Here is a 57,671-nt window from a genome sequence, read left to right as displayed (position 1 = left end):
GTCCCTGCGTCAACAGGGTGAAGGCGACGTGGTGAGCATCAATCTCGACAAGCCGATGAATGAGATCCTGGCGCAGCTTTCCGCGCACCCGGTCTCCACCCGCCTGTCGCTGAACGGCACCATCATCGTGGCGCGCGACATCGCCCATGCGAAGCTGAAAGAGCTGCTCGACAACGGGGAAGAACTGCCGCAGTACGTTAAAGATCACCCGATTTACTACGCAGGCCCGGCGAAAACGCCAGAAGGTTACGCGTCTGGCTCCTTAGGCCCAACCACCGCCGGGCGTATGGACTCCTACGTGGACCTACTGCAATCCCACGGTGCGAGCATGATCATGCTGGCCAAAGGTAACCGCAGCCAGCAGGTCACCACGCTTGCCATAAGCACGGCGGCTTCTACCTCGGCAGCATCGGCGGCCCGGCGGCGGTGCTGGCGCAAAACAGCATCAAGAGCCTGGAGTGCGTGGCGTATCCTGAACTGGGAATGGAAGCCATCTGGAAAATTGAAGTGGAGAACTTCCCGGCGTTTATCCTGGTGGATGACAAAGGCAACGACTTCTTCCAGCAGATCCAGAATAAACAGTGCAAAGGGTGCTCACAGCGCTGAACGTTTCCATAACGCCGGAAGCAGCGACAGCGTATCGTTGATCAACCCGCGCTTGTCGCTGCCCGGCTTCCAGATAGTGACCATCGTCTGGCTTATCCCCTGGCTGCCCACTTCGGTGGGCAGCCTTTTTACATTTTTCCACTGCGTTGCCTGAAGATGGGTCGGCAAAAACCCCCAGCCGCAGCCCTGCTCCAGCAGGCTGCGCAGCATCTCCAGTTCGTTAGTGAAAAGCGTGTGCCCTGAAATTTGCAGGCGACGGGCAACCGGCTCGTCTGACGCGGGATGCATAATCACCTGTGGCACCAGAGAGAGATCGAGCAGCGACACCGGCGACGCAACCTCCGCAAAAAGCGCCGTTGCGGCGTAAAAATCCATTTCGATCGCCCCCAGCGCCCGCCACTCCATCTCATTGCCCACGCTGCGGTTGCGCGCCTGGCAGATCCCCAGATCGGCCTGACCGTTTGCCAGCATCGCTTCCGCCTCATCGCGCGATGCGCTGGTCAGGCTCAGGCGGATCTTTTTCGTCGCCAGTGTGGCAATCAGCGCCTGTAAAAAAGCTCTGGGGGTGAACGGATCGTAAGCGAGGGCAATGTCCTGCGTCGCGCTGTACGGTACCGATCTGGCAAACGCCTCAAACGCTTTGACCTGGCGCATTAGCAGGTGCGCCTGCCGCTGAAGCTGCTCCCCCTCCGGCGTCAGGCGCAGGCTGCGCCCCTCCCGCAGGAACAGAGCATAGCCCAGCCCATCCTCAAGGAAATCGATCAGATCCCGCAGGGTAGTACGATCTTTGCCGAGTTTACTGGCCGCCTTCATCAGGCTGCCGTGTTCAGCGACGGCAGTGAACGCCTCAAGCTGGGCAAAGGAATAGATCAGTGATGCCACGCCATTCTCCACGCAATTTTTACGGGGGATTTTCCCCCATAACGCGTTTTTTATTATAGGCCGCAGGTTATTAAACTGAAGTCCTTCCTGAGCCAAACGAGATAAATATGAAAATCAAAACAAACCGCACGCTGCTCGCGGCGCTGGTTGTCAGCAGCCTGCTCTCGCCCGCCGTTATGGCGGCCTGCAACGGTACCGACCTCACCACCTGTCCGGCGCCTTTCGATGCCAGACTCCCGGACGCGCATACCATGCTCACCTGGAGCCAGGCCGATCGCGTGGTGGGCTTTCGCAATGACTACCGCAACTACGCAGGGGATGTGTTCCGCCACGGCAACGCTACGCCGCTGCTGCCCGCAGAAAAACCGCTCACCGATGCCCGCTATCAGGTGAAGGGTAAGAGTTACACTCTTCAGGATTACCTGAAACGCCAGAACGTCAGCGGCATGCTGGTGCTGAAAAACGGCAAAGTGGCCTATAAATACCTGGGTGAAGGCAATACCGACTCAACGCTCTGGACGTCGCGTTCCGTGGGCAAATCGGTGGTCTCCGCGCTGGTGGGTGCTGCAATTAAAGAAGGGAAAATCCACTCCCTGGACGACCTTGTCACCCAATACGAACCTGACTTAAAAGGCACCGCCTGGGAGGGCGTAACGCTAAAACAGCTCATCACCCACACCTCTGGCGTGGCGTGGAACGAAGATTACACCAACCCGCAATCTGACTTCGCCCGGCTTACCGAATGCGAAGCGAAGCCGGGCACCTACAACTGCGTGCGCACCCTGGTGAAGGGGTTACACCGTGAACACCCGGCGGGCGAAAACTGGTCCTATTCCTCGGGTGGCGCCTGGCTGTTAGGCGATGTGCTTGAGCGCGCCACCGGCATGACGCTCGCGGCGTATCTGGAGAAGACCATCTGGCAGCCGTACGGCATGGCGAGCGACGGCGTGTGGCATGCCTACAGCAAAGGCCAGCACGACGTGGGTGCGCATGGGTTCAACGCCACGCTGGAAGACTGGGGGCGTTTCGGGGAGTTTATCCTGCATAACGGTACGCTGCCGGACGGGAAGCAGATCCTCCCCGAGGGCTGGGTGAAACAGTCCTCAGCCTGGACACAGGCCAAAGGATCGGTGTCCGACGCGCATCCGAAGGGGTTATACGGCTACCAGTGGTGGAACAACGAAGTACCAGCCACCGCCACCCACGTGGAGCCGAAAGTCGAAAATTCGCTGAAGGATTCCCTGTGGGCGCTGGGTATATTTGGTCAGATGATCATGGTTAATCAGAAAGAAAATCTGGTTATCGTCCAGTGGTCCACCTGGCCGCAGGCAGAGCCGTCATTCAGCGCCCAGCCGCTGGAAGCGTCGCTGATGTTTAGCGCGATTGCGAACGCGCTGCGCTGATAATCCCAAGCCAGGCCCCGCCTGGCTTCTCACCTGCGCGATGTCACAAAACCGATATATCAGCAACTTAGCGAAATCGAGTAAATAAAAGATCACCGAAATGTTAAGTTATTGTTGAATATGTAAATACTGGTCAACGCTTTGTCATTAATGCACCACACGCATCAGTCCATGCGCTATTTGCGCTTATTAATTTCCACTTCCTGATCCAGTTTTCAGAAACAGACGAGCATAACGTCACTATAAAACTGGAGATAATCATGGTTTCCTCAACCTCACCTGCAACGCTTCGTGCCAAAGCGGGCGCGATTTTCCGCGTCACGTCGGGCAACTTTCTTGAGCAATTCGACTTCTTTCTGTTCGGCTTTTATGCCACCTACATCGCCCATACTTTTTTTCCGGCAAGCAGTGAATTTGCGTCCCTGATGATGACCTTCGCCGTCTTTGGCGCGGGCTTCCTGATGCGTCCGATCGGGGCCATTGTGCTGGGGGCTTACATTGATAAAGTGGGTCGCCGTAAAGGGCTGATCGTCACCCTGTCAATTATGGCCGCCGGAACCTTCCTGATCGTGCTGATCCCTTCTTACCAGAGCATTGGCCTGTGGGCGCCGCTGCTGGTGCTGACCGGCCGCCTGTTGCAGGGTTTTTCGGCAGGCGCCGAGCTGGGCGGGGTTTCGGTTTATCTGGCGGAGATCGCCACGCCGGGCCGCAAGGGTTTCTACACCAGCTGGCAGTCGGGTAGCCAGCAGGTCGCCATTATGATCGCGGCGGCGATGGGCTTCGCCCTGAATGTGGTGCTGGAAGAGAGTGCCATTCGCGAATGGGGATGGCGTATTCCGTTCCTGTTTGGCTGTCTGATTGTGCCGTTTATCTTTTTCCTGCGCCGCAAGCTCGAAGAGACCGAGGAATTCAGCGCCCGTCGCCACCATCTGGCAATGCGTCAGGTCTTCACAACGCTGCTCGCCAACTGGCCGGTAGTCGTCGCGGGCATGCTGATGGTGGCGATGACCACCACCGCGTTTTACCTGATCACCGTTTACGCGCCGACCTTCGGTAAAAAAGTCCTGATGCTTAGCGCGTCGGACAGTCTTCTGGTCACGCTGCTGGTGGCGGTGTCCAACTTCATCTGGCTTCCGGTGGGCGGCGCGCTGTCGGATCGCTTCGGGCGTAAACCGGTGCTGATCGCCATGACGCTGCTGGCGCTGGCGACCAGCTATCCGGCACTGACGATGCTGGCCGCAGCCCCGAGCTTCTCAATGATGCTGACTGTGCTGCTGTGGCTCTCTTTCCTCTACGGCCTGTATAACGGCGCGATGATCCCGGCCCTGACGGAGATCATGCCAGCAGAGGTGCGCGTGGCGGGCTTCTCACTGGCTTACAGCCTGGCAACGGCGGTCTTTGGCGGTTTCACGCCAGTGATTTCGACTGCCTTAATTGAGTACACCGGCGACAAAGCCTCTCCGGGCTACTGGATGAGCTTTGCCGCCGTTTGCGCCCTGCTGGCAACGCTTTATCTCTATCGTCGTCGCACGTTAATCCTGCAAACTGCCGTTAAGGAGTGATCCCTCATGCTTACATTCAGAACGGTGATTGCCGCCCTGACCTTCGCCACCCTCAGCGCGGGCGCGCTTGCGCAGGATGTGACGGTGATGATTTCTGGCGGCTTCAAAGCGGCGCTGGAGAAGCTGACGCCGCAGTACGAAGCGCAAAGCGGTGACAGACTCATTGTGATCCCCGGCCCGTCGATGGGCAAAACGCCGCAGGCCATTCCGGCCCGGCTCGCCCGGGGCGAAAAAGCGGACGTGGTGATTATGGTGGGCGATGCGCTGGCGAAACTGGAACAGGATCGCAGGACGGCGGCGGGCTCTCGCGTGGAGCTGGCGGATTCGCCCGTCGGGATGGTCGTCAAAGCGGGCGCGCCGGTGCCGGATATCAGTACGGTGCCTGCCCTGCGGCAAACGCTGCTGAAGGCGCATTCCATAGCTTATTCCGACAGCGCCAGCGGCCGGTATGTAGAGAGCCAGCTGTTCCGTAAGCTGGGCATCGACGGCCAGGTCCACGATAAAGCGCACCGGGTTGAGCGCATCCCGGTGGCGTCTGAAGTGGCAAAAGGGAAATACGATCTCGGCTTTCAGCAGGTGAGCGAGCTTCTGCCGGTCCCGGGGGTGACGTTTGTGGGTAAGTTGCCTGACGACATGCAGTACATTACCCGTTTCGCCGGAGCCGTAACGCAGAAGGCTGACCATCCCGAACAGGGAAAAGCGCTGCTGGCCTTTCTCTCTTCGCCACAGGCCGCCAGCGTCATTACGGCAACGGGCTTAACGCCCGTCAGTGCACCTCGCGATACTGCTCGGTAATCAGCGTTTCGAGTTCGGCAGCAATATAGGACTGGATCCGCCCGCGGCGGCGGATCAGCCCCACGGTTCGCCTGACCTCAGGCTCGGTTAAAGGTACCGACGTCAGCAGCGAATGCTCTGCGCGGGGCATTGACATGGCGGGAACGGCCGCAATGCCGATCCCGGCTTCAACCATCCCCAGCATGGTCGTCACGTGCCGCGTTTCGCAGATGCTGGGGCGCTCAGGCCGAATATGCCCGACCCGCTGGTCGAGAAGATTGCGGTTGCCGGAGGTCTTATCCAGACCGATATAATCCTGCTGAAAAAAAGCCTGCCACGTCAGGCTTTTTCTTTTTGCAAGCGGGCTGTCGCGCCGACAGGCAGCCACGTAGACATCCTCCACCAGCGGGACAAACTCGATGTCGGGCTGCAAACTCCGGGCAAAGCAGATACCAAAATCCGCCTGTCCGCGGGTGACGGCCTCGATAACATTTCCGGCGCTGCTGTCGATCAGTTTTATGCGCACGCGGGGGTAACGGGACTGAAAGCGGCGGATAACATCCGGCATAAAGTAACAGGCGGCGGACGGCACCGTCGCCACGGTGATTAGCCCCGTACGCTCCTCGCTGGCCTTATCGATATCCGAAAGCATGGACTCCACATCAGCAAGCAGCTGTCCGCATCGGTCGGCAAAGGTCTGTCCATACAGGGTCAGCGTGACGCGCCGGGTGGTTCTGTCGAACAGTTTTGTCCCCAGTGCCGCCTCCAGCTTTTCAATTCTGCGACTCAACGCCGACTGGGAAAGGCAGATAGACTCCGCCGCAAGACGGAAATTGCCATATTCCAGTAAAGCGCGGAAGGCATAGAGATCGTTGAGGTCAAAATTGACGGGCATACTGACGGGATCCTTAAGCACGGTAGGGTAAGAAGAGATTTATCATAGTCGCGCACGACATACTTCACAAAATGAAGGGGATACCCCTAAAGCGCTATCAACCTGACGGCACATAGTGATAGTTTATGCGGGCTGGATTCCTCTTAAACAGGCTGCCAGTCTGCATGCAGCCGAAGAGGAGTGTCATACTGCTTAACAGAGTATGTTGGCATGCTAACAGCCCCTGACCTTTCCATTTTGTTCACGTGCGAGTAACGAGCAAAGCGATGATTAAGTGGCCCTGGAAAACGAACGACGCTGGTCGAAATATGGCGCTGCCCTGGGATGAGGCTCTGGCGATCCCCGTGCTGGCGAATCTCTTGCCTGAAGAGCAATCAAAGCTGATTCAGCTGGCCGAGCGTTTTTTACAGCAAAAAAGGCTGGTACCGCTACAGGGCTTCGAACTGGATCCGCTTAAAAATTCCCGCATCGCCCTGCTCTTCTGCTTGCCGGTGCTGGAGCTGGGTATCGAATGGCTGGATGGCTTCCACGAAGTGCTGATCTACCCGGCGCCGTTTATCGTCGATGATGAGTGGGAGGATGACATCGGGCTGGTGCACAACCAGCGTATGGTGCAGTCCGGGCAAAGCTGGCAGCAAGGGCCAATCATCCTCAACTGGCTGGATATTCAGGACTCGTTCGATGCCTCGGGCTTCAACCTGATCATTCACGAAGTGGCGCATAAGCTGGATACCCGCAACGGCGATCGCGCCAGCGGCGTGCCGCTGATCCCGCTGCGTGAAGTCGCGGGATGGGAGCACGACCTGCACGCGGCGATGGAAAACATTCAGGATGAGATAGACCTGGTGGGTGAAAGCGCGGCCAGCATTGATGCCTATGCCGCGACCGATCCCGCCGAGTGTTTTGCGGTACTGTCCGAGTATTTCTTTAGCGCACCTGAGCTTTTCGCTCCGCGCTTCCCGGCGCTGTGGCAGCGTTTTTGCCATTTTTATCAGCAGGATCCGCTTCAGCGTCTGCGGCAAAGTGAGGACGCAGCCAGCACATCCTCTCATCCGTTCCACTAATGTTCAGCAGAGGTACGATCGGTCGATCGTACCCACACGCTCACCGCGAGAAACAGCAGCGCCATTCCCCATGCGGCAGTAATCAAAAACTGCTCACCGTAAAAGCGCGTCACCACGGGTACCAGCAGCGCGCTGGCCCCGTACCCCAGCGTATGGCTGGTGGCGATCACCCCTGCGCCTTTGCCCGTCGTCAGCCGATCGTTGAGCAAAAGCTGGTATCCCGGCGTTGCCATGGCGGCCCCCAGCGAAGTGATGACAATTCCCACGTAGAACAGGGCTAAACTGGCGAGACACATCAGCCCAAGACCCGCCACCATCAAGACCGCGGCAATTAAGAGTAAAACTCTCGGGGTAAAATGCTGCGGGCGTACCACCAGAAACTGCGCCGCCAGGGTCGCCAGCGCGGCCAGGCTCAGCAGCAGCGCGACATGATGGCTGATTTGCACGGCATCGCCATTAAATAACGGGTGAAGATGCGGCGATAAACCAAGCTGCATCAGGCTGACCAGCGCCGCCAGCAGCAGTGCCAGCACCAGGAAAGGCAGCATGGAGGCCTGTAACCGCGTCGACTGGTGCGCCACCGGCGGCAGCGGGGGATCGGCGGCTTCGCGCAGCACCAGCAGAAGCGCGATAAACGGTGCCAGCGCCATCAGCCAGAGCGGTGCGACCGGGCTGACGCTGAGCATCAGCGCGGCCAGGGGCGGTCCCAGCAGACGCCCGCAGCTAAGGCCAGAGCTTATCGTCGCCAGCGCCGCCATCCTTTTATCCAGCCCCGCGCGTTGAATGGCCCACGTCTGGGCCGCAGGCACCAGCCCTGATACCGTCAGGCCGTACAGCATGCGCGACAGCACCAGGCCTGCCATTCCCCAGAGAGCATTCAGCGCGCCGTTCGCCATTGCCCAGACCACCAGCGCCATCACGACAAAGCTCGCCAGATAGCCTCCCAGCGAGGCCAGCATAACGATCTTACAGCCGTGCCGCTCGCTCTGGCGTCCCCACCAGGGCGATGCGGGTAAAAAGAGCATCGAGCCGAACATCAGCAGCCCGGCCCAGACGGAGAGCGACAGTCCGGTCAGGGAGACCAGCTGCGGCAGCATAACCAGCAAACCGTTTTGCCCAATACCTAATAAACCGGCGCCCAGTGCCAGGGGCCAGTTAGCTTTAGGGGTCACAACGTCAGTGAGATTCTCAGTACGGGTGCGCATAAAATTGTGAAGATAATGTCAATAAATGTGTGGAAATTATGAAGTTTATGAAAACAAATATTGCAAAAATAGTTGCCACTGTAAACAGAATGAATATCATAACGAGAATTATTATCAGTCATGGAATGAGGTACAACTATGCGTACTCTGCCCCGCTCCGCCGGTACAGATGTTGCGGCCCAGTGTTTTTTGAACGCGCTGCTGCGCGAAACGAAGGACTGGCATTATCTTCCCGCAACCCGTGCGGATGAGTTATCACAGATTCATATCCCGCTCTCCCCAACCCAGGCCATTCGGGTTCCGGTACGCTATTTCTCCCCCACGCAGCATCACCAGTATCGTTTTCCGGCAACGCTGATTCAGGCCGACAGCGACGGCGGTGACACGGTCACATTTCATCAACTGATTGATTTCATTCTTCAAAAAGAGACGGTAAAAGGCGATCTGGATGCTGATACGCTGGCTCGCTTTAAGCAGCGCGTCCTGGAAAGCCATACGCACACCTGGCAGGCCATTGATTTACGCCACAACTGGGCAAACCTGCGCGATAAGCCGCTGACGTTTGCCGAAGCGGAACAGGCGCTGCTGGTCGGCCATGCTTTTCATCCTGCCCCAAAGTCGCACGAGCCGTTCAACGAGGCCGAGGCGCGTCGCTATCTGCCGGATTTCGCCTCCCGCTTCCCGCTGCGCTGGTTTGCGGTTGAGCATGAGCTGATTACCGGCGACAGCCTGAATGTCTCCCTGCGGGAACGTCTGCTGCGCTTTGCAGCGCAGAGCGCGCCGGCCCTTCTCGGTCACTTCACCGACACCTGCTGGCTGCTGCCGATGCACCCGTGGCAGGCCGACTATCTGCTGGAGCAGGACTGGTGCCAGCGTCTGGTAGAAAAAGGCGCCCTGCGCGATCTGGGCGAAGCCGGTGCGCAATGGCTGCCCACCAGCTCTTCCCGCTCGCTGTACAGCGAAACCAACAGCGACATGATTAAGTTTTCCCTGAGCGTGCGGCTGACCAACTCCGTGCGCACGCTGTCGGTGAAAGAGGTTAAGCGCGGCATGCGCCTGGCGCGGCTGGCGAAAACGGCACGCTGGCAGGAACTTCAGGCGCGCTACCCGACCATGCGCGTGATGCAGGAGGACGGCTGGGCGGGGCTGTGCGATGAGCACGGCGTCGTCCAGGAAGAGAGCCTGATGGCCCTGCGCGTCAACCTGCTGTTCGATACCCCTGAAACGCAAACCAACGTGCTGGTGAGCCTGACCCAGGCCGCGCCGGACGGCGGCGAAAGCCTGCTCGCCGCGGCGGTGCATCGTCTGAGCCAGCGTCTGGATCTCCCGCTCGCCCAGGCCGCGCGCTGCTGGCTGGACGCTTACTGCGACCGGGTATTGCTTCCGCTGTTCAGCGCCGAGGCGGACTACGGTCTGGTCCTGCTGGCGCACCAGCAAAATATCCTCGTTGAGATGCAGCAGGATTTCCCCGTTGGGCTGATCTACCGCGACTGCCAGGGCAGCGCCTGGACCGAAGGGGCCGACGCGTGGCTGAAAGAGGCAGGTGAAACCGAGGTGGAAAACCGCTTCGGTGAGAGCCAGCTGCTGCGCTACTTCCCTTATTACCTGCTGCTGAACTCTACCCTTGCCGTCACCGCCGCGCTCGCCGCCGCCGGCTTCGACAGCGAAGAGAACCTGATGTCCCGCGTGCGTGACGCGCTGGCCGAACTGCGCACCACGGCGAAGCAGACCCGCTGCCTCGATTATGTGCTCAACAGCCCGACCTGGAACTGCAAAGGCAACTTTTTCTGCTACCTGCACGATCGCAACGAAAACACCATCGTCGATCCGGCGGTGATCTATTTCGACTTTAGCAACCCGTTTTATAAGGAGAAGGCGTGATGGCAAACGCGAATATCGTCCATTCCGGCTACGGCTTTCGCTGCACGGTCACGGAACAAAACCTGCCTCTGACGCTGGGTCTCGACGGCAGCGCGGTGCTGGAGCGGCTGACCGGGCTCCCGGACGGCTGGCTGGTGGACGCCCTCGACCAGCTGTTTGTTGCCGCGCCCGCCCTGACCGGCATTACCCTGCCGTGGGCAGCCTGGCAGGATGAACCTCAGGCGCAGGCGCTGTTTAGCCTCGTTCACGGGGACTATCTGGCGCGTGAAATTTTCTGGCAGCTGCCGCTGTGGCTGAAAGGCGAACGTCCGCAGGCGAGCGGCGGAATGCAGTTTGACGAAAGCCGTCAGCTGTACTTCCCGCTGCGCCCTCACCGCCCGCAGAGCGAGGTGTACCGCCGTTACGATCCGCAGATTAAGCGCACCCTGAGCTTCCGCGTGGCGGACGTGGCGCTGGACGGCGAGCGCTTTACCCGCTGGATGAATAACCCGCGCGTAAATGCCTTCTGGGAGATGGCGGGACCGCAGGCCGAGCAGGAAAACTACCTGCGCCGCCAGCTCGACTCGACCTATTGTTACCCGGTTATCGGCTGCTTCGATGACCAGCCGTTCGGCTATTTTGAACTCTACTGGGCGGCAGAAGATCGCATTGGCCGCCACTACCGCTGGCAGCCGTTTGACCGCGGGCTGCACATGCTGGTGGGTGAAGAAAACTGGCGCGGCGCGCAATACATCCGCAGCTGGCTGCGCGGCCTGAGCCACTATCTGTATCTCGATGAACCGCGCACCACGCGCATTGTCGCCGAGCCGCGCTTCGACAACCAGCGTCTGTTCCGCCATCTGGCGTCCGCCGGTTTCGACACGGTGAAAGAGTTCGACTTCCCGCACAAACGCTCCCGTCTGATCATGAGCGAGCGTCACCGCTTCTTCCACGAGGTGGAACTGTGAACGCACTCTGGCAGAAAGTGAACCGCGAGATGGTGGCGAAGATCCTCGCCGAACTGGAATATGAACGCACCCTGCGCGCCGAGCCGGTTTCGGCGGACAACTGGCGCATCAGTATGGGCAACGCGTGCTGGCAGTTTCGCGCCACGCGTGGGATATGGGGCTGGCTGCATATTGACCCTGATACCCTGACCACCACCAGCGGCGCGGCGGTCGAAGCGGAAAACGCGCTGCTGCAACTGGCCACCGTGCTGGAGATGAGCGACGCGCAAACGGCGGAGCACATGGAAGATCTCTACGCCACGCTGCGGGGTGACATGCAGCTGTTGCAGGCGCGTGAAACGCTGGATGCCGATGCGCTGATCCACCTCGACCCGGACGAACTACAGTGCCTGATGCGCGGTCACCCGAAGTTTATTTTCAACAAGGGACGCCGCGGCTGGGGGCTGGATGCCCTGCGCCTGTACGCGCCGGAATATCGCGGGCGTTTCCGCCTGCACTGGGTCGCCGTGCAGCGCGAGCGTCTGGTCTGGAGCAGCGACGCCGATTGCGATATTAACGCCCTGCTCTCCAGCGCCATGGACGATGCCGAGCGCGAGCGGTTCGACGCCCGCTGGCAGGAGCTGGATCTGGACGACAGCTGGCTGCCGGTGCCGCTGCACCCGTGGCAGTGGCAGCAAAAAATTGCCATTCATTTCCTGGCGCAGCTTGCGCGCGGTGAGATGGTAGAGCTGGGTGAGTTCGGCGATGAGTATCTGGCGCAGCAGTCCCTGCGCACGCTGACCAACGCCAGCCGTCGCGCGCCGTATGACATCAAGCTGCCGCTGACTATCTACAACACCTCCTGCTATCGCGGTATTCCGGGCAAGTATATCGCCGCCGGTCCGCTGGCCTCGCGCTGGCTACAGCAGCAGTTCGCCAGCGATGCCACGCTGATTCACTCCGGGGCGCAGGTGCTTGGCGAACCCGCAGCCGGATATCTGTCGCATCCGGGTTATGCCGCATTGCCTGAGGCGCCGTACCGCTATCAGGAGATGCTGGGGGTGATCTGGCGCGAGAACCCATCCTGCTATTTACAGGATGGCGAACAGGCGGTGCTGATGGCGGCGCTGATGGAAACCGATAACCAGGGGCGCCCGCTGATTGACGCGTGGATCAAACGCTCGGGGTTAACCGCTGACGCATGGCTGGAAAAGCTGTTTGAGGCGACGGTGATCCCCTTCTATCACCTGCTCTGTCGCTACGGGGTGGCGCTCATCGCCCACGGCCAGAACGTCACGCTGGTGATGAAAGATTACGTTCCGCAGCGCATTTTGCTGAAGGATTTCCAGGGCGACATGCGCCTGGTGGATGAAGATTTCCCGCAGGCGAAGAGCCTGCCGGAGCAGGTAAAAGCGGTGACGGCGCGCCTCAGCGCGGATTACATCATCCACGACCTGCAAACCGGCAACTTTGTCACGGTGCTGCGCTTTATATCCCGCCTCACCCTGCAATGCGGCGTGAGCGAAACCCGCTTCTATCAGATCCTGGCGCTGGTATTACGTCGCTATATGGCCGCCCATCCGGATCTTGCGGCGCGCTTCGCCAAATTCGACCTGTTTAAGCCGCAGATTATTCGCGTGATCCTCAACCCGGTCAAACTTACCTTCTCTGAACACGACGGCGGCAGCCGCATGCTGCCGAACTACGTCTGCGATCTTGATAACCCTCTTTTTCTGGTCTCCCAGGAGTCAGCGCAATGAAAACCTATGATTTCATCGGCATTGGTATCGGTCCGTTCAACCTCAGTATTGCCGCGCTGGCAGAGGGGCTGGACGGTTTTAGCTCGCTGTTTCTTGAACGCAAGCCGCACTTCTCCTGGCACCCGGGGATGATGGTGCCGGACTGCCATATGCAGACCAGCTTCCTGAAGGATCTGGTCAGCGCCGTGGAGCCAACCAACCGCCACAGCTTCCTGAACTATCTGGTACAGCGCAAAAAGTTCTACCGTTTCCTCACCACCGAGCAGCGCACCGTGTCGCGCGAGGAGTTTGCCGACTACCTGTGCTGGGCGGCGGATAACCTCACTAACCTGGCCTTCAGCCAGCAGGTACAGCAGGTCAGCTTTGATGAGCAAAACGGCCTGTTTGAGGTCGTGACCCAGCGGGATCGCTTCCTGGCGCGCCACGTCTGCGTGGGGATTGGGAAGCAGATCAATCTCCCAGACTGCGTCACCGCGCAGGACGACACCTGCTTCCACGCCAGCGAAATGATGCTGCGCACGCCGGATTTAGCGGGCAAGCGCGTCACCGTCGTCGGCGGCGGCCAGAGCGGTGCGGATCTGTTTTTAAATATCTTCCGTGGGGAATGGGGGCAGCCGCTGAGCCTCAACTGGGTGTCGCGCCGCAACAACTACAACGCGCTGGATGAAGCCGCGTTTGCCAATGAGTATTTCACGCCGGAGTACGTGGACAGCTTCTCGACCCTTGGTGACGACGCCCGACGTCAGATGTTGCAGGAGCAGAAGATGACCTCCGACGGGATCACCACGGAGTCGCTGCTGGCCATCTATCGCGCCATGTATCACCGCTTCGAAGTGCTGCGCGAAAAACCCTGGGCGCATCTGATGCCGTCCCGCTCGGTGACGGCGCTGACGCGCCAGGAAACCGGACATCGCCTCAGCATCCAGCATCACCTGGACGGCGGGCGCGAACAGCTGGAGAGCGACGTGGTGATTTTCGCCACCGGCTACCGCGCCGTGCAGCCCGCGTTTCTCGCCCCGCTCTCTTCCCGACTGCGTCTGGATGAGAATGAAGCCTTCTGCATCAACAACGATTTCACCCTTGAATGGGACGGCCCGCAGAGCAACCGCCTGTTTGCCGTCAATGCCGGGATGCACCGTCTCGGTATTGCCGAACCCCAGCTCAGCCTGATGGCCTGGCGCGCGGCGCGAATTTTGAATCGCGCTCACGATGACGAGCCGTTTGAGCTGGCAACCACCCCCGGCGTGATCCACTGGCGGAGCACCACCAGCCCGGAGAGCAGCCAGGTTTTTAAATCATTAATGAAGACCACCGAGTACTGACACACACATTCAGGATCAACATAACAATGAAACGTTCTCATCTTTGGGTTTTAAATCCGTGCTTGCTTGCCATGCTTTCTACCTCTGCGTGGGCGGAAGAACAAAAGGAAGAAGATATTGTGGTCTCCGCCAGCCGGGCACATCGCAGCGTGGCAGAGATGGCGCAAACCACCTGGGTTATTGAGCGGGCGGAAATTGAGCAGCAGGTTCAGGGCGGGAAAGAGATTAAAGACGTGCTGGCCCAGCTGATCCCCGGCATGGACGTCAGCAGCCAGGGACGTACCAACTACGGCATGAACCTGCGCGGTCGCTCCATGATGGTGATGGTGGACGGCGTACGTCTGAACTCTTCCCGCAGCGACAGCCGCCAGCTCGACTCTATCGATCCGTTCAACATTGACCGCATCGAAGTGATCTCCGGCGCCACCTCGCTGTACGGCGGCGGCAGTACCGGCGGTCTGGTGAACATCGTCACCAAAAAAGGCCAGCCGGAGACCGAGGTGGAGTTCCAGACCGGGGCAAAAAGCGGGTTTAACAGCCATAACGACCATGATGAGAACGTCTCCGCAGCCGTGAGCGGCGGCAATGACAACGCCTCTGGCCGTCTGTCGGTCTCCTATCAGCGCTACGGCGGCTGGTATGACGGCAACGGCGACGAGGTGATTATCGATAACACCCAGACCGGCTTGCAGTATTCCGACCGTATCGACGTGATGGGGACAGGCACCATCAACATCGACGATCATCAGCAGCTCCAGTTAACCACGCAGTACTACAAGAGCGAATCCGACGGCAAGCACGGCCTGTTCCTTGGGGAGAATTTTGCTGCGGTCACGGGCGATGCCAAAGCCTATAATAAAGATAACCTGAACTCTGACCGTATCCCGGGCACAGAGCGTCACCTGATCAACCTGCAATACTCGAACACCGATTTCTGGGGTCAGGATCTGGTTGCGCAGATTTACTACCGTGACGAGAGCCTGACCTACTACCCGTTCCCGACGCTGAGCAAAGGCGCGGTGACCAGCATTGGCGCGTCCCAGCAGAAAACCGATTTTTACGGCGGCAAGCTAACGCTAAACAGCAAGCCGATGGACGACCTGACCCTCACCTGGGGTGTGGATGCCGACCACGAAACGTTCGATGCCAACCAGCAGTTCTTTGACTTGAGCAAAGCGGCGGCGAGCGGCGGCATGGAGCTGGACAATGCCTACAACGTGGGCCGTTATCCGGGTTACAGCATTACCAACCTCGCGCCGTTCCTGCAAGCCAGCTATGACATTGACGCCATCACCCTGAGCGGCGGCGTGCGTTACCAGTACACCGAAAACAAGGTGGACGATTTTGTCGGCTACGCCCAGCAGCAGGCAATCGCCACGGGCAAAGCGACCTCCGCTGACGCGGTACCGGGCGGGAAAACCGACTACAACAACTTCCTGTTTAACGCCGGGATCCTTGGACGTCTTACCGAACAGCAGCAGCTGTGGTTTAACTTCTCCCAGGGCTTCGAGATCCCGGACCTGGCGAAGTACTACGGTTCCGGCACCTATCAGCTGGTCGATGGTCACTATCGCCTGCAAAACAGCGTCAACGTGAACGACTCAACGCTGGACGGTATTAAGGTCAATGCTTACGAGCTGGGCTGGCGCTTCACCGGCGATAACCTGCGTACCCAGGTGGCGGCCTACTACTCGCTCTCGGATAAAACCATCACCATCAACAAGAGCGACATGACCATCAACCTGGAGGACGATAAACGTCGTATCTATGGGGTTGAAGGCCAGGTGGACTATTTCTTCACCGACAGCGACTGGAGCACCGGGGCGAACTTTAACGCCATCAAGTCCGAAACGCGTGAAAACGGGAAATGGGAGAAGCTGACGGTCGATAGCGCCAGCCCGTCTAAAGCCAGCGCATGGGTTAACTGGGCGCCGGGCGACTGGGCCCTGCGCGTGCAGAGCACACAAACCTTCGACGTGTCTGACGCCGACGGTAAGAAGATTGATGGCTATAACACCGTTGATTTCCTGGGCAGCTACGCCCTGCCGGTGGGCAAAGTCAGCTTCAGCGTGGAGAACCTGCTGGACAAAGACTACACCACCGCCTGGGGCCAGCGCGCACCGGGGCTGTATAGCCCAACCTATGGCTCACCGGGTCTTTATACTTATAAAGGCCGTGGACGTACGTTTGGTCTGAACTACTCCGTTCTGTTCTGATCCTGCGCGCCGCCTGCGGGCGGCGCATTTTGCTGTGCAATTTGAAAGCAAATTTGCTATTAAATCATCGGTTTGCTGAAATTCTCGGCAAACGAACAAAAACGATGTTTTCCCCTTTGACAAGGCGCACGCAGGTCGATAATATGCGCCTCGTTCACACGATTCCTCTGTAGTTCAGTCGGTAGAACGGCGGACTGTTAATCCGTATGTCACTGGTTCGAGTCCAGTCAGAGGAGCCAAATTTGAAAAGCCTGCTTTTAGAGCAGGCTTTTTGCTTTTGTGGGTTACAACACAAACTCGTAATGAGAACCATCGGGTAGTTCTACATCCAGCCGTAGCTTCCCTCCGGCGGCCTCAACGTAGCGTTTCAAAGAAGAAAGCTTAATATCGCGTCCTGCCTTTTCCATGACGGCGACAGTAGGTTGTTTAATACCCAACGCCCTGGCCATATCTACCTGCGTTTTTTGCACTTTTTCACGTAACTCGGCCAGATGGATATTGAGCAAAATATCCGTTGCCATTGCCTGTGCGCTGGCAACAACCTCAGGTTTTTCATCTGCAATAAGCTGCTCCAGGGTTCTGCCCATCGCGTTAATTCCTCTCTTTTAATGTGTTCAGCCAGCGAGTGTATTCCCGATCCGCAACGAGGAGCATCTCATCGTAAAATCGCCTTTCATTACCGACCTTATTGCCCGCACACAGTACAATACCCGTACGGTTCGAATCGAAAGCGAAAAATGCCCTCAGCGGATCACCCTTACTCTGGATACGCAACTCTTTCATGTTGCTGTGGCGGGAGCCTTTCAGCGTATCGGCATACGGTCTGGACAGACCCGGTCCCCTCTCCCGCAAAACAAGTAGCGCGGCCAGTACGCTGGCTCTCTCGCTATCGTTTAATGAGGTGAACCAGTCGTCAAACCTGTCCGTAGTTTTAATCGCCCACACGGGACCTCCTTGTACAACATAGATCAAAAACTATATAGATGCAAAACTATAGTGCCGATTATGCAGACAGATTGGCTGGTATGCAGGTTAAGGATGCAAAATATGGAAGCCGTCTTCAGAAATAAAGGAGAAACAGGGTGAAGGGGGAATACAAGCCCGGAAAGCGCAGCGCACCCGGGCAAACGCGTAGTTAAATCTGATAATCGATCGCCACCTCTTCCGGCTCCATCACCTGGCGTTTGATCTCATCCACGGAAAGCCCCGCGTTGCATAGCTCAATAAAACGCCACACGTAGTTACGCTGAAGCTGCCCGCGCTTTAGCCCCAGCCAGACGGTATTCGCATCGAACAGGTGACGCGTATCCAGACGCACCAGATTTCCGGCTTCATATTCGCCGCCAGACTGCTCGGCCACCAGGCCAATCCCCAGTCCTAACTCGACGTAGGTTTTGATCACGTCGGAATCCTGCGCGCTCAGCACCACGTCCGGCGTGAGCCCTTTACGCTTGAACGCTTCATCTATGCGCGAACGCCCGGTAATGCCCTGCCGGTAGGTGATAAGCGGCCATTTGACGATCTCTTCCAGCGTCAACGGTGAAACCTGGTTCAGCGGGTGTTCGGCGGGTAATAGCAGGCTGTGGTGCCAGCGGAACCACGGGAACGCCACCAGCAGCGGGTCATTGCTCAGCCGTTCACTGGCGATACCGATATCGGCCCCACCGTTATGCAGCAGCACTTCAATTTCCTGCGGCGTGCCCTGGATCAGTTCGAGACGTACGTCCGGGAAGATCTCACGAAATGCTTTGATAACCGTCGGAAGACTGTAGCGCGCCTGTGTATGGGTGGTGGCGATAGTCAGCACACCCGAAGCGTCGTTGGTAAAGAGATCCGCCAGCCGACGAACGTTGCTGGCCTCGTTGAGAATGCGCTCAGCGATGGTCAGCAATGCCTTGCCTGGCTCGGTCATACCCAGCAGGCGCTTGCCGCGACGGATAAAAATCTCAATGCCTAACTCCTCCTCCAGCTCGCGGATATGTCGGCTGACACCCGACTGAGAGGTGTAAAGCATATTGGCGACTTCGGTCAGGTTGTAATCCCGCCTGGCCGCCTCACGAATAATTTTAAGTTGCTGGAAATTCACAATTCACTCCGGCGCATCTGACATAAGGCTATTGTTAGAGTCAGGCGGGCTGGAGAACAAATAATAAAAACCAGCATCTTATGCTTATTTGGAATATCAGCTGACGAGTTGCAGCTCGCGATTTTCCAGCGACGGCTTACTGACCAGAGACATCAGGATCTCTTTCACCGCCTGCGCCTGCGGCGACAGGGAGCCGCGCGCGGACATATTCAACGACAGCGGTAAGCTCATGGATGGCGTGGTGATGCGGGCCATCCAGCCGTTCGCCGCGCTGCACAGTGAACGTGCGGCAGACTCGGGCAGAACCGTTACACCCATGCCGCTGGCAATGGCGGCAGTCAGCGTGGAGATGGAATCAATCTCGCCGATGATCTTCGCCGTCAGACGGCGCAGCGAGAACGCTTCGTCAACGCGCACGCGCACGGCACTGTAGTCGCGCGGCAGGAACAGATTCATCTCTGCCACAGCGGTTAAATCAATGCTCTGGCCGGGGCAATCACGGGTACCGACCAGGTAAAGATCTTCCTTCAGCAGCGGCTGGCTGGTGATCCCGGCAACCGGGGAGCGATCGTACAGCACCGCCATATCCAGCTGACCGTTGAGCAGTTTGTCATTGAGCACGGAACCACTGTTCTCATGCAGATAAACCAGCACTTCCGGTAGCTCCGCGCGCACTGCCTGTAGCAGCGGCATGGTGACAGACGATGCGGCCGTTCCCGGCGCCAGGCCAATGGAGACATGGCCGCTCAGGGTCTGACCCACATTGTGCACGGCCAGCTGCGCCTGTTCACACTGACGCAGGATCGTGCGGGCATGGGTATATAAAATTTTTCCCGCTTCGGTAGGCGTTACGCCGCGCTTGGTGCGGATCAACAGTTGCTGGTCCATTTCGCCTTCCAGAGTCGCGACCTGCTGGCTCAGCGCAGGCTGCGCGATATGCAGCACTTCAGCCGCCTGGGTCAGGCTGCCGATATCGACGATTTTTACGAAGTATTTCAGTCGTCTTAAGTTCATGTTGCCCCCTGTTCGAAAATAGCGTGCCGGTAACGGCTGTGTTGTTAAACAGGTTTTGCAATATGGATGCCAGTTTTTTGCAGCGGGTGTATGTCGCTGCTAAGCGGCTGAAAATAAGGAAAGCCAATCACTGGTGCCTGTTTTGAGACGGGGACAACGGTTTCCGATCTGCCCCATTCGGGGTATATCTGCACAATAATGGTGCATTCCGTTGGCAAAAACGTCACTTTGCTGGTTTTGTCAGCAAACAGTTCAAAGTCGGCGATCCATCCTTTGACAAGGCGTACGCAGGTCGATAATATGCGCCCCGTTCACACGATTCCTCTGTAGTTCAGTCGGTAGAACGGCGGACTGTTAATCCGTATGTCACTGGTTCGAGTCCAGTCAGAGGAGCCAAATTTGAAAAGCCTGCTTTTAAAGCAGGCTTTTTGCTTTTCTGCGTTCGGTCAGTTTGTCGGGTGGCGCTCCGCTTACCCGACCTACATTCTGCTTTCGGTAAAATTGTCGGGTGGCGGCTTCGCCTTACCCGACCTACGGTCCTGTAGGCCCGGTAAGCGCAGCGCCACCGGGCATAGCAAGCTTCACCGGCATCCCCGACCGCCGTTCCAGCTCAGCCCCCGCCCCTTCACTTATTAGCTGCGTCCTTTGTGCGGCTGAAATGGGCAGCGGCACCTTATTTGTCGATTCAAATTCCGCGCGATTGCGTGACAGCGGCTCGTGAACCTCTACCCAACGGCTACCGTCCGGCTCGGTGGTCACCTTTAAGGGCTGATCGATAAGCTGTACCCTCGTCCCCACCGAAACGTTATCGAACAGGTATTTGATATCGTTATTACGCAGGCGAATGCAGCCCTGGCTGACGCGCAGACCAATGCCGAAATTTGAGTTGGTACCGTGGATCGCGTACAGCCTGCCGATATAGAGGGCATACAGCCCCATCGGGTTATCCGGCCCGGCGGGAACGAACGCGGGCAACGTTTTCCCCTCTTTCGCGTAAGCGCGTCGCGTATTTGGCGTGGGTGACCAGGTTGGGCCTTCCTGTTTGCGCTCAACGGCGGTTACCCAGTTACGCGGCGTTTCGCGCCCGGCCTGACCGATGCCAATAGGCAGCACCTCAACCGTGTTGCTGCCGGGTGGATAATAGTAAAGTCGCATTTCCGCGACGTTCACCACAATTCCCTCGCGCACGGTTGGCGGCAGAATAAGCTGCTGGGGTACCACCAGCTGTGTTCCGGCTCGCGGTAAAAACGGATCCACCCCCGGGTTGGCTTCCAGCATATTGCTCAACCCCTGTCCGTGCTGCGCTGCAAACGCTTCGAGCGGCAGAGTATTGCCCTCAGGCACGGTGATGGTGATCGGCGCCCCCACCAGACGGCTGCCCTCGGGAGGGAGGGGGTAGGTTACAGCAGATGCAGCGGGAACCAGAATACCAAGCGTAAAAACGAACGAGGCAAATCGAATCATAGTGTTCTGTACTCAGTCAAAGAGAAAGCCTGCCAGTGGGCAGGCTTAGCCTACTCATTCAGTCATCTTTTCGTCGTGCGCCATCTCCGGGTAAGGACTTTTTCTGCTTCAACAATCATGAACATCGCAAACCCAATCAGGAAGGTAATGATCCAGTAGCGGAACGGTAGCGCTTCGGTACCGAACAGCATTTGCATGAACGGCGCATAGATGATCAGAAGCTGAAGGGCCAGAAGTACGCCGCTCACGATCCATATCCCCTTGTTAGCCAGCAGACCTTTACTCAGGGAGAAGCCGTCGGTGACGCGGCAGTTGAGCATGTAAAACCACTGGGCGGTGACCAGCGTTTGCAGCAACACGGTGCGAATGAACTCCGGTGAGTAGCCGCGTGGTTGCAGCCAGGCCTCCAGCACAAAGGCGCTGATGGCAATCATCAGGCCGACAAACACTACTCGCCAGATGGCATAACCGTCCATCACATGCAGGTTAGACTTACGCGGCGGCCGGTTCATGATGTCCTTCTCACCCGCTTCAAACGCCAGGCCAAACGACAGCGTTGCAGAGGTTGCCATGTTCATCCACAGGATCAGTACCGGCGTTAGTGGGATCAGGTTCCCCGCCAGCAGGGCAATAATGATCAGTAAGGCCTGGGCGATGTTGCTCGGGATAACGAACAAAATGGTCTTTTTCAGGTTGTCGTAGACCCGACGCCCTTCATGGACCGCCCGGGCAATGGTGGCAAAGTTATCATCCGTTAACACCATATCGGCGGCTTCTTTGGTGACTTCAGTACCTTTGATCCCCATCGCGATGCCGACATCCGCCCGCTTCAGCGCCGGCGCATCGTTCACCCCGTCCCCGGTCATTCCGACCACTTCCTGCTTACTTTGCAGCGCCTGCACCAGGCGGAATTTATCTTCCGGGCTGGTGCGGGCAAAGATATCGTATTTTTGCGCCGCCTCGCTCAGCTGGTGATCGTCCATCGCCTCCAGCTCGCGCCCGGTGATGGCGCTCGCCGCGTTGCCAATACCCAGCATCTGTCCAATGCTCATCGCCGTTTGTGGATGATCCCCGGTAATCATTTTCACGCGAATGCCCGCCTGCAAGCAGTCGGCAATGGCCGAAATGGCTTCCGGGCGCGGGGGATCCATCATGCCCGCAATGCCGAGCAGTATGACCCCTTCTTGCAGATCCGCATGCGTCAGCTCGCGCTGCCCGCTGGCAGCCGGTTTCCAGGCCGCAGCCACCATGCGCAATCCCTCGCGCGCATACTCTTCAATCTTCTCTTCCCAATAGTGCAGGTTGAACGGCTCCAGCCCGTTTTGGGTCTGCTGGTGCTGGCAAAGACGGAAAAGGACGTCCGGCGCACCGGTGATTAACATCACCTCTTCGTCGCCCAGGCGATAGAGGGTGGACATGTATTTATATTGCGAATCAAATGGGATTTTACTGCGCAACTCGGCGTCAATTGCCGGAAGCGGGATTTTGGCCGCCAGCACCTTCAGCGCGCCTTCGGTTGGACCGCCGGTGATTTTCCACAGCCCCTGCTCATCTTTGATCAGCTGGCTGTCATTACAGAGATCGACTGTGCGCAGATAGCGCTCCAGCACAGATCCCGGGGTCACGGTGACCGGTGTCGGATCGTCAACGGGGTGAATAGTACCCACCGGCTCGTAGCTGTCTCCCTCCACGCGGTAGGTGGTGTCCGCGGTAATCACCGCTTTTACCGTCATCTCATTCATGGTCAGGGTGCCGGTTTTATCCGAGCAGATAACCGTCATCGCCCCCAGCGTTTCCACGGTAGGCAGCTTGCGAATAATCGCCTTGCGACGCGCCATCGCCTGCACGCCCAGCGAGAGGATGATCGAGATAATGGCCGGTAATCCTTCCGGCACCGCCGCTACCGCAAGGCTAATCAACGACAGCACCAGCTCTGATACGGGCATATCACGGAAGATAAGACTGAAAACGAACAGCGCCAGCATCATTACCAGAATGGTGATAAAAATGGTCTTGCCGAGCTTGTCCATTTGCACCATCAACGGGGTACGGTGTTTTTCAATGTCTGACATCATCTGGTTGATATGGCCGAGTTCGGTCTCCCCACCGGTCGCCACCACCAGCCCTTTTCCCGCGCCGGAGCTGACGGTGGTGCCAGAATAAAGCAGGTTGTAACGGTCGCCTAACGGCAACTCCCCGTGGAGCGCATCGCTGCTTTTCTCCACTACCGTGGATTCGCCGGTGAGAATAGCTTCTTCCACCCGCAGATTGTGCGCCTCTGTCACGCGAAGATCGGCAGGAATGCGATCCCCGGCGCGTATCACGACGATATCTCCGGGCACCAGCGCTGTCGTCGGGATAGTTTCATGGTTGCCCTGCCGGATGACCACAGCCTCGCTGGAGAGCATATTGCGAATACTTTGCAGCGATTTCTCCGCATTGCTCTCCTGAATATGGCCAATCAGGGCGTTAATAATGGCTACCCCAAGAATGACAAACATATCCACCCAGTGTCCCATTATCAGCTTCAGCAGCGCCGCCGCCAGAAGGACGTAAATAAGGACATCGTTGAAATGGGCCAGAAAGCGCAGCCAGCCAGGTTTACCCGGTTTTTGCGGTAAGGCATTTTCACCGTATTTTTCCAGCCTGGCGGTGGCTTCTGTACTGCTAAGTCCGTCGAGGCTGGATTGGATATTTGTCAGGGTTTCATCAACGGTCTGTTGATAATACGGACGGTGAGGCTTTTCTGTTATCATCGTTCCTTCCTCAGGTTCTTTTCAGAAATCACCTTGCTTTCATGACATTAACGAATAACGAAAACAGGAACATGCGCGTAACGAACGATACTCGCCGCCTCTGATCCTAATAAATGAGTTTGAATATTTGGATTACGTGATCCCACAATAATCGCACCGACGTTAAGCTCATCCGCCAGTTTGATTACCTCATCACGTATATTCCCGCTGCGAACATGTAGATGGACATTTGCTTCGGGCAGGTTGATTTTTTTTACCAGCGCAGCCAGTTTTTCTTTAGCATTATTAATCATATATTCATCCATCTTTCTCGCGTCTGCAATAAAACCGCGGGTCAGTTCCGCCGAGAACTTTGGCATAACGTACAGCAGATGGACATTACCCGATGCGCTTTGCGCCAGGAATTGGGCATGCTGTAGCGCTTTATCAGACAATGCTGTTTCGTATACATCCACCGGCACCAGAATCGTTTTATACATATCAAGCATCCTTTTTATAACCAACACAACAGTGAGTGAATCAGGAGAGATCGCATCAAACCCATGGGTACAGGCGTGAATGCCTTTTACGGAAAAAAGGAATGGATGCTATTAAACGTAGCACAGGAATATCAGGATGTTATTCAAAGGGGATACACCATCGTAACGCTTGTTTCGCCTAAGTATGTCACGCCACTAATAATGGTTATTTAACATTTATTTATTCACCGACTATGCTCATAGTCAGGCATGCAACACGTTTATTCTCTTTATCCCGCGCCACCTTCAACCTCATGGAGGAATGCATGTACGGTTTAAGCCTGATTCGCCTTGGTTTGTTTATTGCGCTCGCCATTATCGCCAGCACAGCAATCGGTCTATTTACCTATGTGGTCGTCTCGGCCCTGGCAGAATAGCGCCACCCCAGCATTGATGACGAAATAAATAAAACAATTATTATCAGGGGAATACTGTGAAGCGCTACCTCTCTCTTCTGCCTGCTGTTTTATTGCTGCTGACGGCGTGCGATCCGAAACCCGACCGCGCCGCGCCCCTGCCGAAAATGGTAAAAGTCGCAGAGGTGGTCAAGGCCGGCAACGCGCAGCAGCGCGTGTTTCCCGCCCGTATTGAATCCGGCGACGCCACGGATCTCGCGTTCAAACGAGCCGGGCAGATTGAGACCCTGGACATTCGCCAGGGTGCCATTGTCAAACAGGGGCAACGACTCGCCAGCCTCAACGCCCGTGAAGCCCGGCAGCGCCTGAACGACAGGCAAACGGCGGCGACCCTGGCTCAGCGGCAATTCGACCGCTTCCAGACCCTGGCGGGACGCCAGGCCGTGTCGAAAGCCGAGATGGATGTCCAGCGCGCCAACCGCGATTCAGCAAACGCCGCGCTACAGATTGCGCGCGAAGAATTAAGCCAGATGACGCTCGTCGCCCCCTTTAGCGGGACAGCGGCCAGCGTCCATGTGCGAAATCATCAGGTCGTCTCCGCCGGCCAGCCCGTCGTCACTTTGACCCGTACCGATCTGCTGGACGTGGTGTTCAGCCTTCCAGAGAACCTGTTTAACACCTTCGATATTCGCAATGCGCAGTACAAACCGGTAGTGAGGATCAACGCCCTGCCCGGTCGCGAGTTTACCGCTGTGTACAAAGAGCACTCAGGCAGTAGCGACAGCAACACATTGACCTGGCAGGTGATTTTAACCATGCCCCGCCCGGTTGATTTTCCCGTCGTGGGCGGCGTCAGCGGAACGGTCACCATCAATTTAACCAACCTTCCGGCTGGTGTGGGCAGTGAGGCGCTGGTAGTGCCGGTTGAAGCGGTCTTTAACCCGGATAACCGCCCGCGCAATGAGCCACATGTCTGGGTGGTGACGGGCGAAGGCGATACGTTGCACCTTGAAGATCGTAAGGTCAGCGTGGGGCAAGTCAGCGCTGAGGGCGTCGTCATCGTCGGTGGGCTTAAGGCGGGTGAACGCGTGGTGGCCGCAGGCGTTGGGGTGCTACATCCCAACCAGCCGGTACGTATCTGGACGCGTGAACGGGGACTGTAATGGATATCTCTCGTCAGTTTATCAGCAACCCGGTTCGCGTCTGGCTGACGATTTTGCTGCTGGGCGTAGGCGGCATTATTGCCCTGTTGAACATCGGCAGACTGGAAGATCCGGCGTTTACCATCAAAACGGCGGTGGTGATCACCCATTATCCGGGCGCGTCGGCGCAGCAGGTTGAGGAAGAGGTCACCCTGCCGCTGGAAAATGCGCTTCAGCAGTTACCTTATCTGGATAACGTCAGCTCCATCTCCTCCAGCGGCCTGTCGCAGATCACGGTCAATATAGCCTCGCGCTACCACTCAAATGCACTGCCGCAAATCTGGGATGAACTGCGTCGCCGGGTGGGAGATGCCGCCAGACAGTTTCCACCCGGCGTAGTGACCCCGTTTGTGAATGACGATTTTGGCGATGTGTTCGGCTTTTTCTTTGCCATTTCCGGAGATGAATTCAGCAATCCGGAACTGGTCCGGTATGCCGAGCAGCTGCGCCGGGAGTTGGTCCTCGTGCCAGGCGTGGGCAAAGTGGCCATCGGCGGAGCCCTCACTCAGCAGATTAACGTGGACATTTCTCTGAGCAAAATGGCCGCGCGCGGGATAACGCTGAACCAGCTTTCTGCCCAGCTCAGCAGGCTGAACGTGGTCTCCAGCGCGGGAGAGATCCCCTCCGGTACCGAGTCAATTCGTCTGCATCCTACCGGTGAATTCGAAAGTATTGACGAGCTGGCCGATCTCATCGTGACCCCGCCCGGCGTTGGGGCGGCTACCCGCTTACGGGATATTGCCACCCTGTCACGCGGGCTGGATGCGTCCCCTGCCAGCATCTACCATGCCAACGGCAGAAAAGCCGTCACCATGGGCGTCTCCTTTATCCCCGGCGTTAACGTGATCGACGTGGGACATGCCCTGGAGGCGAAGCTAGAGCAGATGTCAGCCGAGAAACCGGCAGGTATCCATATCGACCTGTTTTACGATCAGGCGGCGGAGGTCGGGCATTCCGTTAACGGATTTATCATTAACTTCCTGATGGCGCTGGCGATTGTCATCGGCGTGTTGTTGATCTTTATGGGCTTACGCAGCGGGATCATTATTGCCTTTTCCCTCGCCCTCAACGTGCTGGGCACGCTGCTGATCATGTATCTCTGGGGTATTGAACTACAGCGCATTTCACTGGGTGCGCTGATCATCGCCCTCAGCATGCTGGTCGACAATGCCATTGTTATTGTCGAAGGGGTACTGGTAGCCCGGCAGCAGGGCTCGTCCCTGATGAACGCCATTAGCGACATTATTCGCCGTTCTGCGCTGCCGCTGCTGGGTGCAACGGTCATCGCCATCCTGGCCTTTGCGCCCGTCGGGCTGTCACAGGATTCCACCGGCGAATACTGTAAGTCGCTGTTTCAGGTCCTGCTGATTTCGCTCATGCTGAGCTGGTTCTCAGCCCTCACCATTACGCCAGTGCTGATTAAGTGGTGGCTGTTTAAACGAGATGCTGCACCGCCAAAGGCCGACGAAACGGATCCCTATGACAAACGCATCTATCGGATCTATCAGGGTGTGCTCAACGCGCTGTTACGGCGTAAAGCGCCAACGCTGGTAGTGATGGCCGCACTGCTGGCCGCCGCCATCTGGGGCTTTGGCTCGGTGCGGCAGAACTTCTTCCCCTCCTCCAGTACGCCAATTTTCTTTGTCGACCTCTGGCTCCCTTACGGTACCGACATTAACTGGACCGAGAAGATGACCGGTGATATCGAGAAAACCATTAACGGCCAGCCAGGCGTGGAAACTACGGTCTCGACGATTGGTCAGGGAAGTATGCGATTTATTTTGACCTACAGCGGACAGCGGCAGTACAGCAACTATGCGCAAATTATGGTGAGAATGGACGACCAGCGTAACATCCCCGCCCTGACCCGCCACGTGGATGAGTACATCACACGGAACTATCCGCAGGTTAACGCCAGCACAAAGCGGGTGATGTTTGGCCCCTCCGGCGACAGCGCCATTGAAATACGTATTAAAGGCCCCGATCCGGACAGGCTGCGTCTGATCGCCAGCCAGGTAGACAACATCCTTACGCGCGATCCGGCGACGGACAGCGTCAGGAACGACTGGCAAAATCGCAGCAAAGTGATCCGCCCGCAGTACGTCACCGCGCTGGGACGTGAGCTTGGCGTGGATAAGCAGGACGTCGATAACGCACTGGAGATGAATTTCTCCGGCAGTCGGGCGGGATTGTACAGAGAAGGCAGCGACCTGTTGCCCGTGGTGGTGCGCCCGCCGGAAAGCGAGCGGCTGGACGCCAATCACCTGAATAACGTTCTGGTCTGGAGCCAGACCCGGCAGCAGTATATTCCGCTGAGCAACGTCATCAGCGGCTTCGCGCTGGAGTGGGAAGATCCGCTGATCCTGCGCCGTGACCGCTCCCGCGTGCTGACCGTGCAGACCGACCCTGACCCGCTAAGCCAGCAAACCTCCGGCGATATTCTCGCCCGCGTGAAGCCACAAATTGATGCCCTGCCCCTGCCCCACGGCTACACCATTGAGTGGGGCGGGGACGCGGAGAACTCCAGCGAAGCGCAGCAGGGGTTATTTACCACGCTGCCGCTCGGCTATCTGGTGATGTTTGTGATCACGGTGCTGATGTTCAGTTCGGTGAAAAACGCCGTCGCCATCTGGCTGACCGTGCCGCTGGCGCTGATCGGCGTGACGCCGGGGTTTTTAATTACCGGCATCCCTTTTGGCTTTATGGCGTTGATTGGCCTGCTGAGCCTGAGCGGGATGCTGATCCGCAACGGCATTGTGCTGGTGGAAGAGATAGAACAGCAGAAAGTGCAGCAGGATCAGCACAGTGCGATCGTTTACGCCGCCACGTCGCGCCTGCGTCCCATCCTCCTCACCGCCTTTACGACCGTACTCGGCCTCGCCCCTCTGCTGCTGGATGTGTTCTTCCAGAGCATGGCCGTTGTGATTATGTTTGGGCTTGGGTTTGCTACAATCCTGACGCTGCTGGTACTCCCCGTAATTTACGCGTGTTTCCATCGTAAGGACAAAGCTGAACAACAATGAATGCGACAGGGCTGAATATCATCAAGACGCTGGGGTGTATGACGGCGGTTACCTTTTTCACCATCTACAACACCTGGGATCATTACGATTATGACTATCACTGGATCCTCGGTTTTTTAACCTTCATTTCGACCATCGCCACGCCGTTATTTTTTGTGGTTGCAGGGTATCTGGACGGGCAATCCCGGCACGGCACGCGCTGGCAGCTGGATAAGATCAAAAGTCTGGTGATCGTCTTTCTGTTCTGGGTAACGATTTACTACCTGTGGGAGCCCTATCAGCGCGGATATCTGATCCAGCCCTGGTTCGTGTTCGCGTTTATCGTGATTTACACGTTTCACCCGGTGGTGGAGTGGCTCAGCCAGCGACGAACGCTCTTTTGCGGGGTAATTGCCGCCCTGCTGCTTTTCTCATACGGGTACGATTTACTGTCAGCCCTCTATCCTGATGCCCATGTCCTTTCATTGTCGCCGCAGTATCGCCTGTGGACGTGGCTGCTGTTTTATCTGACGGGGCAGCTCTTTTGCGATCCGCAGATCGCGGCGTGGATCGGCCGCAAAAATGTGGTCAGGGCAGCGGTCATCGCCATACCGTTTATTTATCTCTTCACGTGGTTTTACGAGCGGCACTTCTTTTTTGCGCTATTTAAAGCAGACAGAAACGCCTTTATTCTCACCGGATCGCAAATCTACATTCTGATTATTGCCCTGGTGATTGCGGCCAACGGCGTGCGTTTTCGCCGCAATGCGGAGTTTAAAGAGTCCGTGCTGGCCGCCATTAGCAAAACCATGACCGGGGTCTATATTATGCACTACTCGGTGTTTCACCTGCTGACCGCGCTCATTCCGGTGACGTCCCTGAGCACCAAACTTGCTCTGATTGTGCTTACGTTTGTTACGTCGGTCCTGTTTTCGCTGCTGATCCTGTCCAACGCTGTGGCCAAAAAAGTGATCACCCTCTAAAAGCCCAGGCGCAGCCAGGCAAACAGCACGTTGCCGTTGTTGTAGGTCCCGGGAATATAGGTGAACTGGACGGTGACGCGCTTATATCCGGCAGAGAAAAGCGGGAAGATAAACGGCAGCGGGACATAGTTGGCAAAGTCGTCGCGTGCCGTGATCCCCGCAGCGGCCCCCAGCCCCAGACGGAAATCTTTTGCGTTATCCAGATACCAGCCTTTCTCCCAGCCGTAGCCCATCGCAGGCTGCCATTCGTTATGTGAATCTTTGAACATCATGGCAAAGAGCGCGCTCCAGTTGCCCTCGTCGTTGTAGCGGGACACGCCCAGCCCCCCGCCCCACGGCATTTCGTTGTAGTTGTCGGTTTTCTCTTTGTCATACATGAATCGAGCATGCCAGCTCAGAAACGGAAGGTAGAGATCGTAACGATCCGGCTGTTCCCAGGTTTGCGCAATATCGTCCGTTACTGCATCCCACCAGCGGTGAATACGCTGTTCGCCATAGACTTTCGGCTCCGCATGCAGCGGAGATACGACTAAAAACAGGACTACCCACAGTGCAGGAAAGAGGCGTTGCATCGTTATACCCTCAGCTTACGTCACGCAGCGATCGTTATTACTGTAAACCATTCAGCCCTAACCGGAGCCAAACAGGCTGATTTATGTTGTCGCCCGATAAGATGAAATTTATTTATTCTGCGCTTTCAGGAAAGATAAAAACGTTTTCTCAGGCCGCCTGTCGCGGTAGTCTCATACATTCCGTCAATATGACGGCCGTGATGTGAGTGACCTTTTCTTATACCAATAATTAAAAATCAGTACAGACAGGACAACTATGGACTCCACCCTTATCTCCGCTCGCCGCAACGAGGAGACACCTTCGCTTAACCGCGCCCGCCGCGCCGCTTTAGGTAGCTTCGCAGGCGCCGTCGTCGACTGGTATGACTTTCTGCTCTACGGTATTACCGCTGCGCTGGTCTTTAACCGTGAATTCTTTCCCCAGATCAGCCCCGCCATGGGCACGCTTGCTGCGTTTGCCACCTTCGGCGTCGGTTTTCTGTTTCGTCCGCTGGGTGGGGTAATTTTCGGCCACTTCGGTGACCGCCTTGGCCGGAAACGTATGCTGATGCTCACCGTCTGGATGATGGGCATTGCCACCGCGCTGATCGGTATTTTGCCCTCCTTTGCCTCGATTGGCTGGTGGGCTCCGGTGTTGCTGGTGACGCTGCGCGCCATTCAGGGCTTTGCCGTCGGTGGTGAATGGGGCGGCGCGGCATTGCTGTCCGTGGAAAGCGCGCCGAAGAACAAGAAAGCGTTTTACAGCAGCGGCGTGCAGGTGGGTTATGGCGTGGGTCTGCTGCTCTCCACGGGCCTGGTGTCGCTAATAAGTCAGCTCACGACAGACGAGCAGTTCCTGAGCTGGGGCTGGCGTATTCCGTTTATCTTCAGCATTGTGCTGGTCGTGGTGGCCCTGTGGATCCGTAACGGCATGGAAGAGTCGGCTGAGTTTGAGCGGCAGCAGCGCGAAAAACCGGTCGCGAAAAAACGGCTGCCGGTGATGGAAGCGCTGGTGCAGCACCCTGGCGCTTTTCTGAAAATCATTGCCCTGCGCCTGTGCGAACTGCTGACGATGTATATCGTCACCGCCTTTGCCCTGAACTACTCCACGCAAAACCTCGGCCTGCCGCGGGAATTGTTCCTGAATATTGGCCTGGTGGTGGGCGGGATCAGCTGCCTGACCATCCCCTGCTTCGCCTGGCTGGCGGATCGATTTGGCCGTCGACGGGTGTATATCACCGGGGCGCTCATCGGCACACTCAGCGCCTGGCCGTTCTTTATGGCGCTGGAGGCACAGTCGGTCTTCTGGATTGTCTTCTTCGCGATCATGCTTGCGAACATCGCTCACGATATGGTGGTCTGCGTGCAGCAGCCAATGTTCACCGAGCTGTTTGGCGCAAGCTACCGTTACAGCGGCGCGGGCGTGGGATATCAGGTGGCGAGCGTGGTCGGCGGCGGGTTTACGCCGTTTATCGCCGCCGCGCTGGTGACGTTCTCGGGCGGTAACTGGCATAGCGTGGCGATTTATCTGCTGGCGGGTTGCCTGCTTTCTGCCGCCACCGCCCTGTTGATGAAGGAAACCACGCACAGCTGATCTCCTCACTTTTGTTTCACAGGCGTGTGACATACTATCGGGTAAAGCCGCACACCTGTGGAACAAGGAGACAGACATGAATAATAAGGGCTCCAGCCTGACCCCGGCTCAGGCGCTGGAAAAACTCGACGCGCTGTATGAACAGTCCGTCAATGCACTGCGCAGCGCCATCAGTGACTATATCGAAACAGGGAAACTTCCCGATGAAAAGGCCAGAACCCAGGGCCTTTTTGTTTATCCATCGCTCTCTGTCACCTGGGACGGCAGCGCCAGCAGCAATCCGAAAACCCGCGCCTATGCGCGTTTCACCCACTCCGGCTGTTACAGCACGACCATCACGCGACCTGCGCTGTTCCGCCCCTACCTGGAAGAGCAGCTTACCCTGCTGTATCAGGATTACGGCGCGCATATCAGCGTTGAACCGTCCCTGCACGAGATCCCTTACCCGTACGTGATAGACGGTTCAGCGCTGACGCTGGATCGCTCCATGAGCGCGGGGCTGACCCGCCACTTCCCGACCACTGAGCTGTCGCAGATTGGCGATGAGACGGCGGACGGGATCTATCACCCGGCAGAGTTTTCACCGCTGTCGCACTTTGATGCCCGCCGTGTCGATTTCTCGCTGGCACGCCTGCGTCACTACACCGGCACCCCTGCCGAACATTTCCAGCCGTTCGTGCTGTTTACCAATTACACCCGCTACGTGGACGAATTTGTCCGCTGGGGCTGTAGCCAGATCCTCGACCCGGACAGCCCTTACATCGCCCTCTCCTGCGCGGGCGGGATCTGGATCACCGCCGAAACCGAAGCACCGGAAGAGGCCATCTCCGATCTGGCGTGGAAAAAGCACCAGATGCCAGCCTGGCACCTGATCACCGCCGACGGTCAGGGCATTACGCTGATTAACATCGGCGTTGGCCCGTCGAATGCGAAAACCATCTGCGACCATCTGGCGGTACTGCGCCCGGACGTCTGGCTGATGATCGGCCACTGCGGCGGCCTGCGTGAAAGCCAGCTGATTGGCGATTACGTCCTCGCCCACGCTTATCTGCGTGACGACCATGTCCTTGACGCGGTTCTGCCGCCGGATATTCCTATTCCGAGTATCGCGGAAGTGCAGCGCGCCCTGTACGACGCCACTAAAGAGGTGAGCGGCATGCCGGGTGAAGAGGTGAAGCAGCGCCTGCGTACCGGTACGGTCGTCACCACCGACGATCGTAACTGGGAGCTGCGCTATTCCGCCTCCGCCCTGCGTTTCAATCTCAGCCGTGCGGTCGCAATCGATATGGAAAGCGCCACCATTGCCGCGCAGGGCTATCGCTTCCGCGTCCCTTACGGCACGCTGCTGTGCGTGTCCGATAAACCGCTGCACGGCGAGATCAAACTGCCGGGCCAGGCGAACCGTTTCTACGAAGGGGCGATCTCAGAGCATCTTCAGATTGGCATTCGCGCCATCGATTTACTGCGTGCAGAGGGCGACAAACTGCATTCCCGCAAGCTGCGCACCTTCAATGAGCCACCGTTCCGCTGATAACAAGGACCCACTCACCCGGCCTGGGATTCCGTAGGTCGGGTAAGCGGAGCGCCACCCGACAATTTCACGAACGCAGAAAAGCAAAAAGCCTGCTTTAAAAGCAGGCTTTTTAAATTTGGCTCCTCTGACTGGACTCGAACCAGTGACATACGGATTAACAGTCCGCCGTTCTACCGACTGAACTACAGAGGAATCGTGTGAACGGGGCGCATATTATCGATGCGCCCTGAGGATGTCAAAGGGTGAATGCAGATTTTCAATCGTTTGCCGATTTATTCTCCACTTCGCACATTTGTCAGGCACTTGCCGTTTCCGAAACCTCCTGCTCCGGTTTTTTTCGCGGATATTTCCACAGCCAGCGCCCGCTCACCATGCGCCAGTAGAACAGCGCCCCGCGCACGGCCCAGTCAAGGAACATCCCCAGCCAGACGCCGACAACGCCCATACCCAACATTACCCCCAGCGTGTAGCCCGCCACAACGCGACAGCCCCACATACCGAGCATGGAGACCCACATCGCAAACCGGGCATCGCGCGCCCCTTTCAGCCCGGCAGGAAGTACCCAGGACGCGGCCCAAATTGGCATAAACGCCGCGTTGAGCCAAATGAGCACCTTCACGACCTCTTTCACGTCATTTTCATGCGTATAGAACGAGGCCATCAGCCCGGCAAAAGGCGCAGTTCCCCACGCAATCGCCGTCAGTCCAATAGTTGAAAGCCAGAAGACGTGCCGAAGTTGCCGTTCCGCCTGCCCTATCTGCCCCTTTCCGAGACGTCTGCCGGTGATGATCGTCGACGCCGACCCCAGCGCGTTTCCGGGCAGGTTAATGAGCGAGGCGATGGAGAAGGCAATAAAGTTGCCGGCGATGACGTCTGTTCCCATCCCGGCAACAAACATCTGCGTCAGCAGTTTCCCACCGTTAAACAACACGGATTCGATGCTGGCCGGAATCCCGATCCCCATCACTTCCCAGATAATGGCGAAGTTAAGCGGACGGAAATAGCTTTTCAGCGTCAGACGCAGCGATGGCGTAATTCCCGCCATCAGTACGCCAATTATCGCTGCCGCACCAATATAGCGGGAAATGGTCAGGCCTAAACCCGCGCCGACAAAGCCCAGCCCCTCCCAGGAAAAGACGCCGTATATCAAAACGCTGCTGATAATGATATTCAGGATATTCATGCCGCCGTTGATCAGCAGCGGAATTTTGGTATTTCCTGCTCCACGAAGCGCACCGCTACCAATCAGCGCGATGGCAGCCGCCGGATAACTCAGCACCGTCATTTCCAGGTAGGTGAGAGCCAGATCCTTCACCTCGCTGGTCGCTTCTCCCGCGACAATGTCGATAATTTCTTTGCCGTAATAATGGATAACCGCCGCAAGGATGATCGAAAAGAGGGTCATGATCATCAGCGACTGTCTGGCCGCTTCGCGGGCACGCTTCGGATCAAGCTTGCCCAGGCTAAACGCCACCACCACCGTCGTACCGAGATCGATAGCGGCAAAGAAGGACATCACAACCATGTTGAAACTGTCCGCCAGCCCTACCCCGGCCATGGCTTCTTTACCGAGCCAGCTCACCAGAAAGGTGCTCAGCACCCCCATTAGCAGGACGCAGGTATTCTCCAGGAAAATAGGCACGGCAAGGGGGGTGATTTCACGCCAGAACAGAACTCGATAACTCTTACGTTTTGCATACCAGGGCGTGCGCATAATCGCCTGGCGTAGGGGTGCGGTGACGTTCAAAATGGACCTTAGCGAGAAAGTTGAAACTCCATTTCAAATGATGGGGCAGAAATGCGTATCCTGCAAAGTATTTTCCATAAAATTATGTTTGGATTTACAACAAAATGACGACAGAATCATCAAACAAACGCTTTTGCCTGAGATCAGGTTTGACAAAAGTTTTTTCGCCGCTAAGATAAGCCTCCACAACGATTCCTCTGTAGTTCAGTCGGTAGAACGGCGGACTGTTAATCCGTATGTCACTGGTTCGAGTCCAGTCAGAGGAGCCAAATTTAAAAAGCCTGCTTTTAGAGCAGGCTTTTTGCTTTTTTGCGTTCGTGAAATTGTCGGGTGGCGGCTTCGCCTTACCCGACCTACGTGATAACAGTCCTGTAGGCCCGGTAAGCGCAGCGTCACCGGGCAACAGAGTGTGCGATTACTCGCCTTTAGCGTCGACGTTTTTGATTTCGCCCATCACTTTCAGCTTCTTGGAGATGTCGCGACGCTCTTTGGACAGCTCAGCGTTTTTGATGATGTAGTCATCAACGCGATCTTCATAATCGCTCTTCATGCTGGCGATGATGCCCTGAATAGCTTCAACGCTCATGCCAGGCTTGATGTAGTCGCTCAGGTTGTCCAGCAGCAGGACACGTTTCTGGTTGTCACGGATCTTCTTCTCTACGTCCTGGATTTCGCGCTGTAGCTTGTTTTTGCGGCGGAACAGGCGGACGAACTCCAGAACATCCTGGAACGAAGGCTTGGTAGTTTCCATTTTTACACCCCTGATAATGTGAGATTCGGATTCGTTAAAGCAACCGTTTTAACAGACAGCGGCTGCGAATGACAATGAGTATATCGTTTAAAACCATCATAACCCTAATTGTTGCTGAATCGAAGCAGCAGGCATCACATACGCTTTTTATTTGCGCAGCGCCCGGCAAATCAGCTGCGATAACAACTCCAGCTGTCGCGCCAGCTCCATACTCAGCCAGACATAACCATGGATGGGCGTTTCCGCCACATTGTCGCCCTGGCGCTCATTCATCAGCTGTTTAAGCTCGGCGACGATTTCGTTCAGCCGCTCGCTGTTCGCCCGTATCGGCTGTGGGTTACCTTCATAAAGCGCATGGGCGATGGTCAGCAGGGTTTGTTGCGTCATCTGCTGCGTCTCTTTCAGCGTATGCGCGTTGAGCATCAGAAGATGGCTGGGGCGTGAGGCCCAGTGGGCATTGATTTGCAGTTCAAGCATACAGACCAGATTACGGCTGACCGTCTGAATAGCTTCAAAAATGGCTTTCTGGATATGGGTTTCTTTGCTTGCCGGGGTAATCAACCCGCGCATTTTGACCACATCATTGAGGATTTTTTGCAGGTGCTTTTCCAGACGCGGGCGCTCAATCAGATTCGGCGAAAACCCGGCCTGGTAGACCCGGTTAAATGCCGTGACGTAGTTTGCCATCTGAATGCGCCAGTGCAGGAAGGCGCGCTGCGGCCAGATGCCGGTAAACAGCATGGCGAGCAACGAGCCGAGGATCACGTCCCCGCTTCGCCACAATGCGGTGGTCATATCGCCCGCCGGTGCGCCGACCACAACCGCGAGCGTAATGCCAATCAGCAGCGCCTGATACGGTTTCTTGCCAAGGGCAAGCCACCCGCAAAGAAACATCGCCACCGCGCACCACAGCAACATGACCGGAAACGAAATCAGCTCCAGCTTCAGGGCGATAAGCCCAAGCGCTGAGCCTAAAACGGTGCCGCCTATGCGTTCGAAAGCGCGCGGGACCACGTTCCCCCAGAATGAGATCGGCCCCATCACCACCACCAGCGTGATCAGCGGCCACGTCCCTTCCGGGATATCCAGCAGACGAACCAGTACGAAGGTCAACACAAACGCCAGCGCAATGCGGCAACCGTGCACCACGCGATAATGTTTGTATAACCGAATTTCAAAAGGGGTTAATGACTTGTCGGGGCGCACACCCGTCTCCAGCTCTACGGCAAACCACAATTGTACTGTGTTTTCAGCCGGGTGGATCGCGCCCGGCTGAAAAACCCTGCATTCCGCAGGATTATCCCACTTTGTGCTCTACCGGTACAAACATCTCAATATCCCAGTAGCCGTCAGCATTGCCATCGTTCAGATAGCGTTCGAAGCAGGGTTTTGCCGCGATCTGGAATTTGTTGTCTTCCAGCAGGGAGTTGAAGAACTGATACCATGGAGTGGCGAAATCTTGATTTTCGACGCGCGCGGCGGCAATAGCATACTCTCCGGCAGCAATTTCGGTCATCATCACCCCTTCGCTGTTTTCAGGAATAGTGAAATCGTCCGCTACCGTTACGGCGGTAACGCAGCGGAGCTTTTCTGCCGGCACGTCATCCGGATTGTCATAATAAACGGCCACCCACTCCTGCGGCTGAATATGACGCCCGTCTACCCACATGACCAGCTGTTCAAATCCCTGCTTGACCGTCTTTTCCCACGGCCCCACGAGATGAAAGCCAGCGATCGTACGTTTCTGTTGCTGCCTGATGCTGTAGTCCATGCTGCCTCCGTTTATTACTGTATATATATACACTGTAAAGCAGAATCGAGATTATCGGCAAACCAGGAGTGTTTATTATGTGAGCAGACTCGCAACACTGCCAGTCTGCCCAAAAAGGTCAGAGTTTATGATGCAGATAATCGCCGAGGCGGGAGAAAAGGCCGCCCTTTTCAACGCTTTCCAGCGTAACCAATGGCCAGTGCGCTACCACCTTGTCACGATCGTACAGCTGGATCTCCCCTACCCGCTGATGCGCGGCGATCGGCGCTTCCAGCTCTTTTTTATCCATCACGTATTTCGCCTTGATGTTTGGCACTTCCGATTTGGGTAATGCCAGCCAGAAGTCCTGATCCGTGCCCAGCGCGATCTGCTCTTTATCGCCGTACCAGATGCGCTCGGTTCCCACTTTTTTACCGTTATGCAGGATCTGCACCGTATCAAAATTTTGCTGTCCCCAGTGCAGCAGCTTGCGCGCCTGATCTTCACGTCCTTTCGGGCTGTCTGCCCCCATCACCACCGCAATCAGTCGACGCTGACCGTCCACCGCGGAGGCAATCAGGTTAAAGCCCGCGCCCGAGGTGTGACCCGTTTTCAGACCATCCACGTTCATGGTCTTATCCCACAGCAGGCCGTTGCGGTTCTGCTGGGTGATGCCGTTCCAGGTCAGGCTCTTTTCGCTGTACATGTGATAGAACTCAGGCTCGCCGTGAATGATGGCCCGGGAAAGCACGGCGAGATCGTAAGCGGAGCTGTGCTGACCCGGTGCATCCAGCCCGTGTACGGTTTCGAAGTGGGTATCGCGCAGGTTCAGCTTTTCAACGTAGTCATTCATCATCCTGACGAACTGCGGCTGACCGCCCGCCACGTGATCCGCCAGCGCCACGCAGGCGTCATTGCCGGAATCAACAATCAGGCCGCGGCTGAGATCGCGCACGGAAACCCGATCGCCCTCCTTCAGAAACATCAGCGACGAACCGTCAAAGACCGGATTGCCTTTTGCCCAGGCGTCACGTCCGACCGTCACAATGTCATCGGGGGTGATGCGGTGGCTATCAATGGCACGATCGACAACGTACCCCGTCATCAGTTTGGTCAGGCTCGCCGGATTACGCTGCTGATGTTCGTTGCCCGCCGTTAAGATTTGACCCGTGGTGTAATCCATCAATACCCAGGAGCCAGCCTGGATGGCAGGCGGCTGAGGTGAAAAATCCAGCGGCTCGGCAGCCAGCGCGGATGAAATACTCGAAGCGAGTAAAGAAACAGCAATAAACAGACGGCGTTTCAACGGTATATCCTCAGGTCAGTAAAAATCGATGACCTTTTTACGGGAGTTCTGATGTCGTTACCTGCCTTAATTGCAAAAAAATGTGACAGCACGCAGATTTTTTCGGAACAAATCTCGCAAATTTCTTGCCTGACGGTGCTTTTTATTCGGACTGCTCACCCCAATCGTTTACCATAGAGACGTCAATTTTTAACAGGATGAGATTACTGGTGTCTGACTCTGCCGCGCGCCCGACTTTTTTGTTCCACGATTACGAAACCTTTGGCACCCATCCGGCGCTGGACCGACCGGCGCAGTTTGCGGCTATCCGTACCGATGACGAATTTAACGTCATCGGCGAACCCGAGGTGTTTTACTGTAAGCCCGCCGATGACTATCTGCCGCAGCCGGGCGCGGTAATGGTGACGGGCATCACGCCTCAGGAAGCGCGGGATAAAGGCGTTAGCGAAGCAGAATTTGCCCGTCGCATCCACGACCTGTTCACGGTGCCCAATACCTGCGTGGTGGGTTACAACAACATCCGTTTTGACGATGAAGTGACGCGCAATATCTTCTATCGCAACTTCTACGATCCGTATGCCTGGAGCTGGCAGAACCGTAATTCACGCTGGGATTTGCTGGATATCATGCGCGCCTGCTATGCGCTGCGCCCGGAGGGGATTAACTGGCCGGAGAACGACGACGGCTTGCCGAGCTTCAGGCTCGAGCACCTGACGCGGGCCAACGGCATTGAGCACAGCAACGCCCACGACGCGATGGCAGACGTTTACGCGACCATCGCTATGGCGAAACTTGTAAAAACCGCGCAGCCGCGCCTGTTTGAGTATCTGTTGAGCCATCGCAGCAAGCAAAAGCTGATGACGCTAATTGACGTGCCGCAGATGAAACCGCTGGTGCATATTTCAGGGATGTTCGGTGCGTGGCGCGGGAATACAAGCTGGGTGGCGCCGCTTGCCTGGCATCCGGACAACCGTAACGCCGTCATCATGGTGGATCTCGCCGGAGATATCTCCCCGCTGCTTGAGCTCGACAGCGACACCTTACGTGAACGGCTCTATACGCCGAAAGAGGCGCTGGGTGACCTGCCAGCCGTACCGGTAAAACTGGTGCACATCAATAAGTGCCCGGTGCTGGCGCAGGCCAACACGCTGCGCCCGGAAGACGCCGACCGGCTGGGGATTAACCGTCAGCACTGCCTCGATAACCTGAAAGTGCTGCGCGACAACCCGCATGTGCGCGAGAAAGTCGTCGCCATTTTTGCCGAAGCAGAGCCGTTCGTGCCGTCTGAGAATGTGGATGCGCAGCTTTATAACGGCTTCTTCAGCGACGCCGATCGCGCGGCGATGAATATCGTGCTGCAAACCGACCCGCGTAACCTGCCCGCGCTGGATATCACCTTCGCAGATAAGCGCATTGAGAAGCTGATGTTTAATTATCGCGCGCGCAACTATCCCGGCACGCTGGATGAAGCAGAGCAGGAACGCTGGTTACAGCATCGGCGCAACGTGTTTACGCCGGAGTTTCTTAATAGCTACGCCCAGGAGCTGGAGATGCTTTACGGTCAGTATGAAGGGAATGCTGAGAAGCAGGCGCTGCTGAAAGCGCTGTTCCAGTATGCGCAAGAAATTGTCTGAGTAGCGGGTACAAAAAAGCCGGAGGCGATGTCTCCGGCTTTTTTTTGCCGGGTGGCGCTAACGCTTACCCGGCCTACGAAACTGTAGGTCGGGTTGAGCATAGCCGTCACCCGACACAGTCTTACGCGACGTCTTCGTACTGAGGAACCGGGTTGCGGAAGCTTCTGGTCACGCAAGCCAGGTAAATCAGACCGATTGCACCCCAGATCAGACCCAGAACCATTGAGCTCTCTTCCAGGTTGATCCACAGGGCGCCCACCGTCAGGGCACCACACACTGGCAGCACCAGATAGTTGATGTGGTCCTTCAGCGTCTTGTTGCGCTTCTCACGGATCCAGAACTGCGAAATCACGGAGAGGTTAACGAAGGTGAACGCCACCAGCGCACCAAAGTTAATCAGCGCCGTGGCCGTTACCAGGTCGAATTTAATCGCCAGCAGGGCAATAGCGCCCACCAGCAGCACGTTCCACGCCGGGGTACGCCATTTAGGATGCACGTAACCGAAGAAGCGGGTTGGGAACACACCGTCACGGCCCATCACGTACATCAGACGAGAGACGCCCGCGTGCGCAGCCATACCGGAAGCCAGTACGGTGACGCTGGAGAAGATCAGCACGCCCCACTGGAAAGTTTTACCCGCCACGTACAGCATAATTTCAGGCTGTGATGCATCCGGATCTTTAAAGCGAGAGATATCCGGGAAGTACAGCTGTAAGAAGTAAGACGCACCGATGAAGATCAGGCCGCCAATCAGCGCGGTCAGGAAAATCGCTTTCGGGATCACGCGCTCAGCGTCTTTGGTCTCTTCAGACAGAGAAGAGATACCGTCGAAGCCCAGGAACGAGAAGCACAGGATAGTTGCACCGGTGATCATCGGCACAACGTGCGCGCCTTCAGACCAGAACGGACGGGTGCTGGTCAGCGTACCTGCGCCTTCACCGTGGGAAACGCCGTAGATGATCAGCCCAACGATAACCGCAACAATCCCCATCTGAAGGATCACAATCAGGGTGTTGAAGTTAGCCACGGTCTTGATGCTGCGCAGATTAGAGATGGTCATAAAGGCCACCAGCGCCACAACGAAGATCCACGACGGCACGGAAGGCACCAGCGCTTCGAAGTAAATTTTTGCCAGCAGAATGTTGATCATCGGCATGAACAGGTAGTCCAGCAGTGATGACCAGCCCACCATAAAGCCAACCGCCGGGCTAATGGACTTCTGAGCATAGGTGTACGCAGAGCCTGCGGACGGGAAACGGCGAACCAGTTTACCGTAGCTCAGCGCTGTAAAGAGGATGGCGACCAGCGCAAAGGCGTACGCCGTTGCAACGTGACCGTCAGTAAGGCCTGATACGATACCGAATGTATCGAACAGCGTCATCGGTTGCATATAGGCAAGGCCCATCATAACAACCGGAATCAACGTAAGCGTTTTACGTAATTCCACGCGAGAGGTGTTTGGAGTTGCGTTATGCGACATAGTTATTCTCCTTTACGGTGATAACCGCCACGTAAGCGAAAAATTGCCCCATTTCTTTCTTCCTCAGCGACAACAACTGTCGGATTTTAGTAAATATCTATCCGGTACGAAGCCCGGCCTCTTGGTTTTTAGTTTCGTTTCGTACATGCAAAAAAAAATAACCGACGCCTTTTATATCGTCGATTATTCATTTGTTTGCAGCGGCGGCATTTTGCCCTATTCCAGATACAAAAGGCAATACATTGAGAAACCTGCCCATAAATTAATTTTACTAACTGATTGATTTCCCATCATCTGCCTGAGCGTAAACTGTGGCGATAGCACTATTTGCTAAAATTTCGTCTCGCCACCAGGCGCTGGCAAACCCGGCGGTCTGTTCATTCCAGCCCACCCATACCGATTCGTTACTGCTTTGCGCTAAAACCTGTTTTTCTACCAGCGCTCCGCTGTCAATAAACCGCTGCGCTAAATAACGGGGAAGGTAACCGCACCCCAGGCCGCTTATTTGCAGCTCCAGCTTGGTTTTAAAATCAAAAACGGTGATGGCCTCCTGCTCATCCAGCAGCTGCGATGAAATGCCGCACTCGGGGCGAGAACTGTCTCCAACCACAATGGCGCGATAGTTTTTAATGACGCGTCGGGTAACAGGCTCCGGTTCATTCGCCAGCGGGTGATGAGGCGCAACGGCAAAAACCTGCTCCAGAACGCCGAGCCGCGCAAAACCAAATTCGCTCAACTGGGGAGGCTCATGCAGCGCCCCAACGATGATATCCGCCCTGCCCTGCGTCAGGGCCTCCCAGGAACCGCCCAGCACGCCATTGATAAAAACCAGCCGGGTGACGCTGTGGCGCTGATAGAACGCCTCAATAAGCGGGGTAAGCAGGGAGAAAGGGAAAGTATCATCAACCCCAATCACCAGCTCATTTTCCCAGCCCTGGTGAAGTTTGACGGCCTGTTTTTCCAGCTCGCGAACCGTATGCAGCACGTCACGCCCTTTTTCCAGCAGCATCTGCCCTGTACGGGTGAAACGCGCGCGATGCCCGGTGCGGTCAAGGATTTGGATATTCAGATCGCTCTCGAGCTTTTGCACGGTGTAGCTCAGAGCCGAAGGGGTTTTATAGAGCTTCGCCGAGGCGGCGGCAAAGCTCCCCTCTTTTTCCAGCGCATCCAGAATAACAAGAACATCCAGCAGCGGTTTCATCTTCGCCCCCTTGCGGTGTGCGATTGTCTCCGCCGGCGCAATTATTCCATGGGCATAACCAGCGGATCGGGATACTGATATTCAAATCCCAGTTCATGGCAAATACGATTGCCATCAATAATTTTGCCTTTGCGTTCCCCCTGCGCCTCGCTGAATACCGGCGGCGCCAGACCCAGCTGGCGCGCCATCAGCGGATAAAAGGTACTGCGCGGCGGATGCGAGGGCGCACATATATTATAGATGTGCCCCCCTTTCGGAGCCTGCAAAAGCAGTTCTATTGCGCCGATAACATCCTCAAGATGCACAAGATTAACCCCGTGCTGGCCATCCGGCGCGGATTTACCGGCAAAGAAGCGCCCCGGATGACGCCCCGGCCCCACCAGTCCGGCCAGGCGTAAGATATCCACCTGCGTGCCAGGCAGATTGTGCAGCCAGTCTTCCAGCTCTTTCAGTACCCGGCCGCTGGCGGTCACCGGACGGCGCTCGGTGTTTTCTTTCGCCGTACCATCGATATCGCCATAGACGGAGGTGGAGCTGGTGAAAATGATACGCGGGATATGGTGCGCCAGGGCGCTGTCGACGATCTCCTGCACCGCCTGCAAGTAAAAAGACTCACCCGGGCCGCTGCGCCGCGCCGGTAAGGTAATGACCAGCGCGTCCACATTCATCAGTTCATCCAGCTCGTCGGTATCGCAGATAAGCTCGGGTTCGAGACGCAGCTCGACACCATCAATGCCGCACATGCGTGCCGCTTCAACCCCATCTCGGGTGGTCTTACTCCCTGTCACCTGCCAGCCTTTCGCGGCTAATGACATCGCCAGTGGCATTCCTAACCATCCTAACCCGACAATCGCGACCTTTTTCATTACATTCTCCGCTTAACGATGCCTGTTATAAGGCTACGCCAGCCTGGTGGAACGCACAATTCATACCATCAATATGAAATGAATTAATGATCAAAAAAAGCCCTTGCTTTATGGCGTACAACTGGTTTAGGTTAAAAGACATCAAATGCATAAGCATTCAACGAGAATTTATATGACACGCGTTCCTTTTAAAAACCACCATCATCACCATCATCCTGACTAGTCTTTCAGGCGATGTGTGCTGGAAGACGTTTGGATCTTCCAGTGGTGCATGAACGCATGAAAAAGCCCCCGGAAGATCTTCTTCCGGGGGCTTTTTTTTTGGACCGCATTCAGACAGGTTAAAACAGGTTAACGAGGAACACAGAATGTTAGATAACTCACGTTTACGCATAGCTATTCAAAAATCAGGCCGTTTAAGCGACGATTCACGCGAACTGCTGGCCCGCTGCGGGATTAAAATCAACCTGCACACCCAGCGCCTGATCGCCCTGGCTGAAAATATGCCGATCGACATTCTGCGCGTACGTGATGACGATATCCCGGGCCTGGTGATGGATGGCGTCGTTGATCTCGGCATCATCGGCGAAAACGTACTGGAAGAAGAGTTATTAACCCGCCGCGCGCAGGGCGAAGATCCGCGCTACTTTACCCTGCGTCGTCTGGACTTTGGCGGCTGCCGCCTGTCGCTGGCTACGCCGGTCGATGAAGCCTGGGACGGCCCGGCCGCGCTGAACGGCAAACGTATCGCCACCTCTTACCCTCACCTGCTGAAGCGTTACCTCGATCAAAAAGGCGTGCAGTTTAAATCCTGTCTGCTGAACGGCTCCGTTGAAGTGGCGCCACGTGCGGGCCTGGCCGATGCCATCTGTGACCTCGTCTCCACCGGCGCCACGCTCGAAGCGAACGGCCTGCGCGAAGTGGAGGTGATCTACCGCTCCAAAGCCTGCCTGATTCAGCGCGACGGCGAGATGGCCGACGCCAAACAGCAGCTCATCGACAAGCTGCTGACCCGCATTCAGGGCGTGATTCAGGCGCGTGAATCCAAATACATCATGATGCATGCGCCGACCGAGCGCCTGGACGAAGTGATTGCCCTGCTGCCGGGCGCTGAGCGCCCAACCATTCTGCCGCTGGCGGGCGACCAGCAGCGCGTGGCGATGCACATGGTCAGCAGCGAAACCCTGTTCTGGGAAACCATGGAAAAACTGAAGGCGCTGGGCGCAAGCTCCATTCTGGTGCTGCCAATTGAGAAGATGATGGAGTAACGACCATGAGCTTTAACACAATCATCGACTGGAATACCTGTAGCGACGCGCAACAGCGCGAGCTGCTGATGCGCCCGGCAATTTCCGCCTCGGAGAGCATCACCCGCACTGTGGCGGAGATCCTCGATAACGTCAAAGCCCGCGGGGACGACGCGCTGCGCGAGTACAGCGCGAAGTTTGATAAAACTGAGGTCGACGCGTTACAGGTTACCGAGCAGGAAATCATTGATGCCAGCAATCGTCTGGGTGATGACATCAAACAGGCGATGGCCGTCGCGGTGAAAAATATTGATACCTTCCACACCGCGCAGAAATTGCAGGCGGTGGATGTGGAAACCCTGCCCGGCGTACGCTGCCAGCAGGTGACACGCCCGGTGGCGTCCGTCGGCCTCTATATTCCTGGCGGCTCTGCCCCGCTGTTTTCGACCGTCCTGATGCTGGCCACCCCGGCACGTATTGCCGGTTGTCAGAAGGTGGTGCTCTGCTCTCCGCCACCGATCGCCGACGAGATCCTGTACGCGGCGAAGCTGTGCGGCGTGCAGGCGATCTATAAAGTGGGCGGTGCGCAGGCGATTTCCGCCCTGGCGTTCGGGACGGGATCCATTCCGAAGGTCGACAAAATCTTTGGCCCGGGCAATGCCTACGTGACCGAGGCGAAACGCCAGGTCAGCCAGCGTCTGGACGGCGCGGCGATTGATATGCCTGCCGGTCCGTCTGAGGTGCTGGTGATTGCCGACAGCGGCGCTACACCGGATTTCGTGGCCTCTGACCTGCTCTCGCAGGCCGAGCACGGCCCTGACTCGCAGGTGATTTTACTGACGCCAGATGCCGACATGGCAAAACGCGTGGGCGACGCCGTTGAGCGTCAGCTGGCTGACCTGCCGCGGGCGGAAACGGCGCGTCAGGCGCTATCCGCCAGCCGCCTGATTGTGGCCCGCGATCTTGACCAGTGCATCGCCATCTCCAACCAGTACGGTCCTGAGCACCTGATTATTCAGACCCGCAACGCGCGCGAACTGGTCGACAGCATAACCAGCGCAGGCTCAGTGTTTCTCGGCGACTGGTCACCGGAATCCGCCGGGGATTACGCCTCCGGCACCAACCACGTGCTGCCGACGTATGGCTATACCTCAACCTGCTCCAGCCTGGGGCTGGCGGATTTCCAGAAGCGCATGACCGTGCAGGAACTCTCCCGCGAGGGATTTGCCTCGCTGGCGTCGACCATTGAAACCCTGGCCGCCGCCGAGCGCCTGACTGCCCACAAAAATGCCGTGACGCTGCGCGTTGCCGCCCTGAAGGAGCAAGCATGAACATCGAAGAATTAGCCCGCGAAAATGTCCGTCGCCTGACGCCCTATCAGTCTGCGCGTCGTCTGGGCGGGAACGGCGACGTCTGGCTGAATGCCAATGAATATCCCACGGCGGTGGCCTTTGAGCTTTCGCAGCAGACGCTGAACCGCTACCCGGAGTGTCAGCCGAAAGCGGTGATCGAGAACTATGCGCAGTATGCAGGCGTGAAGCCTGAGCAGGTGCTGGTCAGCCGTGGGGCTGATGAAGGGATTGAGCTGCTGATCCGCGCCTTCTGTGAGCCGGGTAAAGACGCGGTGATGTACTGCCAGCCCACCTACGGGATGTACAGCGTGAGCGCCGAAACCTTTGGCGTGGCCTGCCGCAACGTGCAGGCGCTCGACAACTGGCAGCTGGATTTGCAGGGCATCGCCGATAACCTCGACGGCGTGAAGGTGGTGTTTGTCTGTAGCCCGAACAACCCCACCGGGCAGATTATTCATCCGCAGGATATCCGCACCCTGCTGGAGATGACGCGCGGCAAGGCGCTGGTCGTCGCTGATGAAGCCTATATTGAGTTCTGCCCGCAGGCGACGCTGGCAGGCTGGCTTGAAGAGTATCCGCATCTCGTTGTGCTGCGTACCCTTTCCAAAGCCTTCGCCCTCGCCGGCCTTCGCTGTGGATTTACGCTGGCGAATAAAGCGGTTATCGACCTGCTGCTGAAAGTGATTGCCCCGTATCCGCTCTCAACGCCGGTTGCCGATATTGCGGCACAGGCGCTGGCCCCGCAGGGCATCAGCGCGATGCGCGAGCGTGTGGCGCAGATCCTGGAAGAGCGTCAGTATCTTGTCGATGCCCTGAAAACGATTCCGTGCGTGGAGCAGGTGTTCGACTCGGAAACCAACTACATCCTGGTGCGCTTCACCGCCTCAAGCGCGATATTTAAATCGTTGTGGGATCAGGGCATTATCTTACGAGACCAGAATAAACAACCTACCCTGAGCGGCTGCCTGCGTATTACCGTCGGCACCCGTGCAGAGAGCCAGCGCGTGATTGACGCCCTGAAAGCGGAGAAAGTATGAGTCAGAAGTATCTCTTTATCGATCGTGACGGCACCATCATCTCGGAGCCACCCAGCGATTTTCAGGTCGATCGTTTCGACAAGCTGGCCTTTGAACCCGATGTGATCCCGGTGCTGCTGAAGCTTCAGAAAGCAGGCTATAAGCTGGTGATGATCACCAACCAGGACGGTCTGGGCACCGACAGCTTCCCGCAGGTAGACTTTGACGGCCCGCACAACCTGATGATGCAGGTGCTGACCTCGCAGGGCATCGCCTTCGACGAAGTGCTGATCTGCCCGCATATGCCTGCCGACGAGTGCGACTGCCGCAAGCCAAAAGTGAAGCTTGTTGAACGTTATCTGGCGGAAGAGGCGCTGGATAAAGCCAACAGCTATGTGATCGGCGATCGCGTCACGGATATCACGCTGGCGGACAACATGGGCATTGCGGGCCTGCGCTATAACCGCGACACGCTAAACTGGGCAATGATTGGCGAGCAGCTCACCAGACGCGACCGCTATTCCCACGTTGAACGCAACACCAAAGAGACGCAGATCGACGTGAAGGTCTGGCTGGACCGCGAAGGCGGCAGCAAGATCCACACCGGCGTCGGTTTCTTTGACCACATGCTGGATCAAATCGCCACTCACGGCGGCTTCCGTATGGAGATCACCGTTAAGGGCGACCTGTATATCGACGATCACCACACCGTGGAAGATACCGGCCTGGCGCTGGGCGAAGCCCTGAAGCTGGCGCTCGGCGACAAGCGCGGCATCAACCGCTTCGGCTTTGTTCTGCCGATGGACGAGTGCCTGGCGCGCTGCGCGATGGATATCTCCGGGCGTCCGCACCTGGAATACAAAGCCGACTTTACCTACCAGCGCGTGGGCGATCTCAGCACCGAGATGGTGGAACACTTCTTCCGCTCGCTTTCTTACACTATGGGTCTGACGCTGCACCTGAAAACCAAAGGCAAAAACGATCACCACCGCGTCGAGAGCCTGTTCAAAGCCTTTGGCCGTACCCTGCGCCAGGCGCTCCGCGTAGAAGGTGACGCCCTGCCCTCGTCGAAAGGAGTGCTGTAATGAACGTGGTGATTCTGGACACCGGATGCGCCAATCTGAACTCTGTACAGTCGGCGATTATGCGCCACGGCTACGAGCCGGTGGTGAGCCGCGACCCTGACGTGGTGCTGCGTGCGGATAAACTCTTTCTGCCGGGCGTAGGCACCGCCCAGGCGGCGATGGATCAGATCCATGAGCGCGAGCTGGTGGATCTCATCAAAGCCTGTACTCAACCGGTGCTGGGCATTTGCCTCGGCATGCAGCTGCTTGGCCGCCGCAGCGAAGAGAGCAACGGCGTTGATCTGCTGGGCATTATTGAAGAAGACGTGCCGAAAATGACCGACCACGGCCTGCCGCTGCCGCACATGGGCTGGAACCGCGTTTATCCGAAGGCGGGCAACAGGCTGTTCCAGGGTATTGAAGACGGCGCGTACTTCTATTTCGTCCACAGCTACGCCATGCCCGTGAATGCCTACACCATCGCCCAGTGCAATTACGGCGAGGCGTTCACCGCCGCCGTGCAGAAAGATAACTTTTACGGCGTGCAGTTTCACCCGGAACGCTCCGGCGCCGCCGGTGCGCAACTGCTGAAAAATTTCCTGGAGATGTGATGATAATTCCCGCTTTAGATTTAATTGACGGCACGGTTGTTCGTCTCCACCAGGGCGATTACGGGCAGCAGCGCGACTACGGCAACGATCCACTGCCGCGGTTACAGGCTTACGCCGCGGAGGGCGCTGAGGTATTGCATCTGGTCGATCTGACCGGCGCGAAAGATCCGGCCAAACGCCAGATCCCGCTGCTTAAAACACTGGTGGCTGGCGTGGACGTCCCGGTGCAGGTGGGCGGCGGCGTGCGTACGGAAGCCGATGTTGCCGCCTTACTGGACGCGGGCGTGGCGCGCGTGGTAGTCGGTTCGACCGCTGTGAAAGATCCTGAGAGTGTCAAGGGCTGGTTCCGCCGCTTCGGTGCGGATGCGCTGGTGCTGGCGCTGGATGTGCGCATTGACGCGCAGGGTAACAAGCAGGTCGCGGTCAGCGGCTGGCAGGAAAACTCCGGCGTAACGCTGGAAGAGCTGGTCGGGATGTATCTCCCCGTAGGGCTGAAGCACGTCCTGTGCACGGATATTTCACGCGATGGCACGCTCGCAGGCTCTAACGTCTCGCTGTATGAAGAGGTTTGCGCGCGTTATCCGCAGGTGGCGTTTCAGTCCTCTGGCGGTATCGGCGACCTGGCGGATATCGCCGCTCTGCGCGGAACCGGTGTACGTGGCGTGATCGTGGGTCGCGCGCTGCTTGAAGGCAAATTTACGGTGAAGGAGGCGATTCAATGCTGGCAAAACGGATAATTCCCTGCCTGGACGTGCGTGATGGTCAGGTTGTAAAAGGCGTGCAGTTCCGCAACCACGAGATCATTGGCGACATCGTTCCACTGGCAAAACGCTATGCCGAAGAAGGCGCAGACGAACTGGTATTTTACGATATCACCGCCTCCAGCGATGGCCGCGTGGTGGACAAAAGCTGGGTGGCGCGCGTGGCAGAGGTGATTGATATTCCCTTCTGCGTGGCGGGCGGGATTAAATCTGCTGACGATGCGGCGAAAATTCTCTCTTTCGGTGCGGACAAAATTTCGATTAACTCCCCTGCGCTTGCAGATCCGGAGCTGATTACGCGTCTGGCGGACCGCTTTGGCGTGCAGTGCATTGTCGTGGGGATCGACACCTGGTTTGATACCGCGACGGGAAAATATCACGTTAACCAGTACACCGGCGATGAAAGCCGCACGCGCGTCACCCAATGGGAGACGCTGGACTGGGTGCAGGAAGTACAAAAACGCGGTGCAGGTGAAATCGTGCTGAACATGATGAACCAGGACGGCGTACGCAACGGTTACGACCTCGAGCAGCTGAAAAAAGTGCGCGCGGTGTGCCAGGTTCCGCTGATTGCCTCCGGCGGCGCGGGCACCATGGAACACTTCCTGGAAGCCTTCCGCGATGCGAACGTAGACGGCGCGCTGGCCGCTTCCGTGTTCCACAAACAGATTATCAATATTGGTGAGTTAAAAACGTACCTGGCCGACCAGGGCGTGGAGATCAGGGTATGTTAACAGAGCAACAACAGGCGCAGCTGGACTGGGAAAAAACTGACGGATTACTGCCGGTGGTTGTACAGCATGCCGTTTCAGGCGAAGTGCTGATGCTGGGATACATGAACCAGGAGGCACTGACAAAAACGATCGACAGCGGCAAGGTGACGTTTTTCTCGCGCACCAAACAGCGCCTGTGGACGAAAGGGGAAACCTCGGGTCACTTCCTGAATGTGGTCAGCATTACGCCAGACTGCGACAACGACACCCTGCTGGTGCTGGTCAACCCGATTGGGCCGACCTGCCACAAAGGCACCAGCAGCTGCTTTGGCGAGGCGAGCCACCAGTGGCTGTTCCTCTATCAGCTGGAACAGCTGCTGGCAGAGCGTAAATCAGCGGATCCCGAGAGCTCGTACACAGCGAAGCTGTACGCCAGCGGCACCAAGCGTATTGCGCAGAAAGTGGGTGAGGAAGGCGTTGAAACGGCGCTGGCGGCCACCGTGCATGACCGTGAGGAGCTGACGAACGAAGCGTCGGATTTAATGTATCACCTGCTGGTGCTGCTTCAGGATCAGGAGCTGGATTTAACGACGGTGATTGAGAATTTGCGGAAACGACATAAATAAAAAAAGACCGGGGAAACCCGGTCTTTTTTTGTGTGTAAATCAGGCTCGTGGTTTGTAGTTTCTCAGCGCGTTACGGCCGAGGACGACAGCAGAACCAATGATCCCGCCGAGGAGAACGGCAAGGATGAGAGTGATGGCCTTTTTAGGGCTGTCACGATAAATAGGCAAATTCGGTTTCATGACGTAACGATACACGTGTAACGTGTCTGGGTTAACGTTGAGGTTTTCGATATCCAGTAAATTCTTTTTGGTCTGATAGTAAGAGCCTGGGAAGACCAGCGGACGGGACGCCTCATTATCAACCATTGATTTGAGCGCTACGGTGCCTAGCAGGAACATGGTTTCCTGCGTAACGTCCTGCGTTTGCTGGAGCTGCGGTGTGCTAATTTTCGCCGCTTCCGCGTTCTTAAGCGCCTCAGAAATTTGCTTGATACGCAGATCTTTTTGTTCCTGAGCCACTTTCTCCTGGTTCAGAAGAGAGTCGTTCAGGGTAGTGATCTGTTGCTTGAGGTTGTCTCTGAGGTCAAGCGTAAGTTCTTTGGCCGTCTGTTCGTCGACCTGCTGGATGTACTGCGCCAACTGCTTTTGTGCTGCTTCAGCCGAATCGCTCTGATAACTGACCGTTAAAGGTACACTCTGTCCCTTTACAGTAGGCTCAATGGTCAATTTCTCGGGAAATTCCTGGTTCTCCAGCGCTTGCGCTAATGCTGAAAAAGAAGAATTAAAACGACCAATAGCACGATTTTGTATATCTAATGTTGAAGGTGCTCCCCCACCATAGAGGATATTCAACGCATTGGAATAGGTAGCGATTTGTGCCGCATCTGGCTGGGCTATGATAGCGGATGACGTCCATTTCTCTTTAGCAATAGTGATGTAGACAACGGCGAGAACGATAAAAGCAGCAACAAATGCCCCTATTACCCACTTACCACGCCACAGCTGTAGCACTAAATCCAGTAAATCAATTTGCTCCGGGTCATTGTTGCGTGTGACCAGGTTATTGTTGTTTTGCGTCATACAATCCCTAACAGATGAAAAAGGGCAAAAATAATCTTGTTTCCTTAGTGTATCCGTTGCTGGCGATTTTTCTATAAGAATCCGATGAGTTATATCGGAAAGATGGGTTATGTATGTCGATTCCAACGCGTTATCATAGATGAACTTTGATGCCCAGTGGCTTCAACAAGAACACAGACTAAATGAGGAAACTATGAAATTTCTGGTAACTGGCGCGGCGGGCTTTATCGGTTCTCATGTCAGCAAGCGCCTGCTTGATGCAGGGCATGAAGTTGTTGGGCTTGATAATCTGAATGATTACTATGACCCTAACCTCAAACTCGCTCGCCTTGAACTGCTCAAATCCGAGAGTTTCACCTTCCACAAGCTGGACTTAGCGGACCGCGAGGGCATGGCTGCGCTCTTCGCCAATGAGAAATTTGACCGCGTAATCCATCTTGCCGCACAGGCGGGTGTGCGTTACTCGCTGGAAAACCCGCATGCCTACGCTGATGCAAACCTGGTAGGTCACCTGAACGTGCTGGAAGGCTGTCGCCACAACAAGGTTCAGCATCTCCTGTATGCGTCATCCAGCTCTGTGTACGGCCTCAACCGTAAAATGCCGTTTTCTACTGACGACTCCGTAGACCATCCGGTTTCACTGTATGCGGCAACCAAAAAAGCCAATGAGTTGATGTCGCATACCTATTCGCATCTGTACAATCTGCCGACCACTGGCCTGCGCTTCTTTACCGTCTATGGCCCATGGGGGCGCCCGGACATGGCGCTGTTTAAATTTACCAAAGCCATGATTGAAGGCAACAGCATCGACGTATACAACTACGGCAAGATGAAGCGCGACTTCACCTATATCGATGATATTGCGGAGGCGATTATTCGCCTACAGGACGTCATTCCTCAGGCAGATGCCGACTGGACGGTCGAAACCGGTTCGCCAGCAACCAGTTCTGCCCCGTATCGCGTGTATAACATCGGTAACAGTTCACCTGTCGAACTGATGGATTACATCACCGCGCTTGAAGAGGCGCTGGGCAAAGAAGCGGTGAAAAATATGATGCCGATCCAGCCGGGGGACGTGCTGGAGACCAGTGCGGACACCAAAGCGCTGTATGACGTTATTGGGTTTAAACCACAAACCTCAGTCAAAGAAGGCGTGAAAAACTTCGTCGACTGGTACCGCAACTTCTATAACGTTTAAAAACAAAAAACCCGGCAGATTGCCGGGTTTTTTTATATCACGATTTTAATCAGTCGCTGCCGAACAAATCGCGGGTATAGACTTTATCTTTCACGTCCGCCAGCTCTTCCGCCATACGGTTGGAGATAATTACATCCGCTTCTTTCTTGAATGCATCCAGATCGCGAATGACGCGAGAGTGGAAGAACTCGTCTTCCTGCATGGCCGGTTCATAAATAATGACCTGCACGCCCTTCGCCTTAATACGCTTCATGATCCCCTGAATGGAAGAAGCGCGGAAGTTATCGGAACCGCTCTTCATGATCAGGCGATACACGCCCACCACTTTCGGCTGACGCGCGAGAATGGAATCCGAAATGAAGTCTTTACGCGTGCGGTTGGCATCCACAATGGCGGAAATCAGGTTGTTCGGCACCGCCTGATAGTTTGCCAGCAGCTGCTTGGTATCTTTTGGCAGGCAGTAGCCACCGTAACCGAAGGACGGGTTGTTGTAATGGTTACCGATACGTGGATCAAGACACACGCCCTCAATGATCTGACGGGTGTTCAGACCTAAGCTCTCGGCATAGCTGTCAAGTTCGTTGAAGTAAGCCACACGCATTGCCAGATAGGTATTGGCGAAAAGCTTAATGGCCTCTGCCTCGGTGGAATCGGTGAACAGCACCGGAATATCTTTTTTGATTGCGCCTTCCTGAAGCAACGCAGCAAAACGCTCCGCACGCTCGGAACGCTCGCCAATCACGATACGGGATGGGTGCAGGTTATCGTATAACGCCCTGCCCTCGCGGAGAAATTCCGGCGAGAAGAAGACATTATCAATACCCAACTCTTCTTTAATCGATTTTGTGAAACCCACTGGAATTGTCGACTTGATGATCATCACTGCGTTCGGGTTGATTGCCGTAACGTCTTTAATCACCGCTTCAACGGTTGAGGTATTGAAGTAGTTGGTTTTGGGATCGTAGTCGGTTGGGGTGGCAATGATGACGAAATCTGCATCGCGGTAGGCATCTTCTTTGTCCGTAGTAGCGCGGAAGTTCAGCGGTTTGGTCGCGAGGTATTCTTCAATCTCTTTATCGACGATCGGGGACTTTTTCTGGTTAAGCATGTCCACTTTTGCCTGCACGATATCCAGCGCAACCACTTCATGGTTTTGTGCAATCAGAATACCGTTTGAGAGACCAACATAGCCTGTTCCGGAGATGGTTATTTTCATTCGTTTAACTTCTTCAAGTTTGAGTTTCTGGAGGCGTAAGCACACCACCGCAATAAACAACTGTTGAGGTTTTTACCTCTTAAGTTGAGGGACTGTCAAGGCGAATGCCTTGCTTCAGAAAGGGATAAACGTAGTGATTTATGCGGCAATGAAAGTGGTTGGCTGGAGAAAGTAAGTCAACATGGGACTGAAAGCGATAAAAAAAGCCCGGTGAGTCTCACCGGGCCATGCTATCAGACTGAGTTAAATCAGATTAATCCAGCCATTCGGTGTGGAACACACCTTCTTTATCCGTACGCTTATAGGTATGCGCACCGAAGTAGTCACGCTGTGCCTGAATCAGGTTCGCTGGCAGAACGGCAGCACGATAGCTGTCGTAATATGCCACCGCAGCGGAGAAGGTCGGAACCGGGATACCATTCTGCACCGCGTACGCAACAACATCACGCAGCGCCTGCTGATATTCGTCAGCAATTTGTTTGAAGTAAGGTGCCAGCAGAAGGTTTGCGATACCCGCGTTTTCAGCATAGGCATCGGTGATTTTTTGCAGGAACTGAGCGCGAATGATACAGCCGGCACGGAAGATCTTCGCAATCTCGCCGTAGTTCAGATCCCAGTTATTCTCGTCAGATGCCGCGCGCAGCTGAGAGAAGCCCTGCGCGTAAGAGACGATTTTACCCAGATACAGCGCGCGACGGACTTTCTCAACGAACTCAGCTTTGTCGCTGGCTGGTTTAGCCTGTGGACCAGACAGCACTTTAGATGCCGCGACGCGTTGCTCTTTCAGAGAAGAGATATAACGTGCAAATACAGATTCGGTGATCAGGGACAGCGGTTCACCCAGATCCAGAGAGCTCTGGCTGGTCCATTTACCGGTGCCTTTGTTAGCGGCTTCATCCAGAATCACATCAACCAGGTATTTACCCTCTTCATCTTTCTTGGTAAAGATATCTTTGGTGATGTCGATAAGGTAGCTGTTCAGCTCGCCTTTGTTCCACTCGGTGAAGGTCTCTGCGAGCTCCTCGTTGGAGAGGTTCAGACCGCCTTTCAGCAGAGAGTAGGCTTCAGCAATCAGCTGCATATCGCCGTATTCAATGCCGTTGTGAACCATTTTCACGTAATGACCAGCGCCATCAGGACCGATATAGGTCACGCATGGCTCGCCGTCTTCAGCTACGGCTGCGATTTTAGTCAGAATAGGCGCAACCAGTTCGTACGCTTCTTTCTGACCGCCAGGCATGATGGATGGACCTTTCAGAGCGCCCTCTTCACCGCCGGATACGCCAGTACCAATGAAGTTGAAGCCTTCAGCAGACAGTTCACGGTTACGACGAATGGTGTCGTGGAAGAAGGTGTTGCCGCCATCGATAATGATGTCGCCTTTATCCAGATACGGTTTCAGTGAATCGATAGCGGCATCGGTCCCTGCGCCCGCTTTCACCATTAACAGGATACGACGAGGTGTTTCCAGAGACTCAACGAACTCTTTAACCGTATAGAAAGGAACCAGTTTCTTGCCTGGATTCTCAGCGATGACTTCTTCGGTCTTATCACGGGAGCGGTTGAAAACGGAGACGGTATAACCACGGCTTTCGATGTTGAGCGCCAGGTTGCGCCCCATCACTGCCATACCGACAACGCCGATCTGTTGCTTGGACATTACATACTCCTGTCAGGTGTGGTCGCCGCGACTTATGCGCGGCTTGAATGTTTCTTTCATGTTAACTCAACTTAATGTTGAGTTGATAGTTGAATATGTGCGGTCTAGAAGTTTCGAATAAAAGTGTTAACGATTTTTGTTTAAATTAAACATTTTAGTTTATAGATATCCATCTGGATTTTTTTTCTGCCAATTCCATGAATCTCTAAGCATTTCTGCAAGAGAATGATGTGCTGTCCATTCAAGAACTTCATTTGCCAAATTCGGTGAAGACCAACACTCTGCAACATCCCCAGGTCTTCTTGCAACAAATTCAAAAGGAATCTCTAGATTTGTTACTTGCTCAAAACATGAAATAAGTTCAAGGACTGAATATGGTTTACCTGTGCCAAGATTGAATACATGATAACCAGCCAAGGAGGGGATTTTATTCACGGCAGCTGTATGTCCAGTTGCTAGATCCTGAACATGGATAAAATCTCTAACTCCAGTGCCATCTTTTGTTGGATAATCATTACCAAATATAGATAATTTTTCTAATTTCCCAATCGCAACACGAGTAAGATATGGAACGAGATTATTAGGTACTCCAGTTGGATCTTCCCCAATCAACCCAGATGGATGAGCACCAACGGGATTAAAATAACGCAGCGATATAATATTCCATGCTTTATCAGCAACAGTAATATCTTTTAGGATTTTTTCTAAAAATAGTTTCGAACTACCGTACGGGTTGGTCGTACCACCTGTGCAGCAGTCTTCACTAAGAGGGATCCTTTCAGGATAACCATAAACGGTAGCAGAAGAACTAAATATTAATTTTTTAACATTCTTAGCCTGCATTGTCGACAATAAATTAAGTGTACCAGTTAAATTATTATCGTAGTATTTTAATG

Annotated in this window: 49 protein-coding genes, 4 tRNA genes, 1 pseudogene and 1 other annotated feature (1 of these 55 running past the window's edge); of the genes and pseudogenes, 29 read left to right on the top strand and 25 right to left on the bottom strand. The window is 56.0% G+C overall.

Annotated elements, in window-relative coordinates; translation table 11 throughout:
• Positions 1-606: pseudogene (gene fumA / locus INF61_RS20990) on the top strand (class I fumarate hydratase FumA); it begins 1,043 nt to the left of the window's first position.
• Here the strand turns inward: fumA and INF61_RS20985 are convergent.
• A complete protein-coding gene (locus INF61_RS20985; RefSeq protein ID WP_193548097.1) occupies positions 595-1,500 on the bottom strand; it encodes a LysR family transcriptional regulator in 906 nt (301 codons plus the stop codon). The pseudogene fumA and the gene INF61_RS20985 sit on opposite strands and share 12 nt — an antisense overlap.
• A 95-nt stretch (positions 1,501-1,595) precedes the next feature.
• Between INF61_RS20985 and INF61_RS20980 the strand changes: the two genes are divergently transcribed.
• The 3 genes from INF61_RS20980 to INF61_RS20970 all read left to right on the top strand — a co-directional run bounded on the left by INF61_RS20980 (position 1,596) and on the right by INF61_RS20970 (position 5,248).
• Positions 1,596-2,891 (top strand): serine hydrolase, encoded by a 1,296-nt coding sequence (locus INF61_RS20980; RefSeq protein ID WP_032654133.1) that lies wholly within the window; start codon positions 1,596-1,598, stop codon positions 2,889-2,891.
• Between the two features lie 260 nt (positions 2,892-3,151).
• Positions 3,152-4,453 (top strand): MFS transporter, encoded by a 1,302-nt coding sequence (locus tag INF61_RS20975; RefSeq protein WP_017693129.1) that lies wholly within the window; start codon positions 3,152-3,154, stop codon positions 4,451-4,453.
• A gap of 6 nt (positions 4,454-4,459) precedes the next feature.
• Positions 4,460-5,248: a substrate-binding domain-containing protein gene (locus tag INF61_RS20970; protein ID WP_045906573.1), complete on the top strand. Its 789-nt coding sequence runs from the start codon at positions 4,460-4,462 to the stop codon at positions 5,246-5,248.
• On the opposite strand, the gene INF61_RS20965 is transcribed toward INF61_RS20970, so the two are convergent.
• Entirely contained in the window at positions 5,220-6,122 is a 903-nt protein-coding gene (locus tag INF61_RS20965) for a LysR family transcriptional regulator (RefSeq protein ID WP_193548096.1), read from the bottom strand. The two genes, INF61_RS20970 and INF61_RS20965, sit on opposite strands and share 29 nt — an antisense overlap.
• A 266-nt stretch (positions 6,123-6,388) precedes the next feature.
• Here INF61_RS20965 and mtfA point away from each other — a divergent pair, with 266 nt between their 5' ends.
• The gene (gene mtfA, locus INF61_RS20960) at positions 6,389-7,186 is read left to right on the top strand and encodes a DgsA anti-repressor MtfA (protein WP_017383320.1); all 798 of its coding nucleotides are present in this window, start codon (positions 6,389-6,391) and stop codon (positions 7,184-7,186) included.
• Here mtfA and INF61_RS20955 read toward each other — a convergent pair.
• Positions 7,183-8,391, bottom strand: a complete 1,209-nt coding sequence (locus INF61_RS20955; RefSeq protein ID WP_015572420.1) for an MFS transporter — start codon at positions 8,389-8,391, stop codon at positions 7,183-7,185. The two genes, mtfA and INF61_RS20955, sit on opposite strands and share 4 nt — an antisense overlap.
• A gap of 138 nt (positions 8,392-8,529) precedes the next feature.
• Here INF61_RS20955 and INF61_RS20950 point away from each other — a divergent pair, with 138 nt between their 5' ends.
• The 6 genes from INF61_RS20950 (at position 8,530) to INF61_RS20925 (ending at position 16,735) form a co-directional block, all read left to right on the top strand.
• On the top strand, positions 8,530-10,272 hold the full coding sequence (locus tag INF61_RS20950; protein WP_193548095.1) for an IucA/IucC family protein: 1,743 nt from the start codon (positions 8,530-8,532) through the stop codon (positions 10,270-10,272).
• A complete protein-coding gene (locus tag INF61_RS20945; protein WP_062937936.1) occupies positions 10,272-11,219 on the top strand; it encodes a GNAT family N-acetyltransferase in 948 nt (315 codons plus the stop codon). The genes INF61_RS20950 and INF61_RS20945 overlap by 1 nt, the downstream gene beginning before the upstream one ends.
• Positions 11,216-12,958: an IucA/IucC family siderophore biosynthesis protein gene (gene iucC, locus INF61_RS20940; RefSeq protein WP_077580347.1), complete on the top strand. Its 1,743-nt coding sequence runs from the start codon at positions 11,216-11,218 to the stop codon at positions 12,956-12,958. Before INF61_RS20945 ends, iucC begins: the two co-directional genes overlap by 4 nt.
• On the top strand, positions 12,955-14,280 hold the full coding sequence (locus tag INF61_RS20935) for a lysine N(6)-hydroxylase/L-ornithine N(5)-oxygenase family protein (RefSeq protein ID WP_017383315.1): 1,326 nt from the start codon (positions 12,955-12,957) through the stop codon (positions 14,278-14,280). Before iucC ends, INF61_RS20935 begins: the two co-directional genes overlap by 4 nt.
• A gap of 26 nt (positions 14,281-14,306) precedes the next feature.
• On the top strand, positions 14,307-16,496 hold the full coding sequence (locus tag INF61_RS20930; protein ID WP_032654151.1) for a TonB-dependent siderophore receptor: 2,190 nt from the start codon (positions 14,307-14,309) through the stop codon (positions 16,494-16,496).
• 163 nt (positions 16,497-16,659) lie between these two features.
• A tRNA-Asn gene (locus tag INF61_RS20925) sits at positions 16,660-16,735 on the top strand.
• Positions 16,736-16,780: 45 nt separating this feature from the next.
• Here the strand turns inward: INF61_RS20925 and INF61_RS20920 are convergent.
• From INF61_RS20920 to nac, 4 genes are all read right to left on the bottom strand, one after another.
• Entirely contained in the window at positions 16,781-17,083 is a 303-nt protein-coding gene (locus INF61_RS20920) for a helix-turn-helix domain-containing protein (RefSeq protein WP_017383313.1), read from the bottom strand.
• 4 nt (positions 17,084-17,087) lie between these two features.
• The gene (locus INF61_RS20915; RefSeq protein ID WP_047733850.1) at positions 17,088-17,441 is read right to left on the bottom strand and encodes a type II toxin-antitoxin system RelE/ParE family toxin; all 354 of its coding nucleotides are present in this window, start codon (positions 17,439-17,441) and stop codon (positions 17,088-17,090) included.
• Positions 17,442-17,631: 190 nt separating this feature from the next.
• Entirely contained in the window at positions 17,632-18,582 is a 951-nt protein-coding gene (cbl, locus tag INF61_RS20910) for an HTH-type transcriptional regulator Cbl (protein ID WP_017383311.1), read from the bottom strand.
• Between the two features lie 96 nt (positions 18,583-18,678).
• Positions 18,679-19,596 carry a nitrogen assimilation transcriptional regulator NAC gene (gene nac / locus INF61_RS20905; RefSeq protein WP_003859531.1) on the bottom strand — a complete coding sequence of 306 codons (918 nt, stop codon included), beginning with the start codon at positions 19,594-19,596 and terminating at the stop codon, positions 18,679-18,681.
• Between the two features lie 320 nt (positions 19,597-19,916).
• Here nac and INF61_RS20900 point away from each other — a divergent pair.
• A tRNA-Asn gene (locus INF61_RS20900) sits at positions 19,917-19,992 on the top strand.
• A gap of 135 nt (positions 19,993-20,127) precedes the next feature.
• Here the strand turns inward: INF61_RS20900 and ldtA are convergent.
• The 3 genes from ldtA to INF61_RS20885 form a co-directional block, all read right to left on the bottom strand.
• Positions 20,128-21,060, bottom strand: a complete 933-nt coding sequence (gene ldtA, locus INF61_RS20895; RefSeq protein WP_015572412.1) for a L,D-transpeptidase — start codon at positions 21,058-21,060, stop codon at positions 20,128-20,130.
• A gap of 62 nt (positions 21,061-21,122) precedes the next feature.
• Entirely contained in the window at positions 21,123-23,816 is a 2,694-nt protein-coding gene (locus INF61_RS20890) for a cation-transporting P-type ATPase (RefSeq protein WP_033487961.1), read from the bottom strand.
• Between the two features lie 47 nt (positions 23,817-23,863).
• Entirely contained in the window at positions 23,864-24,295 is a 432-nt protein-coding gene (locus tag INF61_RS20885) for a universal stress protein (RefSeq protein WP_003859525.1), read from the bottom strand.
• Positions 24,296-24,767: 472 nt separating this feature from the next.
• Between INF61_RS20885 and INF61_RS20880 the strand changes: the two genes are divergently transcribed.
• The 3 genes from INF61_RS20880 to INF61_RS20870 are packed head-to-tail and all read left to right on the top strand — an operon-like array spanning position 24,768 to position 29,877.
• Positions 24,768-25,853 (top strand): efflux RND transporter periplasmic adaptor subunit, encoded by a 1,086-nt coding sequence (locus INF61_RS20880; RefSeq protein WP_033487962.1) that lies wholly within the window; start codon positions 24,768-24,770, stop codon positions 25,851-25,853.
• Positions 25,853-28,915, top strand: a complete 3,063-nt coding sequence (locus INF61_RS20875; protein ID WP_193548094.1) for an efflux RND transporter permease subunit — start codon at positions 25,853-25,855, stop codon at positions 28,913-28,915. The genes INF61_RS20880 and INF61_RS20875 overlap by 1 nt, the downstream gene beginning before the upstream one ends.
• A gap of 38 nt (positions 28,916-28,953) precedes the next feature.
• Positions 28,954-29,877 (top strand): acyltransferase, encoded by a 924-nt coding sequence (locus INF61_RS20870; RefSeq protein WP_026080612.1) that lies wholly within the window; start codon positions 28,954-28,956, stop codon positions 29,875-29,877.
• Here INF61_RS20870 and pagP read toward each other — a convergent pair.
• Positions 29,874-30,449: a lipid IV(A) palmitoyltransferase PagP gene (gene pagP / locus INF61_RS20865; RefSeq protein WP_003859516.1), complete on the bottom strand. Its 576-nt coding sequence runs from the start codon at positions 30,447-30,449 to the stop codon at positions 29,874-29,876. The two genes, INF61_RS20870 and pagP, sit on opposite strands and share 4 nt — an antisense overlap.
• A 256-nt stretch (positions 30,450-30,705) precedes the next feature.
• On the opposite strand from pagP, the gene shiA reads away from it, so the two are divergent.
• Both shiA and INF61_RS20855 read left to right on the top strand, forming a co-directional pair.
• Positions 30,706-32,022, top strand: coding sequence for a shikimate transporter (shiA, locus tag INF61_RS20860; protein ID WP_096205601.1), 1,317 nt, complete (start codon positions 30,706-30,708; stop codon positions 32,020-32,022).
• A gap of 76 nt (positions 32,023-32,098) precedes the next feature.
• The gene (locus tag INF61_RS20855) at positions 32,099-33,553 is read left to right on the top strand and encodes an AMP nucleosidase (RefSeq protein WP_015572404.1); all 1,455 of its coding nucleotides are present in this window, start codon (positions 32,099-32,101) and stop codon (positions 33,551-33,553) included.
• Positions 33,554-33,672: 119 nt separating this feature from the next.
• On the opposite strand, the gene INF61_RS20850 is transcribed toward INF61_RS20855, so the two are convergent.
• Together INF61_RS20850 and emmdR are read right to left on the bottom strand one after the other, a co-directional pair.
• A tRNA-Asn gene (locus tag INF61_RS20850) sits at positions 33,673-33,748 on the bottom strand.
• Positions 33,749-33,851: 103 nt separating this feature from the next.
• The gene (gene emmdR, locus INF61_RS20845) at positions 33,852-35,270 is read right to left on the bottom strand and encodes a multidrug efflux MATE transporter EmmdR (protein ID WP_023294986.1); all 1,419 of its coding nucleotides are present in this window, start codon (positions 35,268-35,270) and stop codon (positions 33,852-33,854) included.
• Positions 35,271-35,496: 226 nt separating this feature from the next.
• Between emmdR and INF61_RS20840 the strand changes: the two genes are divergently transcribed.
• Positions 35,497-35,572 (top strand) — tRNA-Asn (locus INF61_RS20840).
• A gap of 146 nt (positions 35,573-35,718) precedes the next feature.
• Here INF61_RS20840 and INF61_RS20835 read toward each other — a convergent pair.
• From INF61_RS20835 to dacD, 4 genes are all read right to left on the bottom strand, one after another.
• The gene (locus INF61_RS20835) at positions 35,719-36,054 is read right to left on the bottom strand and encodes a DUF496 family protein (protein ID WP_000450410.1); all 336 of its coding nucleotides are present in this window, start codon (positions 36,052-36,054) and stop codon (positions 35,719-35,721) included.
• 147 nt (positions 36,055-36,201) lie between these two features.
• On the bottom strand, positions 36,202-37,260 hold the full coding sequence (locus INF61_RS20830; RefSeq protein WP_017693112.1) for an FUSC family protein: 1,059 nt from the start codon (positions 37,258-37,260) through the stop codon (positions 36,202-36,204).
• 91 nt (positions 37,261-37,351) lie between these two features.
• Positions 37,352-37,825: a DNA gyrase inhibitor SbmC gene (sbmC, locus tag INF61_RS20825; RefSeq protein ID WP_193548093.1), complete on the bottom strand. Its 474-nt coding sequence runs from the start codon at positions 37,823-37,825 to the stop codon at positions 37,352-37,354.
• 118 nt (positions 37,826-37,943) lie between these two features.
• Complete coding sequence (dacD, locus tag INF61_RS20820; protein ID WP_157843588.1) at positions 37,944-39,116, bottom strand: serine-type D-Ala-D-Ala carboxypeptidase DacD; 1,173 nt, start codon at positions 39,114-39,116, stop codon at positions 37,944-37,946.
• 191 nt (positions 39,117-39,307) lie between these two features.
• Here dacD and sbcB point away from each other — a divergent pair, with 191 nt between their 5' ends.
• A complete protein-coding gene (gene sbcB, locus INF61_RS20815) occupies positions 39,308-40,744 on the top strand; it encodes an exodeoxyribonuclease I (RefSeq protein ID WP_369700083.1) in 1,437 nt (478 codons plus the stop codon).
• A gap of 121 nt (positions 40,745-40,865) precedes the next feature.
• On the opposite strand, the gene INF61_RS20810 is transcribed toward sbcB, so the two are convergent.
• From INF61_RS20810 to INF61_RS20795, 4 genes are all read right to left on the bottom strand, one after another.
• The gene (locus INF61_RS20810; RefSeq protein ID WP_006811203.1) at positions 40,866-42,224 is read right to left on the bottom strand and encodes an APC family permease; all 1,359 of its coding nucleotides are present in this window, start codon (positions 42,222-42,224) and stop codon (positions 40,866-40,868) included.
• Positions 42,214-42,276 (bottom strand): membrane protein YoeI, encoded by a 63-nt coding sequence (gene yoeI / locus INF61_RS20805; protein WP_099458931.1) that lies wholly within the window; start codon positions 42,274-42,276, stop codon positions 42,214-42,216. The genes INF61_RS20810 and yoeI overlap by 11 nt, the downstream gene beginning before the upstream one ends.
• 219 nt (positions 42,277-42,495) lie before the next feature.
• Entirely contained in the window at positions 42,496-43,425 is a 930-nt protein-coding gene (locus INF61_RS20800; protein WP_193548092.1) for a LysR substrate-binding domain-containing protein, read from the bottom strand.
• Between the two features lie 41 nt (positions 43,426-43,466).
• Positions 43,467-44,291, bottom strand: coding sequence for an SDR family oxidoreductase (locus INF61_RS20795; protein WP_017383300.1), 825 nt, complete (start codon positions 44,289-44,291; stop codon positions 43,467-43,469).
• A 172-nt stretch (positions 44,292-44,463) separates the two neighbouring features.
• On the opposite strand from INF61_RS20795, the gene hisL reads away from it, so the two are divergent.
• The 9 genes from hisL (at position 44,464) to hisIE (ending at position 51,681) form a co-directional block, all read left to right on the top strand.
• Positions 44,464-44,514 (top strand): his operon leader peptide, encoded by a 51-nt coding sequence (gene hisL / locus INF61_RS20790; RefSeq protein WP_099516347.1) that lies wholly within the window; start codon positions 44,464-44,466, stop codon positions 44,512-44,514.
• Positions 44,490-44,613: a sequence feature (His leader region), on the top strand. It overlaps the preceding gene by 25 nt.
• A gap of 46 nt (positions 44,614-44,659) precedes the next feature.
• Positions 44,660-45,559, top strand: coding sequence for an ATP phosphoribosyltransferase (gene hisG, locus INF61_RS20785; protein WP_000886595.1), 900 nt, complete (start codon positions 44,660-44,662; stop codon positions 45,557-45,559).
• A 5-nt stretch (positions 45,560-45,564) separates the two neighbouring features.
• The gene (hisD, locus tag INF61_RS20780; RefSeq protein WP_017693108.1) at positions 45,565-46,869 is read left to right on the top strand and encodes a histidinol dehydrogenase; all 1,305 of its coding nucleotides are present in this window, start codon (positions 45,565-45,567) and stop codon (positions 46,867-46,869) included.
• Positions 46,866-47,927, top strand: a complete 1,062-nt coding sequence (gene hisC, locus INF61_RS20775) for a histidinol-phosphate transaminase (protein WP_017693107.1) — start codon at positions 46,866-46,868, stop codon at positions 47,925-47,927. The genes hisD and hisC overlap by 4 nt, the downstream gene beginning before the upstream one ends.
• Positions 47,924-48,991, top strand: a complete 1,068-nt coding sequence (hisB, locus tag INF61_RS20770) for a bifunctional histidinol-phosphatase/imidazoleglycerol-phosphate dehydratase HisB (RefSeq protein ID WP_193548091.1) — start codon at positions 47,924-47,926, stop codon at positions 48,989-48,991. Before hisC ends, hisB begins: the two co-directional genes overlap by 4 nt.
• Positions 48,991-49,581, top strand: a complete 591-nt coding sequence (gene hisH, locus INF61_RS20765) for an imidazole glycerol phosphate synthase subunit HisH (RefSeq protein ID WP_015572396.1) — start codon at positions 48,991-48,993, stop codon at positions 49,579-49,581. Before hisB ends, hisH begins: the two co-directional genes overlap by 1 nt.
• The gene (gene hisA, locus INF61_RS20760; RefSeq protein ID WP_015572395.1) at positions 49,581-50,318 is read left to right on the top strand and encodes a 1-(5-phosphoribosyl)-5-[(5-phosphoribosylamino)methylideneamino]imidazole-4-carboxamide isomerase; all 738 of its coding nucleotides are present in this window, start codon (positions 49,581-49,583) and stop codon (positions 50,316-50,318) included. Before hisH ends, hisA begins: the two co-directional genes overlap by 1 nt.
• Positions 50,300-51,076, top strand: coding sequence for an imidazole glycerol phosphate synthase subunit HisF (hisF, locus tag INF61_RS20755; protein WP_003859481.1), 777 nt, complete (start codon positions 50,300-50,302; stop codon positions 51,074-51,076). Before hisA ends, hisF begins: the two co-directional genes overlap by 19 nt.
• The gene (gene hisIE, locus INF61_RS20750; protein ID WP_045348858.1) at positions 51,070-51,681 is read left to right on the top strand and encodes a bifunctional phosphoribosyl-AMP cyclohydrolase/phosphoribosyl-ATP diphosphatase HisIE; all 612 of its coding nucleotides are present in this window, start codon (positions 51,070-51,072) and stop codon (positions 51,679-51,681) included. Before hisF ends, hisIE begins: the two co-directional genes overlap by 7 nt.
• Positions 51,682-51,720: 39 nt before the next feature.
• On the opposite strand, the gene wzzB is transcribed toward hisIE, so the two are convergent.
• Positions 51,721-52,701, bottom strand: a complete 981-nt coding sequence (wzzB, locus tag INF61_RS20745; RefSeq protein ID WP_193548090.1) for an LPS O-antigen chain length determinant protein WzzB — start codon at positions 52,699-52,701, stop codon at positions 51,721-51,723.
• A 193-nt stretch (positions 52,702-52,894) separates the two neighbouring features.
• Here wzzB and INF61_RS20740 point away from each other — a divergent pair, with 193 nt between their 5' ends.
• Positions 52,895-53,899, top strand: coding sequence for an NAD-dependent epimerase (locus INF61_RS20740; protein ID WP_032619359.1), 1,005 nt, complete (start codon positions 52,895-52,897; stop codon positions 53,897-53,899).
• Between the two features lie 49 nt (positions 53,900-53,948).
• On the opposite strand, the gene ugd is transcribed toward INF61_RS20740, so the two are convergent.
• From ugd to galE, 3 genes are all read right to left on the bottom strand, one after another.
• Entirely contained in the window at positions 53,949-55,115 is a 1,167-nt protein-coding gene (ugd, locus tag INF61_RS20735; RefSeq protein WP_003859477.1) for a UDP-glucose 6-dehydrogenase, read from the bottom strand.
• 253 nt (positions 55,116-55,368) lie between these two features.
• Positions 55,369-56,775, bottom strand: coding sequence for an NADP-dependent phosphogluconate dehydrogenase (gene gndA / locus INF61_RS20730; RefSeq protein WP_193548089.1), 1,407 nt, complete (start codon positions 56,773-56,775; stop codon positions 55,369-55,371).
• A gap of 159 nt (positions 56,776-56,934) precedes the next feature.
• Positions 56,935-57,671 (bottom strand): UDP-glucose 4-epimerase GalE (galE, locus tag INF61_RS20725; protein WP_193548088.1); only part of this gene is annotated, 737 nt, incomplete at its 5' end.

The organism is Enterobacter cloacae complex sp. P18RS, assembly GCF_014982105.1.
GTDB classification, from domain to species: Bacteria; Pseudomonadota; Gammaproteobacteria; order Enterobacterales; family Enterobacteriaceae; genus Enterobacter; species Enterobacter hormaechei_C.
The sequence above is the reverse complement of the archived record's forward strand: the minus strand, read 5'-3'. Positions and strand labels throughout refer to the sequence as shown.

What these genes read in the sequence shown, in the direction of transcription:
- INF61_RS20935 (WP_017383315.1), top strand. Translation starts at nt 12,955, where the DNA reads ATGAAAACCTATGATTTCATCGGCATTGGTATCGGTCCGTTCAACCTC.
- INF61_RS20920 (WP_017383313.1), bottom strand. Translation starts at nt 17,083, where the DNA reads ATGGGCAGAACCCTGGAGCAGCTTATTGCAGATGAAAAACCTGAGGTT.
- INF61_RS20890 (WP_033487961.1), bottom strand. Translation starts at nt 23,816, where the DNA reads ATGATAACAGAAAAGCCTCACCGTCCGTATTATCAACAGACCGTTGAT.
- pagP (WP_003859516.1), bottom strand. Translation starts at nt 30,449, where the DNA reads ATGCAACGCCTCTTTCCTGCACTGTGGGTAGTCCTGTTTTTAGTCGTA.
- INF61_RS20965 (WP_193548096.1), bottom strand. Translation starts at nt 6,122, where the DNA reads ATGCCCGTCAATTTTGACCTCAACGATCTCTATGCCTTCCGCGCTTTA.
- INF61_RS20975 (WP_017693129.1), top strand. Translation starts at nt 3,152, where the DNA reads ATGGTTTCCTCAACCTCACCTGCAACGCTTCGTGCCAAAGCGGGCGCG.
- hisC (WP_017693107.1), top strand. Translation starts at nt 46,866, where the DNA reads ATGAACATCGAAGAATTAGCCCGCGAAAATGTCCGTCGCCTGACGCCC.
- hisF (WP_003859481.1), top strand. Translation starts at nt 50,300, where the DNA reads ATGCTGGCAAAACGGATAATTCCCTGCCTGGACGTGCGTGATGGTCAG.
- INF61_RS20885 (WP_003859525.1), bottom strand. Translation starts at nt 24,295, where the DNA reads ATGTATAAAACGATTCTGGTGCCGGTGGATGTATACGAAACAGCATTG.
- hisH (WP_015572396.1), top strand. Translation starts at nt 48,991, where the DNA reads ATGAACGTGGTGATTCTGGACACCGGATGCGCCAATCTGAACTCTGTA.
- INF61_RS20835 (WP_000450410.1), bottom strand. Translation starts at nt 36,054, where the DNA reads ATGGAAACTACCAAGCCTTCGTTCCAGGATGTTCTGGAGTTCGTCCGC.
- mtfA (WP_017383320.1), top strand. Translation starts at nt 6,389, where the DNA reads ATGATTAAGTGGCCCTGGAAAACGAACGACGCTGGTCGAAATATGGCG.
- INF61_RS20875 (WP_193548094.1), top strand. Translation starts at nt 25,853, where the DNA reads ATGGATATCTCTCGTCAGTTTATCAGCAACCCGGTTCGCGTCTGGCTG.
- hisA (WP_015572395.1), top strand. Translation starts at nt 49,581, where the DNA reads ATGATAATTCCCGCTTTAGATTTAATTGACGGCACGGTTGTTCGTCTC.
- INF61_RS20930 (WP_032654151.1), top strand. Translation starts at nt 14,307, where the DNA reads ATGAAACGTTCTCATCTTTGGGTTTTAAATCCGTGCTTGCTTGCCATG.
- INF61_RS20870 (WP_026080612.1), top strand. Translation starts at nt 28,954, where the DNA reads ATGACGGCGGTTACCTTTTTCACCATCTACAACACCTGGGATCATTAC.
- hisB (WP_193548091.1), top strand. Translation starts at nt 47,924, where the DNA reads ATGAGTCAGAAGTATCTCTTTATCGATCGTGACGGCACCATCATCTCG.
- INF61_RS20950 (WP_193548095.1), top strand. Translation starts at nt 8,530, where the DNA reads ATGCGTACTCTGCCCCGCTCCGCCGGTACAGATGTTGCGGCCCAGTGT.
- INF61_RS20855 (WP_015572404.1), top strand. Translation starts at nt 32,099, where the DNA reads ATGAATAATAAGGGCTCCAGCCTGACCCCGGCTCAGGCGCTGGAAAAA.
- gndA (WP_193548089.1), bottom strand. Translation starts at nt 56,775, where the DNA reads ATGTCCAAGCAACAGATCGGCGTTGTCGGTATGGCAGTGATGGGGCGC.
- INF61_RS20955 (WP_015572420.1), bottom strand. Translation starts at nt 8,391, where the DNA reads ATGCGCACCCGTACTGAGAATCTCACTGACGTTGTGACCCCTAAAGCT.
- sbcB (WP_369700083.1), top strand. Translation starts at nt 39,308, where the DNA reads ATGAGATTACTGGTGTCTGACTCTGCCGCGCGCCCGACTTTTTTGTTC.
- emmdR (WP_023294986.1), bottom strand. Translation starts at nt 35,270, where the DNA reads ATGCGCACGCCCTGGTATGCAAAACGTAAGAGTTATCGAGTTCTGTTC.
- INF61_RS20795 (WP_017383300.1), bottom strand. Translation starts at nt 44,291, where the DNA reads ATGAAAAAGGTCGCGATTGTCGGGTTAGGATGGTTAGGAATGCCACTG.
- shiA (WP_096205601.1), top strand. Translation starts at nt 30,706, where the DNA reads ATGGACTCCACCCTTATCTCCGCTCGCCGCAACGAGGAGACACCTTCG.
- hisG (WP_000886595.1), top strand. Translation starts at nt 44,660, where the DNA reads ATGTTAGATAACTCACGTTTACGCATAGCTATTCAAAAATCAGGCCGT.
- nac (WP_003859531.1), bottom strand. Translation starts at nt 19,596, where the DNA reads ATGAACTTAAGACGACTGAAATACTTCGTAAAAATCGTCGATATCGGC.
- hisIE (WP_045348858.1), top strand. Translation starts at nt 51,070, where the DNA reads ATGTTAACAGAGCAACAACAGGCGCAGCTGGACTGGGAAAAAACTGAC.
- INF61_RS20800 (WP_193548092.1), bottom strand. Translation starts at nt 43,425, where the DNA reads ATGAAACCGCTGCTGGATGTTCTTGTTATTCTGGATGCGCTGGAAAAA.
- INF61_RS20970 (WP_045906573.1), top strand. Translation starts at nt 4,460, where the DNA reads ATGCTTACATTCAGAACGGTGATTGCCGCCCTGACCTTCGCCACCCTC.
- INF61_RS20945 (WP_062937936.1), top strand. Translation starts at nt 10,272, where the DNA reads ATGGCAAACGCGAATATCGTCCATTCCGGCTACGGCTTTCGCTGCACG.
- hisD (WP_017693108.1), top strand. Translation starts at nt 45,565, where the DNA reads ATGAGCTTTAACACAATCATCGACTGGAATACCTGTAGCGACGCGCAA.
- wzzB (WP_193548090.1), bottom strand. Translation starts at nt 52,701, where the DNA reads ATGACGCAAAACAACAATAACCTGGTCACACGCAACAATGACCCGGAG.
- sbmC (WP_193548093.1), bottom strand. Translation starts at nt 37,825, where the DNA reads ATGGACTACAGCATCAGGCAGCAACAGAAACGTACGATCGCTGGCTTT.
- INF61_RS20980 (WP_032654133.1), top strand. Translation starts at nt 1,596, where the DNA reads ATGAAAATCAAAACAAACCGCACGCTGCTCGCGGCGCTGGTTGTCAGC.
- INF61_RS20810 (WP_006811203.1), bottom strand. Translation starts at nt 42,224, where the DNA reads ATGTCGCATAACGCAACTCCAAACACCTCTCGCGTGGAATTACGTAAA.
- ugd (WP_003859477.1), bottom strand. Translation starts at nt 55,115, where the DNA reads ATGAAAATAACCATCTCCGGAACAGGCTATGTTGGTCTCTCAAACGGT.
- INF61_RS20740 (WP_032619359.1), top strand. Translation starts at nt 52,895, where the DNA reads ATGAAATTTCTGGTAACTGGCGCGGCGGGCTTTATCGGTTCTCATGTC.
- ldtA (WP_015572412.1), bottom strand. Translation starts at nt 21,060, where the DNA reads ATGATTCGATTTGCCTCGTTCGTTTTTACGCTTGGTATTCTGGTTCCC.